The following is a 56,804-nucleotide window of genomic DNA, read 5'->3' on the forward strand; positions in this document are numbered from 1 at the left end:
CGCACCCTTCGCATTCCGGTTGTGCGTCCGCCAGCTGCCGACCTCGACAACGCGGACACCCTCGGCACGCAGCGCAGATATGACCTGTGCGGCACCCAGAGGCTTGGCCACGGAATCTCCTTTCACCCTGCGGTCATGGGTGTGGACATCAGATCACCTCGGACCGGTGCCGGGAACCACCCATCCGTGCCCCGACTCCGGTGCACGGAGCCCCCGAACGCGGCGATCCCTGCCGGGACGCCGACCACGAACAGGGCATCGCGGCGCAGCAACCCGACCGAGCCGCGGGCCGCCAGATGCTGAATCAGGCGCCGAACCGGATCGGGTGCAAGGTCCTCCTGCACAGCCGGCGCGGCCGGCTCGGTGTCCGGATTCATGGGTGGCAGGCCAACAACCCGGGGGGCGATTGAGGTCGGGACATGCCCGCCTGGCGGTCGGCTGGTGGTGATCGGCAGGCGGCCTGCCGGGCGAGTGTGCACGGGAGACCCCGGACGGAGCAGGACGGGAACAGGCTGCACGGGCCCGGGCAAGCGTCGCAACACGCCCGACCCGTGCGGCCGTTCTCATGTCACGGGCAGACCACGACCCCAAGTCCTACGACCGTGCCGGCCATACCACCGCTTGGGCGACAATGACCCTCTCACCGTTGAAAGTGACCGCAGGGCCTTCGTGCAGTGCGTAGCCAAGAGCCAACGCTTCGCTCACACGATGGCAGAACGCGGAGTCGTCCGGGCCGGTCAGGACTCGGTAGATGGGCAATCCGTCTGGTGGTGTACTCATGAAGAGGAAGATCTCATGCGCACCCGTCCGCCGAGCCCGGCGACCAGCATTCCCGAGGCCGATCGCCCCCACGGCAGTTGGTGATTGGGGATGTTCTTGTGCCTGCCGGTGATGGTGGGTCGTTGCGCAGTGGGTGAGTACGCGTCGTCCGCATCGCGGTGATGTGTCTGATGCCCGGCGGGCTTTGACCGAGCCGGTATCCGCGGCGTGGCGCGCCCGGCGGACCGGGCCCGGTGTGACGGCGCGGGTGCACGACCTGCGGGAGATCGTGAACGCGATCCTCCATGTCAACCGCACCGGCATCCCGTGGGAGTACCTTCCGCACGACTTTCCACCGCACAAAACCGTCTACGACTACGACGCGAAGTGGGAAGCGGACGCCACAACCGGCTACCGGTCCAGTTCCTTCCGGCACCGTGCCGACTTGGGCATCGACATCGGCAGGGAAGTGGCTTGTGCGAGGTCCACGGCGGCTTCCTGGCCCTGCCCTGGCTCTACCGGTCAACCGCCGGGCAGCCGGGCCGTGAACGGCCTCCTTGACCGGTCTCCACACAGCGGTGGGCGGATACGGAAGACGGCCGGAGCCCCCGCACAGCGGGCTCCGGCCGTCTCGTCGCCACCTGTTGTGTGCTGTCCAGGCGGATCACAGGCGACGTCTGTCGGATCGGTCCGTCCGATCCTGTTCGCGGTCCTACAGGGCGAGGCCGGTGAGGACCAGCACGCGCTCGTAGGTGTAGTCGTCCATGGCGTAGCGGACGCCCTCACGGCCGATGCCGGACTGCTTGGCACCGCCGTACGGCATCTGGTCGGCACGGTAGGACGGGACGTCACCGATGATCACGCCGCCGACCTCAAGGGCGCGGTGGGCGCGGAAGGCGGTCTGCAGGTCGTGCGTGAACACACCTGCCTGCAGGCCGTACTTGGAGGAGTTGACGGCGGCGAACGCCTCGGCCTCGCCGTCCACCTTCTGCACGGACAGGACCGGTCCGAAGACCTCCTCGGTGGCGAGGGTGACGCTGTCCGGGAGCTGGGCGAGCACGGTCGGCGCGTAGCCGGCGCCGTCCCGCTTGCCGCCGGTGAGCAGTTGGGCGCCGGCCTGCACGGCCTCGTCGACCCAGGACTCGACGCGCTGGGCGGCGGCCTCGCTGACCAGCGGGCCGACATCGGTGGCGTCGTCGGACGGGTCGCCGGTGACCTGGGCCTCGACGGCCGCGACGATCTTCGGGACGAGCCGGTCGTAGACCGAGGCGTCCGCGATGACGCGCTGCACCGAGATGCAGGACTGGCCGCCCTGGTAGTTGGAGAACGTCGCGATGCGGGTCGCGGCCCAGTCCAGGTCCTCGTCGGAGGCGTAGTCGCCGAGGACCACCGCGGCACCGTTGCCGCCGAGCTCCAGGGTGCAGTGCTTGCGCGGCACCGACTCCAGGATCGAGTAGCCGACCGGACCGGAGCCGGTGAAGGAGATCACGGGCAGGCGCTCGTCCTGCACGAGGGCGGGCATCCGGTCGTTGGGGACCGTGAGCACGGACCACGAACCGGCCGGCAGGTCGGTCTCGGCCAGCAGCTCGCCCAGGATCAGCGAGGAGATCGGCGTGGCCGGGGCGGGCTTCAGGATGATCGGCGCGCCGACGGCGATGGCCGGGGCCACCTTGTGGGCGCTCAGGTTCAGCGGGAAGTTGAACGGAGCGATGCCGAGGACCGTGCCGCGCGGGAAGCGTCGGGTCAGGCCGAGGCGTCCGGTGCCGCCGGCGTCGGTGTCCAGGCGCTGGGCGTCACCGCCGTTGAAGCGGCGGGCCTCCTCGGAGGCGAACCGGAAGACGGACACGGCACGGCCGACCTCGCCGCGCGCCCACTTGATGGGCTTGCCGTTCTCGGCGGAGATCAGCTGGGCGATCTCCTCGGTGCGCTCCACCAGGCGCCGTACGACGTGATCGAGTGCGGCGGCCCGGACATGGGCGGGGGTCGCGGCGAACTCCTCGCGCACGGCGTGCGCGGCCGCGACGGCCTCCTCGATCTGCGCGTCGGTCGGCACGCTGACGGTGCCGACGAGACGGCCGTCCCAGGGGTTGGTGACGTCGAAGCTGTCCTCGCCGGTGGCCTGGCGGCCGGCGAGCCAGAAGGCGTGGGTGGAAGTCATGGAGGTTCCGGCCCTTCGGAGTCGTGGGGTGTGCTGCCCCCCACCGTAGGGCCGCGCGACCCGCCTGGCGTTTGTCCGGCGTGGAGCAGAGTGCCGCGGGTACACGCCGGTTTGTCGGATGCGTGGGCGTGCGCAGGCGTACGGCGCGTGCCGCACCGCCCCCGGCCCTCGCCCCTCGGGCCCGCGCGCTGCCGGTCGCGGTCCCCCGGCAGCCTGCTACGACTCCGGCGACGGCGCGGAGCTCGTGGCTTTCAGGGCCAGCCACAACTCCATCCGGACGTCCGGATCGTCCAGTGAGCGGCCCAGGATCTCCTCCACGCGGCGCATCCGGTAGCGCAGGGTGTGGCGGTGCACGCCCAGGTCCGCCGCTGCCGCGTCCCACTGGCCGTGGTGGGAGAGCCAGGCCCGCAGCGAGGCCACCAGGTCACCGCGGCCCTTGGCGTCGTGTTCGTGCAGGGCACGGAGCATGCCGTCGGCGAAGGCCCGTACGGCGTCGTCCGCGAGCAGCGGCAGCACCGAACCCGCGGCCAGCTCGTCGTGCTCGACCAGCGCCCTGCCTCTGCGGCGGGCCACCGACAGGGCCTGTTCGGCCTGCTTGTACGCGGCGGACACGGCGATCGGGCCCGCGGGCGCCGACAGGCCCACGACCACCTCGCCCTCCTCCGTCGCCCCTTCGCGCGGGGGCCTCGCCTCACGCCCCTCCTGGGCCTGTGCGTATGCCACGCAGGCCGCGACCGCCGCCCCGCCGTCGGCGGCGAGGACGACGAGCCGTTCGCCCTCGGGCACGGCCAGCAGGGTCTCGCCGGTCCGGAAGGCCGCCGCCTCCATCGCCTCGCCCAGCGCCGCCGGTGTCGAGGGGGCGGACGCCTCGGCGATGACCAGGCGGAACGGGGCGTCGAGCAGCCCCCCGTACAGATCCCCGGCGACGGCCCGTGCGTGGTCCGGCCGGCCGGCGAGCAGCATGCGCAGCACCGCCGCGCCCAGCCGCTGCTCCGCCCCCTGGAGGGACCGGGAGCGGGCGGTGGTCAGGGTGAGCAGGGCGACCGCCGAGTGCACGGCGTACCGCTCGGCGGTGCCGAGTGCCGCTCCGGTGCCCACGGCCAGCGCTCCGCGGACCCGGCGGCCGGTGCCCAGGGACTGGAGTTCGACCCGGTCGTCGGTGTCGCCGACGACCATGCTGGCCGGGGCGGGGCGTTCCCGCAGGCGTGCCGCGTCGGGGGCGAGCCTGGCGGCCCGGCGCGCGGCCCAGTCGGGGGCGACGGCGACGACCGCGCCGTAGGCGTCGTACAGCGCCGCCCAGCCGTCGACGTGCGCGGCGAGCCGGGTGAGGAGTTCACCGGGGCCGTCGCCCGAGAGCGCGGCCTTCGTCAGCTCCCGCTGGGCCTCGAACCCCGCCGTCACCGCCCGGTACTGATCGGCGGCGATCTCCGACGACACGGCTTTGGCGATGGCGATGAACGGGGTGCGGCGCGGCACTTCGAGCAGCGGCAGCCCCGTTTCCTCGGCGGCGTCGACCAGGGCCTGCGGTACGTCGTCGTAGTGGACACCGACAGCGAATCCCAGTCCGACGACTCCGGCCCCGGCCAGCCGCCGCACGTACCGCCGCATCGCCTCGGGATTCCCGGCGTCGAGGTTGGTGGCGGTGACGAGCAGCAGCTCACCGCCCTCCATGTACGGGACGGGGTCGGTCAGCTCGCTGGCGTGCGCCCAGCGGACGGGTGCGTCGAGCCGGTCCGCCCCCGCACGCACCGTGAGTTTGAGCGCCGAGTGCTGGACGAGCGAGGCGAGAGTGGGGGCCATGGGGAACGCGGGACCTCGGGGAGTCGATTTTCGCCGTCCCGTATGAACGGCTCCTCTCGATTCTGCCAGGGCGGCAGGGTTCGCCGTAACCGCTGCCCCGGGCGGGGCCGCCCCGCACGGCTCAGCCGTTCAGATCCACCAGCAGCGGCGGCGCGTGTTCCCCGCGTACGGTCGTCAGGGACAGCACCGCGTGTCCGGCCGGCACCCGGTGGGCCAGCTCGGAGGCCGACCAGCGTTCCCGCTCAACCTGGCGCACGGTCACCGCGTCCGTGGTGACCGCCTTGCCGGTGACCAGCTTGCGGAAGGCGTGGATGGCCCGGGTCATCGGCTGGTCGGCGAAGACGGTGCGCTGGGTGACGTCGCGGGTCTCGACCCACTCCGTTCCCCATGCCTCGGCGAACTTCTTCCCGTCCCACGTGGTGACCCCGGAGAACGCCATCCGGCAGCCGACCGCGCCGAGCAGTGCCGTGTGCAGGTGCTCCGGGACGTCGTCGAGGGTGCGCAGGGTGAGTACGGCCCCGGCGTGCGCGGAACGCAGCCGCTGGATCCCGCGGACGGTGTCGGGGGTCAGGGTGTGGGTCGCGTCGTCGAGGACCAGACAGGCGAAGAGGGAACGGTCGGTACGGGCCGCGGCGCTCGCGGTGAACTGGGCGAGCACCAGGCGTGCCAGGACCCGGGACGCCTCGGCGTGGCCGCGTTCGGGCAGATCGACGCGGACCCGGAGCGGGTGTTCGAGGGCGCGCAGCGAGAAGGGGCGGGCCTTGCCCGTGGTGTCGAAGAACTCGGCGAAAGCGGGCCGGTCGAGCAGCGCCACCCGGTCGGCGAGGGCCGGGCCCGGGTCGCCGGGTGCGCCGGCCTGGCGGGCCCGGCCGTCGAGTTCGCGCTGCATGCCGGGGTGTCCTGTCGCGTCGAGCGCCGCCCGCAGAGCGGTGAGGGCGCCGGGTACGCCGTCCAGGAGTTCCCGCAGTTCCGGTACGGAGGGGAAGCGGCCGTGCGCGGCGCGGAACGGGCCGAGGAACTGGGCGAGGGCCGTCACGGCGCGTCTGCTGTCGACCTCGGGGAGGTCACCGACCAGGCCGTCGGCGAGGACGGTCGCGGCCTCGTCGGGGTCGGTGGTGCCGCCGTACAGGTCGAGATCGTGCACGGAGGACGGGTCGCCGACCTTGATGACGACGTCGAAGCCCTCGTCGCCGCCGAGCTGGGTACCGGCGGCGCACACGGCGACGACGGCGGCCTGTCCGGCGAGCGCCTGGAGCGCGAGGGATTCGACGACGGGCCGGATCAGCGCCCGGCTCTTGCCGGCGCCGGGCGGGCCGACGGCGAGCAGGGACGTGCCCAGCAGCCCGGGGTCGAGGGCGATGCCGCTGCCGCGGCGGGCGTACGGGTTGCGTTCGCCGTCCTCGACGGTGCCGAGCCTGACCTGCCGGACCAGCAGATCGTGCCGGGCGGCGCGGACCGGGAGGTCACGCGCGCCGGAGGGGTGCGTGCAGGCCGCGGCGCCCTCGCGCAGCACGGCGTCGGTGAAGGCGGAGAGCCGGGAGTGGTCGGCGCGCACGGAGGTCCAGGCACGGCGGATCCGGGCGTGGTCGACGTCGTTCATCCGCCCGGACCGGGTTTCCCTGGCGAGCGCGGCGGCGGCCTGGTGCTGTCCGGCGGCGCGCAGATCGGGCCACTCGGCCGGGTCCTCCTCGCTGCCTTCGACGATGGCGTCCGCGGTGCCGGGCGCGTGCGACCCGGCCGGATCGCGGCCGTCCCCACTGTGTGCGGGCTGCGCGGACCGGCCGGGTGCGGGCTGCGCGGACCGGATGCCGCGCCACGCCTCGGCCCAGTGCCCCAGCCGGGCGAACGGCCAGACGATCACCAGGGTGAGCACGGCGTACAGCCCGTAGCTGACCACCGGGGACATCGGCTGGTCGGGGCCCAGCCAGGAGTCGGGTACCAGGCCGAAGGCCAGTCCCATGCCCGGCACGGTCCCGTTCCAGACGAGGGTCCAGACCAGCAGGGCGCCGATCGCCGCACCGCCCGCCCGTGCGGCGGCTCCCCTGGCGGCGACGAACCGTTCGAAGGCGGCCGGCCAGTTGCCCAGCCGGCCGAATCCGTGGACGAGGCCCCCGATGATCAGCAGGCGGTAGAGGTCGAGTGCCCGGACCGCGCCCCGGGTCTGCGGTGCGTCGCCGAACGGTCCCCACCAGTCGCCGGGAGTGAAGAGCTTCAGCGGAACCCGCCAGTACGGGATGTAGTTGTTGCGCCAGAGCGACCAGACGAGGACGCAGGCCAGCAGCGAGATCACCGCGCCGCTGATCAGCGTGCGGTCCGGGGTGCGCTCCTTCTCCTCGGCGGGACGCGGGGCGTGGCCGAGCCGCCAGACGCCGGGTTCCGCGGTGGGCCTGGGGATGCGGAGCCAGTCGCCGAGGGAGGGGCCCGAGGCGGGGGCGTAGCCCGGCCGGGGCGGCAGTCCGGGCGGTGGCGGACCGGCCGGACGCGGCACCGGTGGACCGGAGCGGGTGCCGCGCGAGTCGTACGTGCCCTCGGTGTCCATGTGCTGTCCCTCGTCCCCTGACCAGCGCCGACCGGTAACTCCCGGGCGCGGACGCCCGAAGCCATCAATCTAGTGCCCCGTACCACCCCGTCAGACGCGGTCCGGCGGGAAGTCTTCGCCCGGGCGACGGGGCCCGCCCTCATGCCCCGCACCCGTGCGGCCCCGCCCGTGGGCCCTGTCGCTATGTCCGTCGCGGACAACCGTGCGCGGTCACCACTCCCGAACGGAACATGCCGGACCCCGCCTTCCGCCCCTAGCCTGCAGAAGGAGAAGCGTCCGAAACACCCCACAGGAGCCCCGCATGACCACAATTCCGCAGGAGCGCCGCGTCGTCACTGCCATTCCCGGCCCGAAGTCGGTGGAGCTGCAGGCCCGCCGCCTCGCGACGGTGGCCGCAGGTGTGGGCTCCACCCTGCCGGTGTTCACCGCCCGCGCCGGTGGCGGGATCATCGAGGACGTGGACGGCAACCGTCTGATCGACCTCGGTTCCGGTATCGCCGTGACGTCGGTCGGCGCCTCCGCCGAGGCCGTCGTACGCCGTGCGTCCGCGCAGCTCGCCGACTTCACCCACACCTGTTTCATGGTCACGCCGTACGAGGGGTACGTCGAGGTCTGTGAGCAGCTCGCCGAGCTGACGCCGGGCGACCACGCCAAGAAGTCCGCGCTGTTCAACTCGGGCGCCGAGGCCGTCGAGAACGCCGTCAAGATCGCGCGTGTGTACACCAAGCGCCAGGCGGTCGTCGTGTTCGACCACGGCTACCACGGCCGCACCAACCTGACGATGGCGCTGACCGCCAAGAACATGCCGTACAAGCAGGGCTTCGGCCCCTTCGCACCCGAGGTCTACCGGGTGCCGGTGGCGTACGGCTACCGCTGGCCGACCGGTGCGGAGAACGCCGGTGCCGAGGCGTCCGCCCAGGCCATCGACCAGATCACCAAGCAGATCGGCGCGGACAACGTCGCCGCGATCGTCATCGAGCCGGTGCTCGGCGAGGGCGGCTTCATCGAGCCGGCCAAGGGCTTCCTCCCGGCGATCGCCCGGTTCGCCAAGGACAACGGCATCGTCTTCGTCGCCGACGAGATCCAGTCCGGCTTCTGCCGCACCGGCCAGTGGTTCGCCTGCGAGGACGAGGGCATCGTCCCCGACCTGATCACCACCGCCAAGGGCATCGCGGGCGGTCTGCCGCTCTCCGCCGTGACCGGCCGCGCCGAGATCATGGACGCCGCCCACGCCGGCGGCCTCGGTGGCACCTACGGCGGAAACCCGGTGGCCTGCGCGGGCGCGCTCGGCGCCATCGAGACGATGCGCGAGCTGGACCTGAACGGCAAGGCGAAGCGCATCGAGGAGATCATGAAGGGCCGCCTCGCCGAGATGCAGGCGAAGCTGCCGAACGGCGACATCATCGGTGACATCCGCGGCCGCGGCGCGATGATCGCGATCGAGCTGGTGAAGTCCGGCACGAAGGACCCGAACCCGGAGGCCACCGCGAAGCTCGCCAAGGCCTGCCACGCGGAGGGTGTGCTGGTCCTCACCTGCGGCACGTACGGCAACGTCCTGCGCTTCCTCCCGCCGCTGGTGATCGGCGAGGACCTGCTGAACGAGGCTCTCGACGTCATCGAGCAGGCTTTCGGCCAGATCTGACCTGTGCGATCCCCGGCGGGGCCGGACAGCGATTTCGTCGGGGATGCGCGGTGTCCGCGTGAGGGCCTGTGAAGAAGGTGTGGGGGGGCGATGGCGGGATCTGATTCCGTCTGTCGGTCCCCCATCGGCTGACGTACGGTTTCTGCAGATGAGAGAAACACCCCGCCCGCAGGGGACTGCCGGCGACGCCGGGTCGGAGCTCCCCCAGCACCGTCCTGGCCGTGCCTTCGCGCACGCCACTGGAGCCTCTGGCTCCGGAACTCCTCACTGATCGGATGGCCGCTCGCCCCAAACCCCCCGGGGCGTGCGGCAAACCGGTCTCACCGGCCGCCCCGGAACCACCCCCCCCTGTTCCCGGGCGGCCGGCCTCCTCTCCCCCTCTTCCTCTTCCCGGGCAGTCGGCCTCCCGCGCATCGGCGCCTCGACGCCCCCGGTTCGCCGGTCCGCCCCGTTCCCTCCGGCGGCTCTCGCTTTCGTAGGGATGGCGATCAAGGGATGGCAATCAACCGTTCACAGAGCCAAGGCAGTTGGAAACTTGGCACAAGCCGTGAATGACGGGTAAATATGTGACGATAATCGTCATGAACGGTTCCCGGGGGGGAATGAGTGTCAGACCCAACAGTCACAGTCATCATCGGCGCCTACAACGCCATGCCTTATCTGACGCGCTGTCTTGAGTCGGTGGTCGAACAGTCGCTGGGCACGTACGAACTGGAATGCCTGGCCGTCGACGACGGATCGACCGACGGCAGCGGTCAGGAGCTGGACCGGTTCGCCGCCGAGTATCCCGGCACGGTGCGCGTCATCCACCAACAGAACTCCGGGGGGCCGAGCGGCCCGCGCAACGTCGCCCTCGGGCTGGCCCGGGGCCGCTACGTCTTCTTCCTGGACGCCGACGACTACCTCGGCCCCCATGCGCTGCGCCGGATGATCGACATGGCCGAACGGAACAACTCCGACGTGACGCTCGGCAAGTACGTGGGGGTCAACTGCTCGGTTCCGCGCTCCATGTTCGAGGCCGACCAGGAGGTCATCGATCTGGCCACCTCCCGCGTCTGGTACGTCCTGATGCCGCACAAGCTCATGCGGCGATCGTTCGTGGAGGAGCGCCGACTGCGCTTCGACGAGGACATCCACATGGGCGAGGACCGCCTCTTCGTGACCAAGGCCTATCTGCAGGCTTCCGTGATCTCGGTGGTCGCCGACGAGGACTGCTACTTCAAGGTGCAGCGCGACGACGAGGGCAACCTCACCAGCAACTTCGGTGACGTGATGAAACGCCTTGAGGTCGCCCGCCGCCTGATGACCGCGATCACCACGTACAGCGAACCCGGACCGGTTCGTGACGCCGCGCTGCTGCGGTACTTCAGGGGCGGCCTGCTGGACTCCTTCTCCTGGCGCTTCCCGCGGCTGGAGGAGAGCGACCGGCTGAAGGCCATGGAGATCGCCAAGGAGCAACTGGACGCGTTCTACACCCCGGAACTCGACGTCCAGATGACCGCACCGCTCCGGCTGACCGCCCACTGCGCTCAGCACGGGCTGCAACGGGAACTGATCGACATCATCGATTTCCTGACTGCGGAGAGGGACAAGCAGCGTCCTCCCCACGAGGTCGTCGTCAAGGACGGGCGCGCCTACGCCGCCTACCCGCATCTCGGCGACGAGAAGGCCGGCATACCCGACGCCTGCTACGACGTCACCGCCGGGCTGCGGCAGGACGACCGGCTGGACGCGGTCGAATGGCACCGGACCCGGAGGCGCAGCGTCCTGCGGCTGCGCGGCCATGGCTACATCGAGAACGTGGACACGCGGACGCCCGCCACCGAGCTGGTCCTGCGGCTGCGGAACGACGGGCGCGAGGTGCGTGTCCCCACGCGCAGCACACCGCTGCCCGCCCACATCCCTGTCCAGGGGCACGCCTGCGACCACAGTGCCGCGGGCTTCACCGCCGACATCGATATCACCCGCGCCCTGGACGGCACCCCCCTGCCGACGGGGGTGTGGGACGTGTACCTCAATGTCCGCGCCCAGGGCCTGAGCACCCAGCGCAGGTTCGGCGCCCGCAAGGCGGACGACCTGGCTCCGGCCCGCGGCGGCCGGAGCGGGCTCCTGGAGGTCAAGCCGTACTACACCCGGGGCTTCGCCAACCTCAGCCTGCACGTCACCGCCGCCCAGCAGCCGAAGAAGGTCCCGAAAGGATTCAAGCGGCGTGTACGCAGAAAGCTGACCGGTCTCAGCAAGCAGATCGGCAGCAGACGACTGGGAAGAATCGCGAGGCTCGGGCGCGTGTCCGGCCTCGGCCGGCCCAACAGGTCCGGTGGGTCACAGCGCCAGGCCCCCTGAGCCGCCCGTACCGGCCGGATCTGAGACGCTGGATCCCATGTCGCCGACCTGCCCCGACCCGCAGAGCGGGACCACGCCTGCCCCGCAGACCGGGACCGCGCCGGCTCTGCGGGCCGGGACCGCGCCGACTCCGCAGACCGGGACCGCGCCGGCTCTGCGGACCGAAAGCACACCCGTCCCTCGGACCGGAAGCACGGCGGCGCCGCAGACCGGAAGCACACCCGTCCCGCGGGGTGCCGGGCGACCGGAATCCCTCCGTCGTGTCTCCCTACGTGTGTTCCTTCGTGTGTTCCTTCCGGGGTGCGGCCTGTCGGTGCTCCTCTTCACGCTGATCACCTGGCAGGTGGTCACCGACGGCCCGCTCCTGGGCGTGGACGAGCGGGCCAGCCGTGCGCTGGTCCATCCGGACCGGGTGTCCGAGTTGCTCTCCGATCTCGGTAATGCGCAGGTCGCGGTGCCGGTGCTGGCGCTGGTCGCGCTGTACGTCGCCCGGTGGGGCCGGGCCGCCGGGACGGGGCGCTGGTGGCTGCCACCGCTCACCGCGGCCGTGCTCATGGCCCTGGTGCCGGTGATCATCGTGCCCCTGAAGGAGTGGACCGCCCGCCACGGCACCCCGGTCATGCCGCCGGGGGGCGACTACTACCCCTCCGGACACACCGCCACCGCCGCCGTCGCGTACGGCTCCGCGGCCCTGCTCCTCCTGCCCCGGCTCCACTCGGCCCGTACCCGCCTCGCCCTCCTCACCGTCTGTTCCGCGCTCGTCCTCGGCGTCTCCTTCGGCCTGGTCCGACGGGGCTACCACTGGCCGTTGGACGTGGTGGCCAGCTGGTCGCTGTGCGGGCCACTACTGCTGACGCTGCTTCTGACGCGGGGCCTCAGCCACCGAAGTACGCGTCGAAGTTCTTCGCGAACTCCCCGTTGTTGAAGCGGTCCCAGTTGATCGACCAGGTCATCAGCCCGCGCAGCCCCGGCCATGTCCCGTGGGTGGCGTACGCGCCGCAGTCGGTCTTCTTCGTCAGGCAGTTCAGCGCCTTGGTGACCTCGGCGGGCGTGGTGTAGCCGTTGCCCGCCTGGGTGGAGGCCGGCAGGCCGATGGAGACCTGGTCGGGACGGAGCCCCGGGAAGACCTTGGTCTGGTCACCGGCCACCGGGAATCCGGCGAGCAGCATGTCGGTCATGGCGATGTGGAAGTCCGCGCCGCCCATGGAGTGGTACTGGTTGTCCAGACCCATGATGGAGCCGGAGTTGTAGTCCTGGACGTGCAGCAGTGTCAGGTCGTCGCGCAGCGCGTGGATGACCGGCAGGTAGGCCCCGGCACGGGGATCCTGGCCACCCCAGGGGCCCGACCCGTAGTACTGGTAACCGAGCTGCACGAAGAAGGTCTCGGGGGCCATGGTGAGGACGAAGCCGTCGCCGTACTTGGCCTTGAGGGTCTTCACCGCGGAGATCAGGTTGACGATGACCGGGGTGGTGGGGTTGCGGAAGTCGGTGTCCCCGGTGTTCAGCGAGAGCGAGTGGCCCTCGAAGTCGATGTCCAGGCCGTCCAGACCGTACTCGTCGATGATCTTGCTGACGGAGGAGACGAAGGTGTCCCGGGCGGCGGTGGTGGAGAGCTGCACCTGGCCGTTCTGGCCGCCGATGGAGATCAGCACCTTCTTGCCCGCGGCCTGCTTGGCCTTGATGGCCGCCTTGAACTCGGCCACGGACTCGACGTTCGGGCACTCGGTGACCGGGCAGAGCGAGAAGCGGATGTCGCCCGAGGTGACGGAGGTCGGCTCGCCGAACGCCAGGTCGATGACGTCCCAGGAGTCGGGCACGTCCGCCATCCGCGTGTAGCCGGAGCCGTTGGCGAAGCTGGAGTGCAGGTAGCCGACGAGGGCGTGGGCGGGCAGGTCGCCGCCCGCTCCGCCGTCCCCGCCGCCCGCCGTGGTGGTGGCCGGGACCGCTGCGGACCTGGCGGACTCGCCCGCGGAGTTGGTCGCGGCGACCTGGAAGCTGTAGGCGGTCGACGCGGCCAGGCCGGTCACGGTGGCGGAGGTTCCGGTGGCCGAGAGGACCTTCGTGCCGCCCTGGTAGACGTTGTAGCCGGTCGCACCCGAGGAAGCCGTCCAGGAGAGGCCGACCGAGGAGGCGGTCACCGTGCCGCTCTTCAGTCCGGTGGGGGTGGCCGGGAGTGCGACCGGATCGCCGCCGGGCCCGATCAGGGTGAGATCGTCGGCGTAGTAGGCAGGGGTTCCGTACCAGCCGTGCGTGTAGACGGTCACCGAGGTGGTGGACGGTCCGGTTCTGAACGTGGTCGTGAGCTGCTGCCAGCCGGGCGCCGACTGGGTCCAGGTGGAGACGTCGGTCGTGCCCGTGCCGTCGGCTCCGAGATAGACGTAGCTGCCCTGCACCCAGGCGCTCAGCGTGTACGTGGAGTCCGGCTTGACCGTCACGGACTGGGAGCACTTGGCGTTGTCGGCGCCGGCCGGCGTCGCCTTCAGCGCGGAAGTGCCGCCGTGGGCCGGGGTGCTGACGACGGCTCCGCTGCCGCCGGTACAGCTCCAGCCGTCGAGGCCGGCCTCGAAGCCGCCGTTGCGTGCCAGGTCGGAGTCCGCGGCGGCGGCGGTCGGTGCGATGGCGGTAAGGCCGCCGGCGGCGAGCAGGGCCGCCGAGAGGGCGGCCAGAAGTACGGTCGGTCGGGCAGGGGATCCCGTGCGTTCCACAACAGCCTCCGTGCATGGGGGAATTGAGTACGGCGGCCACAACATGGTCCAGACCAATCAGGTTGTCAAGACCTCTGGCGGTTCCCGGGCCGGGCCGCGCGGGCCGTCGCCCCCGCCGCCCGGCGCCCGCGCGGGCCTCGCCGTCCCCCGTCAGCCCCCCGCGCTCTCGGCCCTTCCCGCCGCCGCCTCGTGCATCGCGAGCTCCAGAACCGTCGTGTCGGTGAGCGTTCCCGAGCCGTCCGGCGGGATCAGCCAGCGCATCCCACCCACGGCCTCCCGCCCCGGATACGGAACGACGATCCAGGTCCCCGGCCCCGCGCCCCGTACACCCGTACCGATCCAGCGCGCGGCGGTGCCCGGCGGCACGAAGAAGCCCAGACGGGATTCCCGGGAATCGCAGAGGACCGGGCCGGGCCGGCCGAGGAGACGGGTGAGGACGTCGAGCGTGGGACGGCCCAGCTCCCCCGGCAGGATCAGTACGTCCCAACGCCGACCGGCGGGGAGGAGCACGACCCCTTGAGGATCACGCTCCCACACCCATCGACAGGCGTCCGGATCCGGTGCCACCGATGCCAACCACTCGACTGCTGATGTGACCCCCGCGCCGGCCATGACCGGTCTCCCTTCCGTATGCACCGGCCAGACGCGACCGGTGGCGTGTTCACACGGGAGAGAGGGATGACGTCGCTCCATTACGCGGGTTCGACCCACCGGCGCAGTGAACTGCGTCACATGCCTGCCGGTCGGGCGGCTCGCCGGGCCCGGCCGACGACCCCGAGTCCTGCACTTCCCGCTGCGCACCGCGGCCGGTCGCCGCACAGGCACGAGGCGTCGTCACGGCAGGGGAGGCCGGGCGACGGCCCGCAGGAAGGCCTGTGCGAAGACCTCGACGACCTCCTCGGTGGTGGGCAGATTCGCCCCGGGCAGCTGTTCGGTGACGGGGCGCAGCAGGAAATGGAGGAGGACGGGGCCCGTCATCTGGTGCATCAACGGGAGCAGAGGCAGGTCACGGATGCGTCCGGCGGCCACCTCTCCGGTGAGCCACTGACCGATGCCACCGAGCAGGCGGGGAAAGAAGCGCTGGTAGACGGCCTGGACCGCCGAGTCCTCGGGACGGGAGAGAGCGTCGGCGAGCATGGCCGGCAGGACCCGCGGTTCTCGGTTGAGGGCGTCGATCAGGAGGCGGTAGATCGTGCGCACCGTGTCGGGCAGGTCCTGCCGCGGCCCCGCGAGGAGGGCTTCGACGTCGAGCATCGGACTGTGGCGTTCGTAGACGGCGAAGAGCAGTTCGTCCCGGCCGCCGAAAGCCGCGTAGAGACTGTGCACGGAGCACTCGGCGGAGACCGCCACCTTCTCCAAGGTGGCGGAAGCCAGCCCGTGTTCGCTGATCAGTGCGGCCGCGGCCGCCACCGCGCGTTCACGAACCGGCTTCTGGCCGCCGGGGTCGACGCCGGCCGCACGCACCGCCGCGTCGAGAGCCCTGCGTGTGCCGCCCAGGCGCCGCATCAGGGTGCTGCGGGAGATGCCCGCCTCCTCGGCCACGACGATCAGCGGGACATCGGCCACGGGCACGCCTCGCTTGAGCGATGCGCGCAGCGCGGCCTCCACCACCTCTGCCGGCACATCCCCCGCGAAGAGCTCATCAGTGTTTGACACATGGATAAGCATACCCTGTAATCAAGTTTCACATCCCTGACACTGCTCCGGCGACCGCACCTGAGCACCCCCGTCACCGATTCCCCGCTACCACCCCGTACCTGTCTCCTGAACGACGGGTGAGCGGGCCGAAGGAGAGCGTGAACGCCATGTCCGAACATCCCGCACCCACGACAGGGGCCGAGGCCGAGCGCCCCGGCGTCGCGCGGAAGCTGGTCGCCGTCCTGCTGGGGCTGACCGGCGTGGTCACCCTGATGCTCTGCGCCTTCGCCCTGCCGAGCATCCACAGCGGCCCCCGCGACATCCCGATCGGCGTCACCGGAGCCGGGACCACCGCCCAGGCGCTCCAGCAGAAGCTCGACGGCCCCGAGTGGGACGTCACCGTCTACGACGACGCGGACGCCCTGACCTCCGCGATCAAGGACCGGGAGATCACCGGTGGCCTCGCCCTCGCCCCGGGAGCGGTCGACGTCTACACGGCCACCGCGGGCTCCCCGATGGGCACGAGCGCGCTGACCACGCTGGGCAACGCCCTCGCTGCCCAGCAGCAGGCCGAGGCCACCGTCCACGACCTGGTGCCCTACCCGCAGGACGACCCCCGAGGAGCCGGATTCGCCGCGGCCGGACTGCCGTTGATCTTCGGAGGGATGTTCCCCGCCGTCATCCTCACCCGCCTCTTCCCCGGCCACAGGGGCCTGCGCACCCGCCTCACGGGCGTCGCGCTGTTCTCCCTGCTCGCCGGGGCCGCGGTCACCGCGCTCCTCCAGTACGGAACCGGATCCCTGACCGGCAACTACTGGCTCACCTCACTCGGGCTGTCCCTGGGCATGGCCGCACTGTCCATGACGTTCATAGGTCTCGAAGCCCTCATCGGCTTCGCCGGCCTCGGCCTCGGAGCCGCCGTGATGATGTTCCTGGGCAACCCCCTGTCCGGTCTGGGCACCGGCCCGAACTGGCTGCCCTCCGGCTGGTCCGTCGTCGGTCAGATCCTGCCGCCCGGTGCCTCCGGCAGCCTCCTGCGCGCCAACGCGTACTTCGAAGGAACCGGAGCCATGGTGCCGGCGCTGACGCTCGCCGCCTGGGTCGCCTGCGGACTGGTGCTGATATTCGTCGCCGACCGCCGGGGCGCCAAGGCCGCACGCAGGGACGCGACCGCCGTACAGGCAGAACCTTCACCTGCCTGACCGGGCACCCGCCCTCTGACCGGCCCGGCCGAGCGCCCCGGCCCGCACGCCGGTCAGCTGTCGAAGCCGAGCCCGAGCCGGTCCATCGTCCGCAGCCACAGATTCCGGTGCCCGCCCCTGCTGTCCGCCCGGGCCAGGGACCATTTGGTGAGTTCGATACCGGCCCAGGCGAAGGGCTCCGGCGGGAACGGCATCGGCTTGCTGCGGACCATGTCCAGGGCGGTCCGCTCGTTCTGTTCGCCCGCCAGCAGGTCGAGCATCACATCGGCGCCGAACCGGGTGGCTCCGACCCCGAGTCCGGTGTATCCGGCCGCGTAGGCGACCCGGCCCTGATGGGCCGTCCCGAAGAACGCCGAGAAACGGGAACAGGTGTCGATCGCCCCGCCCCAGGCATGACTGAATCGGACCCCGGCCAACTGCGGGAAGCAGTCGAAGAACTGGCCGGCGAGCTTGAGGAAGGTCTCCGGACGCTGATCGAGACCGGCGCTCAGCCGGCCCCCGTACGGATAGACCGCGTCGTAGCCGCCCCACAGGATCCGGTTGTCGGCCGACAGCCTGAAGTAGTGGAACTGGTTGGCGCTGTCGCCCAGTCCCTGCCGGTTCTTCCAGCCGATCGACGCGAGCCGGTCCTCGGTGAGGGGTTCGGTCATCAGCGCGTAGTCGTACACCGGCACGGTGTACGGGCGCACCCGCTTGACCAGGGAGGGGAAGATGTTCGTACCGAGGGCGACGCGGCGCGCGAAGACTCTTCCGTACGGCGTGCGGACCGCCATTCCGGTGGTGGACCTGGCCAGTTCGAGGCCCCGGGTGTGCTCGTACATCCGCACTCCGAGGTTGAGGCAGGCCCGCTTCAGGCCCCAGGCCAGCTTGGCGGGATGCAGCATGGCGACCCCGTGCCGGTCCCAGAGACCGCCCAGGAAGGTGGGCGAGTCGATCTCGGCGCGCAGCGCGTCCCGGTCCAGGAGCTCCATCCCCGTGAAGCCGTGCCGTTCGGCCTCCTGGTGCCATTCCTGGAGCTCTTCGAGCTGGTGAGGTTCGGTGGCGACGTCGATCTCGCCGGTGCGCTCGAACTCGCAGTCGATGGAGTAGCGGGCGACGGCCTCCTCGATGGCGTCGAGGTTCCGCCTGCCCAGCTCCTCCAGCTTCTCGATCTCGTCCGGCCAGCGCTCCAGGCCGTTGGGCAGGCCGTGCGTGAGGGAGGCGGCGCAGAATCCGCCGTTGCGGCCCGAGGCGGCCCAGCCCACCTCGTGCCCCTCGATGAGGACGACGTCCCGCTCGGGGTCGCGTTCCTTGGCGATCAGCGCGGTCCACAGTCCGCTGTAGCCGCCGCCGATGACGAGGAGATCGCAGTGCTCGTCGCCGGTGAGGGCGGGCAGCGCTTCGGGCTTGCCGGGGTCGTCGAGCCAGAACGAGACCGGCTTCGCTTCGGAGAGTGATCGTGCAGCAGTACGCATGGCGGCTGGGGCCATGGTTTCCAACTCCTTCAGAACGTACGACCTTCCCACGGCAGGGAAGGGGCTCCTGACCCCCTGCGACTCCGCTCGCTGATCCACTCCCTGCCGTGGGGAGGTCGTTACTGACGTGCGCTGTTCTTCCGCCGGTTCGCGATCAGCTGGCCGGCGACGACCACCAGTACGGCAATGATGAACATCGCCGTGCCGATGACGTTGATCTGCACGGGCGTGCCGCGCTGTGCCGATCCCCAGACGAACATGGGGAAGGTCACGGTGGAGCCCGCGTTGAAATTGGTGATGATGAAGTCGTCGAAGGAGAGCGCGAACGCGAGCAGCGCGCCCGCCGCGATCCCGGGGGCGGCGATCGGCAGCGTCACCCGCAGGAACGTCTGGACGGGCCCCGCGTACAGATCGCGGGCCGCCTCCTCCAGCCGCGGGTCCATCGACATCACACGCGCCTTCACGGCCGTCACCACGAAGCTCAGGCAGAACATGATGTGCGCGATGAGAATCGTCCAGAAGCCCAGCTGCGCGCCCATGTTCAGGAAGAGCGTGAGCAGCGAGGCGGCCATGACGACCTCGGGCATCGCCATCGGCAGGAAGATCAGCGAGTTGATCGCGCCGCGTGCCCGGAAGCGGTAGCGGACCAGCGCGAAGGCGATCATCGTGCCGAGGACGGTCGCGCCGACGGTGGCCCAGGCTGCGATCTGCAGGGACAGCGAGAGCGATCCGCACATGTCGGCGACGCCGCAGGGGTCCTTCCAGGCGTCCAGGGAGAAGTGCTGCCAGGCGTAGTTGAAGCGCCCGTTCGGCTTGTTGAACGAGAACACCATCACGACGACGTTCGGAAGGATCAGGTAGGCGAGGGTCAGCAGACCCGCGATGACGATCAGGTTCCGGCGAATCCAGCGCAGTACGGGCATCAGACCAGGTCCTCCGTCCCGGAGCGGCGGATGTAGACGGTGACCGTGATCAGGACGACCGCCATGAGGATGAAGGAGAGCGCGGCCGCCGTCGGATAGTCGAGGACGCGCAGGAACTGGGTCTGGATGACGCTGCCGACCATCTTGGTGTCGGTGGAGCCGAGCAGTTCCGCGTTGACGTAGTCGCCGCTGGCGGGGATGAAGGTCAGCAGCGTCCCGGAGACGACACCCGGCATGGAGAGCGGGAAGGTCACCTTGCGGAAGGTGGTGGCGGGGGTGGCGTACAGATCGCCGGCCGCCTCGTGCAGCCTGCCGTCGATCCGCTCCAGCGAGGTGTAGAGCGGCAGGATCATGAACGGCAGGAAGTTGTACGTGAGGCCGCAGACCACCGCCATCGGGGTGGCCAGCACCCGGTTGGACTCGGTCCAGCCGAGCCAGCCGGTGACGTCCAGGACGTGCAGGGTGTTCAGTACGTCGACGACCGCGCCGCCGTCCGCGAGGATCGTCTTCCAGGCGAGCGTACGGATCAGGAAGCTGGTGAAGAACGGCGCGATGACCAGCACCAGGACGACGTTGCGCCAGCGTCCGGCCTTGAACGCGATGAGGTAGGCGAGCGGGTAGCCGAGCAGCAGGCACAGGATCGTGGCGGTGCCCGCGTAGAGCAGGGACCGGATGAACTGCGGGTAGTACTCGGTCAGCGCGTCCCAGTACGTCCGGAAGTGCCAGGTGACCTCGAACCCCTTCTCCAGGGATCCCGTCTGTACGGAGGTCGACGCCTGGTAGACCAGTGGCAGCGCGAAGAAGACGAGCAGCCACAGGATGCCGGGCAGCAGGAGCCAGTAGGGGACGAGGCGCTTGCGGGTGGACGCCTTGCGCGCCTTCGGCTCCGTGATCGGCGCGGGTGGCGCCTGGGTGGCGGTCACGCCGCGTCCTCCACGCCGGCGTCGGCCGTCGTCCCCGCGAGCATGGACTGAGCGGCGTCCAGGCCGAAGGTGTGCGCCGGATTCCAGTGCAGGACGACCTCGGTGCCGGGCGTGAGTCCCGCGCGCCTCTCGACGTTCTGCTCGTACACCTGGAGCGCCTTGCCTGCCGGGCTCTCCACCACGTACTGCGTGGACACGCCGATGAAGCTGGAGTCGACGATCCGGCCGGTGACCCGGTTGCGGCCGTCGGCTATCGCGTCCGCGTCGTCGGCGTGCGCGAGCGAGATCTTCTCCGGGCGTACGCCGAGCAGCAGCCTGCCGCCGTGGGTGGTCGGGGCCGTACATCGGTCGGTGGGCAGCAGCAGCTTCGCGCCGCCGGCCGCGACGACGATGTCGGTGCCCGTGGAGACGATCTCGCCCTCGATGAGGTTGGACGTGCCCAGGAAGTTGGCGACGAAGGTCGTCTTCGGGTTCTCGTACAGGTCGGCGGGGGCACCGAGTTGTTCGACCTGGCCCGCGTTCATCACCGCGACGGTGTCGGCCATGGTCATGGCCTCCTCCTGGTCGTGGGTGACATGGATGAAGGTGATGCCGACCTCGGTCTGGATGCGCTTGAGCTCCAGCTGCATCTGGCGGCGCAGCTTGAGGTCGAGGGCGCCGAGCGGTTCGTCGAGGAGGAGCACCTGCGGGTGGTTGATCAGGGCGCGGGCGACGGCGACGCGCTGCTGCTGGCCGCCGGAGAGCTGGTGCGGTTTGCGCCAGGCGAAATCGCCGAGCTGGACGAGGTCCAGCATCTCGTCGACCTGCTTCTTCACCGACTTGATGCCGCGGCGGCGCAGGCCGAAGGCGACGTTCTCGGTGACGTCGAGGTGCGGGAAGAGCGCGTAGCTCTGGAAGACGGTGTTGACGGGTCGCTTGTACGGGGGCAGGTCGGTGATGTCCCGGTCGCCGAGCAGGACGGTGCCGGTGGTCGCCTCCTCCAGGCCCGCGATCATCCGCAGGGTGGTGGTCTTGCCGCAGCCGGACGCGCCGAGCAGCGCGAAGAAGGAGCCCTGCGGGACGGTCAGGTCGAGCGGCTTGACGGCGGTGAAGGAGCCGTACGTCTTGCTGATCCCGGTGAGGCGGACGTCGCCGCCTGTCTGCTGCTGTGTCATGGGTCGCGGTCCCAGTGGTGTCAGGGGGAGATCGGGGAGGAAGGGCGAGGCGGTCAGGCGCCGATGAGTTTGGCGAACTTCTCCTCGTACGCCGTCTCCTCCTCGGCCGTCAGGGAGCGGAACGAATGCGATCGGGCCGCCATCTCCTTGTCGGGGAGGATCAGGGTGTTGGAGGCCATCTCCTGGTCGATCTTGGCCAGTTCCTCGCGGACGCCGTCGACCGGGCAGACATAGTTGATGTACGCGGCGAGTTCGGCGGCGACCGGGGGCTCGTAGTAGTAGTCGATGAGCTTCTCGGCGTTGGTCTTGTGCCGCGCCTTGGCCGGGACCAGCATGTTGTCGCTCGACGTGATGTATCCGGCGGCGGGGATGGCGTACTTGATGTCCGGGTTCCCGGCCTGGAGCTGGATGATGTCGCCGGCCCAGGCGACGCAGGCGGCGATGTCGCCCTTGTCGAGGTCCGCGGTGTAGTCGTTGCCGGTGAAGCGGCGGATCTGCTTCTTGTCCACGCCCTTCTGGATCCGGCCGATCGCGGCGTCGAAGTCGGCGTCCGTGAACGAGCCGGGGTCCTTGCCCAGGTCGAGGAGGGTCATGCCGACGGAGTCGCGCATTTCGGAGAGGAAGCCGACTCTTCCCTTGAGGGTGGGGTCGTCGAGCAGTTGCGTGATGGAGTCGACCTTGCGTCCGCCGGTCGCCTTGGAGTTGTAGGCGATCACGGTGGGGATGCCGGTCCAGGGGTAGGAGTAGGAACGGCCCGGATCCCAGTCGGGAGTGCGGAACTGGGACGAGAGGTTGGCGAAGGCGTGCGGCAGGTTCGCCGGGTCGAGCTTCTGGGCCCAGCCGAGCCGGATGATGCGGGCGGCCAGCCAGTCGGTGACGATGATGATGTCGCGGCCGGTGTCCTGGCCCGCGGCCAGCTGCGGCTTGATCTTCCCGAAGAACTCGACGTTGTCGTTGATGTCCTCGGTGTACTTGACCTTGATCCCGGTGCGTTTCGTGAACGCCTCCAGGGTGGGGCGGTGCTTCTCGTCCTCGCTGACGTCCATGTACTCGGTCCAGTTGGAGAAGTTGATCTGCTTCTCCGTGGCCGAGTGGTCGTCCGAGGCCGCCGCGGCGTCCCCTTCCCGTTTGGCGGGCGGGATGCCGCAGGCGCTCAGCGTGCCGAGACCGCCGACCGCGAGCGCCCCCATGCCGGAGGCGCGCAGCAGTGATCGGCGGGTCAGGGCGCCCCGGCCATCGGTCAGACTGCGTCGCATCGCGGCCAGTTGGGCCGCGGAGAGACGCTCGGGCTCGTACTGCTCCATGCGCGTTGCCCTTTCGGGTGTGTGTGGCCGGGGCGGCCTGCTTATCGGTCCCCGAAGATCGTGCGGTGCCAGTCCTTCTCGGCTACCGCGGTGTTGTCGTACATGACGTGCTTGACCTGCGTGTACTCCTCGAAGGAGTACGACGACATGTCCTTGCCGAAGCCGCTGGCCTTGTATCCGCCGTGCGGCATCTCGCTGATGATCGGGATGTGGTCGTTGACCCAGACGCAGCCCGCCTTGATCTCGCGGGTGGCGCGGCCCGCCCGGTACACGTCGCGGCTCCAGGCGGAGGCGGCGAGTCCGTAGGGGGTGTCGTTGGCGAGGCGGATGCCCTCGTCGTCGGTGTCGAAGGGCAGCACGACCAGGACCGGGCCGAAGATCTCCGACTGGACGATCTCGCTGTCCTGGGCGGCATCGGTGATCAGGGTCGGCCGGTAGTAGGCGCCGGCCGCCAGTGCGCCACCGGGGGCCTCGCCGCCGGTCACGACGGTGGCGTACGCGCGGGCGCGCTCGACGAATCCGGCGACCCGGTCCCGCTGGGCGTGGCTGATCAGCGGGCCGAGATCGGTCGTCGGGGCGAAGGGGTCGCCGAGCCGGACGGTCTCCATCAGCTCGGCGACGCCCCGCACGAAGGCGTCGTGGAGCGGGCGCTGGACGTAGGCGCGGGTGGCGGCGGTGCAGTCCTGGCCGGTGTTGATGAGCGCTCCGGCGACCGCGCCGTGGACCGCGGCTTCGAGGTCGGCGTCGTCGAAGACCACGAAGGGGGCCTTGCCGCCGAGTTCGAGGTGCAGGCGTTTGACGGTGGAGGTGGCGATCTCCGCGACCCGCTTGCCGACGGCGGTGGAGCCGGTGAAGGAGGTCATGACGACGTCCGGGTGGCCGACGAGGTGCTCGCCCGCGTCCGCGCCCGCACCGGAGACGATGTTGATCACACCGTCCGGGATGCCCGCCCGGGTGGCTGCCTGGGCGAACATCAGCGAGGTCAGGGGGGTGATCTCGGCGGGTTTCAGCACGATCGTGTTGCCCGCAGCGACGGCCGGGAGGATCTTCCAGGCCGCCATCTGGAGCGGATAGTTCCAGGGCGCGATGGAGCCGACGACACCGATCGCCTCACGGCGTACGTACGACGTGTGGTCGCCGTCGTACTCGGCGGCGGACTTGCCTTCCAGGTGGCGGGCGGCGCCCGCGAAGAAGGAGGCGTTGTCGACGGTGCCGGGCACGTCGAACTCGGTGGAGAGCTTGATCGGCTTGCCGCACTGGAGGGACTCGACGTACGCGAAGTCGTCCGCCTCTTCGGCGAGCACGGCGGCGAACCGGTGCATCGCCTCGGCCCGCTCGGCGGGAGTCAGGCCCGACCAGCCGGGGAACGCCGCGCGAGCGGCGGCGACGGCCGCGTCGACGTCGGTGGTGCCCGCCAACTCGTAGGTGTGGACGGTCTCGCCCGTCGCCGGGTTCACGACCTCGTGGTGACGTCCCGAGCTGCCGGACCGCAGCCTTCCGCCGATGAATTGTGCTCCGTCCGCGAAGCGGTCCCGCACCTGGATGCCGTTGCCCATGACGTTCTCCTCCGCCGCAGATCCCGGAATGCGGGGCGGCGTAGCTTCCGCTCGATTTGACTGCCGATCCTGACAGAGGGGATCGACCCCAACAAGTGATTCCGTTGTTGCCTTTTGGTTACGCGACGGAATCCTTCGACCATGTGTCGTGTCAGTGCGGAAATCCCCGTACGGAGTGTCCGTGGTGGATGCCAGACTCGCGTGTCATGGAACACATGGACGATCTCCTTGCGCGGACGGAGCGCGGCAAGAAGGTGAAGTACCTGTACTTCTGGGGACACCGGCCCCGGCCCGACGGCGGCATCGGTGCGAGCTGCCTCAGTCAGTGGTGGCCGGCCCCGTTCACGGTCGACGGCGTGGCGTACGCGTCGGCCGAGCACTGGATGATGGCGCGCAAGGCTCGGCTCTTCGGCGACGCGGAGGCGGAGGCCGGCGCGGTGTCGGCGAAGAGCCCGGCCCAGGCGAAGAAGGTGGGCCGACTGGTCCGCGGTTTCGACGAGGCGGTGTGGGAGCGCGAGCGCTACGCCCTGGTGGTGGCCGGCAGCATCCACAAGTTCGACCACCACCCGCGACTGCGGGAGTTCCTGCTGAACACCGGGGACCGGGTACTGGTCGAGGCGAGCCCCATGGACCGGATCTGGGGCATCGGGCTGGCGGCGGACGACCCGCGCGCGAAGGACCCCGCGAGCTGGCGGGGGCTCAATCTGCTGGGGTTCGCGCTGATGGACGCGCGGGCGGAGCTGCGCGCTCGATGAGACGGCCCCGAAGGGCCCGACGGCCGGAGGACCGGGATCCGGCCCGCCCGGCCATCGGGAGGGGCGTGCGGCGCGAGCCGGCGCGTGTCCGGCGCCGCGCGCGGCGCCGGTGCTGTGGCCGCGAGCCGGTGAACCTCTGCGGCCGCAGCACTAGCGCGTGACGTCGACGACCAGTGACGTGGCGTACGGGTCGTCGTTGTACTCGTAGGGGTCGTCGTTGAACTCGTCGGCGTGGGCGACGAACAGCCAGACCACGAAGCTGATGATCGCCACGCCGAAGAAGATGCCGACGGATCCCATGATGATTCCGGCGAGCGCCTGACCGCTGTTGGTCGCCTCACCGCGCTGCACCCGCTTGCGGCCCAGGATGCCGAAGATCAGGGCGAGCACGCCCAGGATCAGGCTGGGTATCCCGTAGACGCAGAACAGGCAGACGGCCAGGATGCCCAGCACCATGGCCGCCGTACCCATGCCGTTCGACGGCGCGGGCCCGCCCCAGGGGCCCTGGTTGTAGCCCCCGTATCCCGGATAGCCGCCGTACTGCGGAACCGGTGCGGCCGGGTAGCCGTACGTTCCCGCGGCCGGCGGGACCGGTTGACCGGGTCCGTTCGGCGCGATCGGCGGCGGCGGTATCTCCCCCGGGCCGGACCCGGCTGCGAACCCGGCTCCGGAACCGCTCACCGGCCCGGTCTGCGCCCCCGCGTCGAACATCGGCCCCGTGGCCGGCGCGGCATCCGCTCCCGTTTCCGGCATCGCGGCGACCGTCGGCTGATCGTGCACAGCGGGCGGCCGGGGATCACCGGCCGGCTTGTCCAGCGGTACCCGGCTGTCCGGCGGAGCCCACGGATCGCGCGGCGCGGCCCCGCCCGCGGGCTGCTCTGTGTTGTCTGACATGGGCCTCCCCCATCGTGGTCCCGTCATGCTACGGCCCGGCACAGCCCCGCAGGACCCGGCCTACGATGATCCCCGTCCCCTGCCCGGCCGACGTGTGCCCGGCACCCGAACCGTCCCATGTACCGGGAGTACCCGATGACCGATCTGCACCCTTTCATCGCTGGGCTGCCCAAGGCGGAACTGCATGTTCACCATGTCGGGTCCGCCTCGCCCCGTATCGTCGCCGAGCTGGCCGCGCACCACCCCGACTCCAAGGTCCCCACCGACCCCGAAGCCCTGGCCGACTACTTCACCTTCACGGACTTCGGTCACTTCATCGACGTGTACCTCTCCGTCGTGGACCTGATCCGCACGCCGGAGGACGTCCGGCTGCTGACCTACGAGGTCGCCCGTGACATGGCCCGGCAGAACATCCGTTACGCCGAGCTGACCGTCACCCCGTTCAGCTCGACCCGGCGCGGCATCCCGGAGCAGGGGTTCATGGAGGCGATAGAGGACGCCCGCAAGGCGGCGGAGGCCGAACTCGGAGTGGTCCTGCGCTGGTGCTTCGACATCCCCGGCGAGGCCGGACTCGAAGCGGCCGAGGAGACCACCCGGCTCGCCGTGGACCTGCGGCCCGAGGGGCTCGTCTCGTTCGGGCTCGGCGGCCCGGAGATCGGCGTGGAGCGCCCGCAGTTCAAGCCGTACTTCGACCGGGCGATCGCCGAGGGCCTGCACTCCGTGCCGCACGCCGGGGAGACCACCGGGCCGCAGACCGTCTGGGACGCGCTGACCCACCTGCGCGCGGAACGCATCGGCCACGGCACCCACTCCGTCCAGGACCCGAAGCTGCTGGCCCACCTCGCCGAGCACCGCATCCCGCTGGAGGTCTGCCCGACCTCGAACATCGCCACCCGCGCGGTGGCCGACATCGAGCGGCACCCGGTCAGGGAAATGGTGCAGGCGGGCGTCCTGGTCACCATCAACAGCGACGACCCGCCGATGTTCGGCACGGACCTCAACAACGAGTACGGGGTGGCCGCCCGTCTCCTCGGTCTGGACGAGCGCGGTCTCGCCGCGCTCGCGAAGAACGCGGTGGAGGCGTCGTTCCTCGACGCGGCCGGCAAGCGCACGCTCGCCGCCGAGATCGACACGTACACGGCGAACTGGCTGGAGCGCACGGGCCGCTGACCCCTGCCGTCACAATGGGCGCATGGTCACCACCGTCACCGCCGTGGCCCACCGCGGCGATCCCTACCGTGTCCGCGAGAACACGCTGCCCTCGATCCGCTCCGCCCTCGAACGGGGAGCGGACGCGGTCGAGATCGATGTGCGCGTCACGCGCGACGGCGTACCGGTCCTGCTGCACGACGCCACGCTGGAGCGGCTGTGGGGCCACGACCTGCGTCTCGACGGGCTGACCCACAAGGAACTCACCGAACTGACCGGGGGCGGTGTGCCCACGCTGCGCGACGCGCTGCTCACCGCGGGAGCGCACCGCGTCCTGATCGATCTGCCGGGCTCCACCGATGATTCCGTCCCCGGGATCGTCGGTGCGGTGCGCGCGTGCGGGGCCGGTGAGCGGGTGTACTACTGCGCGGGCGCCGATGCCATGCTGCGGGTGCGCGCCGCCGATCCGAACGCCGAGATCGCCCTGACCTGGACGACCCTCGCGCCACCGCGCGCCGTGCTGCTCGACGCGGTGCGGCCACGGTGGCTGAACTACCGGTTCGGCCTGGTGGACCGGGACCTGACGGACCGTCTCCACCGGGACGGTCTGCTGGTCTCCGCCTGGACGGCCGACACCACGCGCACCATGCGCCGTCTCGTCCGTCACGGCGTCGACTCCATCACGACCAACCGGGTGGATGCCCTCCGCGGCGTCCTCGGCAACTCCCCGTCCGCCGGAGCTCGTTGACCGACCGGACATCGCGCCCTGCACCCGGTGCGCGCACCATGCCGCGTCCGCTTTCCGACCGATGGCCACGGCCACGGCCACGGCCACCCGGCGGCCTCTCAGGCGGACTGCGCCGCGGGCTCCGGTAGCCGCTGTTCCGTCGGCAGCGCCTCCAGCCGCTTGATCATGCGGCGCACGACGAGCAACGGGATCACCCCGAAGACGCCGAACGACATGTCGATGACGGACCACCAGAAGGGAATGCCCCGGACCGGTCCGCAGATCAGGGCGAGCGGGATGATCCCGGCACAGGCGATCATGCCGAACTCGATGACCCAGATGTTGCGGACGGGGTCGCGGTAGGGACCGTAGAAGGCGACCGCGATGACGAGGTGCGCGAAGGCCAGCCAGTCGGTGCCGTACAGCACGAAGGGGTACTTCGCGTCGGTCTCGTCGAGACCGGTGCGGACCCGGGTGATCCACTCCATCAGAGCCGGGAAGTGCTCGGGCACGGGCGAGGCCGAGGACCTCAACAGGTCCTCGGTCCAGTGGAGTTCATGGACGAGCGGGAAGGCGGTCACCCCGCTCAGCACCAGGCACACGACAAAGGCGGCCAACCACACGCGTACGCGTCTCAGCAGGGCTGTTCGCTCGCTCATGTCCGCAGCGTACGCCCGCGTCCGACGGCCCCCCGCGCCACCCCGGCGGGGCTCACAGGCCGACGACGGAGTTCCACTTCTTGGCGAACTCGGTGCGCTCCTCGGACGTGATGTCGCGGGCGATCGCCAGCCGTCGGCGCATCGCGTCGTCCGGGAAGATCAGCGGGTCCTCGGCGAGCGCGGCGGTCTCCGCGTCCTTGGAGGAGGCCAGCACCTCGCGGGCGGCGGGGACGGGGCAGACGTAGTTGACCCAGGCCGCCAGCTCCGCGGCGACCTCCGGGTCGTAGTAGTGGTCGATGAGCCTTTCGGCGTTGCGCTTGTGGCGCGCGAGGTCGGGGATCATCAGGGATTCCGCCCAGAGTTCGGCGCCCTCCTCGGGGACCACGAACTCGATCTCCGGGTTGTCCGCCTGGAGCTGGATGACATCGCCGGAGTAGGCCTGGCAGGCGAGCACGTCGCCGGTCGACAGGTCCTTGATGTAGTCGTTGCCGGTGAAGCGGCGGATGTGCCTCTTCCTCACCAGCTTCTCCACCTGGTCGCACACCTCGTAGAAGTCGTCCCGCTCCCAGCGGGTGATGTCGACGCCGTTGCCCTGCATCAGGAGGGCGAAGGACTCGTCGAGCCCCGACAGCAGCGTCACCTTGCCGCTCAGGTCGTCCGCCCACAGGTCGCTCAGGTGCTTGATCTCCCGGCCGAGCTTCTTCCGGTTGTACGCGATGCCGGTGATGCCGGACTGCCAGGGGACGCTGTGCGTCCGCCCCTTGTCGAAGGCGGGCGAACGCAACTGCGGATCGAGGTGGGCGGCGACGTTGGGCTGCTCGGCGCGGTCCATCTCCTGCACCCAGCCCAGCCGTACGAAGCGGGCGGCCATCCAGTCGCTGATGACGATCAGGTCCCGGCCGGTCTTCTGGTGATTCATGAGAGCCGGGCTGATCTTCCCGAAGAACTCGTCGTTGTCGTTGATCTCCTCGGTGTACGTGACCGAGATCCCGGTGCGTTCGGTGAACGCGTCGAGGGTGGGTCGCTTCGACGCGTCCTCGTCGTCGGTGTCGATGTACAGCGGCCAGTTGGCGAAGTGCAGCACGTGGTCGGTGGCGGAGTAGTCGCGTCCGGCGCGGTCACCGGGCCGCACGTACGCGGCGGGCACGCCGCAGCCGGTCAGCGCGGCACCGGCCGCTCCCGCCCCGAAGGCGCGCAGCAGGGACCGACGGGACATGGGGTGGTTCGGGATCGCTCGCACCTGCGCAGGATGCCGGTCGGCGAAGGTACGGACAATGGACCAACCGTCCAGCGGCGCACGCTCCGTCCGCACACCCTGTCGATGGCGTGGCCGGTGCGGCGGCCGGTGCCGGGAACGCGTACGGCCCCGGGCGCGCCCGGGGCCGTACGCGTGGCGGCTGACGAGAGGTCAGTCGTCGAGCGAGGTCATGACGTGCTTGATGCGGGTGTAGTCCTCGAAGCCGTACGCGGAGAGGTCCTTGCCGTAGCCGGACTTCTTGAATCCGCCGTGCGGCATCTCGGCGACGAGCGGAATGTGGGTGTTGATCCACACGCAGCCGAAGTCGAGGTTCTTGGACATCCGCATGGCGCGGGAGTGGTCCTTGGTCCACACCGAGGAGGCGAGCGCGTAGTCGACGCCGTTGGCGTAGGCGACGGCCTGGGCCTCGTCCGTGAACTTCTGGACGGTGATGACCGGGCCGAAGACCTCGTTCTGGACGATCTCGTCGTCCTGCTTCAGGCCGGAGACGACGGTCGGGGCGTAGAAGTAGCCCTTCTCGCCGACCCGGTGGCCGCCCGCCTCGACCTTGGCGTGTGCGGGCAGCCGGTCGATGAAGCCGCTGACCTGCTTGAGCTGGTTGGCGTTGTTGAGCGGGCCGTACAGCACGTCCTCGTCGTCCGGCAGGCCCGTCTTCGTGTCGGCGGCGGCCTTGGCGAGGGCGGCGACGAACTCGTCGTGGATGGACTCGTGGACCAGGACCCGGGTCGCGGCCGTACAGTCCTGTCCGGCGTTGAAGTAACCCGCGACGGAGATGCCCTCGACGGCCTTGGCGATGTCGGTGTCCTCGAACACGACGACCGGGGCCTTGCCGCCGAGCTCCAGGTGGACCCGCTTGACGTCCTTGGACGCGGATTCGGCGACCTGCATGCCGGCCCGTACCGAGCCGGTAATGGAGGCCATCGCCGGAACCGGGTGCTCGACCATCGCACGGCCGGTGTCGCGGTCGCCGCAGATGACGTTGAAGACGCCCTTGGGAAGGATCTGGCCGATGATCTCGGCGATCAGCACGGTCGACGCCGGCGTGGTGTCGGACGGCTTGATGACGACGGCGTTGCCCGCGGCGAGCGCCGGGGCGAACTTCCACACGGCCATCATCATCGGGTAGTTCCACGGCGCGACCTGCGCGCAGACGCCCACCGGCTCGCGCCGGATGATCGAGGTCAGGCCCTCCATGTACTCGCCGGCCGAGCGGCCTTCGAGCATCCGCGCCGCACCGGCGAAGAAGCGGATCTGGTCCACCATCGGCGGGATCTCTTCGGTGCGGGTGAGCTCGATCGGCTTGCCCGTGTTCTCCGACTCGGCGGCGATGAGATCCTCGGCGCGCTCCTCGAAGGCGTCGGCGATCTTCAGCAGGGCCTTCTGGCGCTCCGCGGGCGTGGTGTCACGCCAGGCGGGAAACGCGGCCGCGGCGGCTTCCATCGCGGCGTCGACATCGGCCTGGCCGGACAGGGGCGAGGTCGCGTAGACCTCTTCCGTCGCCGGATTGACCACGTCGATGGTCCGCCCGTCAGCGGCGTCCCGGAATTCTCCGTTGATGTAGTTGCGCAGACGGCGCACCTCGGTGGTCACAACCACCCCTCCTGTCAACACGTCCATGGGTGAGATGTCCAGCCTAATCGGTCAGGTGTCGCTTTCGACATGCCTACCCGCCGTGAACTTCGGATTCAGTGAGATCTAGACCTTCAGACAACGGATATCATCGATTCAGGGTTGCCAGACCGACGAGTCCCGGTGCACAGTGGGTCCGTGGCCAGCCGCAGCACAGACTCCAGGACCGGGAACGGATCATCGCCGACGGTCGATGCCGTATCCCTCGCGATCATCGAGCAGCTCCAGGAGGACGGGCGTCGTCCGTACGCCGCGATCGGCAAGGCCGTCGGCCTCTCCGAGGCGGCCGTGCGGCAGCGCGTCCAGAAGCTGCTCGACCAGGGCGTGATGCAGATCGTCGCCGTCACGGACCCGCTCACCGTGGGATTCCGGCGGCAGGCGATGGTCGGCATCAACGTCGACGGCGACCTCGAACCCGTCGCCGAGGCGCTGTCGTCCATGGGCGAGTGCGAGTACGTGGTGATGACCGCGGGCTCCTTCGACCTGATGGTGGAGATCGTCTGCGAGGACGACGACCACCTGCTGGAAACGATCAACAAACGCATCCGGGCCATCCCCGGCGTGCGCTCCACCGAGAGCTTTGTGTATCTGAAGCTCAAGAAGCAGACCTACATGTGGGGAACCCGATAGCCGTGAGCAAGGACCTCAGCCGAACCGCGTACGACCACCTGTGGATGCATTTCACCCGCATGTCGGACTACGAGAACGCGCCCGTTCCCACCATCGTGCGTGGCGAGGGAACCTACATCTACGACGACCGGGGCAAGCGCTATCTCGACGGCCTGTCCGGGCTGTTCGTGGTCAACGCCGGTCACGGCCGTCACGAGCTCGCCGAAGCGGCGTACAAGCAGGGCCAGGACCTGGGCTTCTTCCCGGTCTGGTCCTACGCCCACCCGAAGGCCGTCGAACTGGCCGAGCGCCTCGCCGGCTACGCGCCGGGCGACCTCAACAAGGTCTTCTTCACCACCGGTGGCGGCGAGGCCGTCGAGACCGCCTGGAAGCTGGCCAAGCAGTACTTCAAGCTCCAGGGGAAGCCGACCAAGTACAAGGTCATCTCCCGTGCGGTCGCCTACCACGGCACCCCGCAGGGCGCCCTGTCGATCACCGGCCTGCCGGCCCTGAAGGCCCCCTTCGAGCCGCTGGTCCCCGGCGCGCACAAGGTGCCGAACACCAACATCTACCGCGCCCCGATCCACGGCGACAACCCGGAGGCCTTCGGCCGCTGGGCCGCCGACCAGATCGAGCAGGAGATCCTCTTCGAGGGCCCGGAGACCGTCGCCGCGGTCTTCCTGGAGCCGGTGCAGAACGCCGGTGGCTGCTTCCCGCCGCCGCCCGGATACTTCCAGCGCGTGCGCGAGATCTGCGACAAGTACGACGTGCTGCTCGTCTCCGACGAGGTCATCTGCGCGTTCGGCCGTCTCGGCACGATGTTCGCCTGCGACAAGTTCGGCTACGTGCCGGACATGATCACCTGTGCCAAGGGCATGACCTCGGGCTACTCCCCGATCGGCGCCTGCATCGTCTCGGACCGCGTCGCCGCCCCGTTCTACGAGGGCGACAACACCTTCCTGCACGGCTACACCTTCGGTGGCCACCCGGTCTCCGCCGCGGTCGGCCTCGCCAACCTCGACATCTTCGAGCGCGAGGGCCTCAACCAGCACGTCCTGGACCACGAGAACGCGTTCTTCACGACGCTGCAGAAGCTGCTCGACCTGCCGATCGTCGGCGACGTCCGCGGCAACGGCTTCTTCTACGGCATCGAACTGGTGAAGGACAAGGCCACCAAGGAGACCTTCAACGACGAGGAGACCGAGCGCGTCCTGTACGGCTTCCTCTCCAAGGCGCTGTACGACAACGGCCTGTACTGCCGGGCCGACGACCGCGGCGACCCGGTCGTCCAGCTCGCGCCGCCGCTGATCTCCGACCAGTCGACGTTCGACGAGATCGAGGGCATCCTGCGCTCCGTCCTCACCGAGGCGTGGACCAAGCTCTGACCGGAGGCCCGACCGGCTGACCGGCCACGGTCCCGGCGCCGTTCCCCCGGCCCCAGCGGCCCCTCGGACGGGCTCCCGGCCCCTCCGAGGGCCCGGGAGCCCGTCCGGCCGCTATGGGCCGGACGGCGCTGCGGCGGGACGACCGCCCGACCGCCGATCAGCCGGCTTCCGGCTGTCATCCTCTGCGGCCCCCACGGCCCGGATGCGCCCATTCGAGTGGGATGGAGCGCACCCGGGCCGTGTGCTGTGCCCACTGCACGGTTCGAATCCCTACGGTGCCGAGTGACCGATCGGCCCCCGCTTCGTTCCCCCGTAAGGGGGACGGGACATGCGATCTGAACCGAGGTGTACGCCATGGTGGCCCCGCCGGACAACGACGTGATCTGGGCGCGTTCCCTGCACCACTCCCACGACGGCTCCCCCGCGCTCGACGCTGTCTCCGTGGATGTCCGCGACGGCGAGATCCTTGCCGTGACCGGCCCCAGAGGAAGCGGCAAGACGACCCTGCTGCGCTGCCTCTCCGGTCAACTGGTGCCCCAGCAGGGCGAGGTGTGGTTCAACAGCGTGCCCGTCCACACCATGGGCCCCCGGCTGCGCGAACGACTGCGCCGCGACAAGTTCGGCTGGATCGCCCCCGAGCCGCACCTCGTACCGGAGCTGAACACCTGGGAAAACGTGGCCCTTCCCCTGCTGCTGCGCGGCGCCTCGCACCGGGAGGCGAAGAAGACCGGCCTGGAATGGCTGGAGCGGCTCGACATCGGTGTGTGCGCCAAGAAACGACCGCACACGCTGCCCCGGGGGCAGCGTCAACGGATCGCCGTGGCCCGCGCGCTGGCTGTCTCCCCCGCGGTGATCTTCGCCGACGATCCGACCGCGCCCCTGCACCGCGCCGACCGGACGCACCTCCTGCGCACCCTCACCAGCGCGGCTCGCTCGCACGGCATCACGATCGTCCTCGCCACTCATGACCCGGAGGTCGCGGCCCTCGCCGACCGCACGGTCCCGTTGCTGGACGGCCGCCGTGTCGCCACCGCCGCCCTGCCCGCCGTTTCCGATACGGAGGGCCGCGCGGCGTGCTCGCTCTCCGTCTAGCCCGGGGCTCCCATCCGCTCGTTCTGATGCGGCGGCTGCTCGTCGCGGCCGCCTCCGCCGGCGTCGGCTTCCTGATGCTGTGTGCCCTGGGCTACGCATCGGGACACCCGGCCCACTCCACCGCGGCCGTCCTGCGGTTGCTGTGGTGCTTCGTGCCGTTCGCCGCCACCGTGCAGCTCGCGGTCGCGGTGGCCCGTACGGATCCGAGCACCCGGCCCCGCTCCGGGCTGTCCGCCGTGGGTCTCGGACCGGTCAGGCTCGCCGTACTCGCCGGGGTCTCCACAGCCGTCTCCTGCACCCTCGGGTCCATGGTGGCCCTGCTGTTCTTCCTGCATCTGCGCGGCGACCTGTCCGGGCTGCCGTTCGACGGTGCGGCGGCCGGGCTGCTCGACGCGGACGCCTCGCTGCCGCTCGCGGCCGTACTCGTGCTGCTGTCCCTGGTCCCGGTGTCCGCGGCGACGGCGAGCGCGCTGGCGCTGCGCGCCCGGACCGTCCCGGAAACGGTCCCGGACGACGAGACCGAGCCGGGCGCCGTGCCGGGCGGCCGGCCCCCCGCCGCGGCGCCCCCGACCGGGCTGCCGTGGGGCGTGGCGCTGACCGCGGCCGGCCTCGCCGTGGAGGCGTACATGAGCCGGGGCGACGGGCACAGCCTGCTCCCGCTCCCCGGCAGGCTCGACGCCACCCCGGCCGGAGTGCTGGCGGGGTGGACGCTGACGGCGATCGGCCTGGCCATGGCCGGGCCCGGCCTGGCGTACCACTGCGGGCGACTGCTCCAGGCGATGCGCCCCGGTGCCGTGCGCCTGCTGGCCGGACGCGTGCTGATGGACGAGGCCCGACGGATCGGCGGGCCGCTCGGTGTGGTCTGCGCGGTCCTCTCCGCACTGGTCGCCGCCTACGCGCTGTACGGCACGGGGGCGCGCCCCCTCGGCCCGCTCACCGCACTGGGGGCCGTACTCGTCCTCGGTTGTACGTCGGCGACGCTGCTGACCTCCGCGTTGGAGGCGAAGCAGGACCGCACACCCACCACGCAGGCACTGCTGCGGCTGGGTGCCCCGGCCTCGGCCCTGTGGGCCGCGACAGCCCTGCGCGGGGCCGCGCTGCTGGTCGTCTTCGCCCCGCTGACCTGGCTGATCGCCGAGCTGGCCGCGCTGCCGCTGACGGCCTGAGGACCTGAGGACACCGTTCACCGGTCGCGCCCGCGCGCCTCGGGGGCTGCGTAGCACGACGCGACGCCGACCTGCTGCGGCTCCCGCGGCGGGCCGGCGAACGCGGCCGGTTCAGAGGGACACGAGCCCGTCCACGAGCGCGTGGAAGAAGGACACGGGCCGGTTCACCGGGACGCGAGCCGGGCCACGAGCGCGTCGAAGAAGGCTTCCCAGCCGTCCTCGGCCGCCGCGTACTGCTCGGCCGTGAGATTGCCGCCGCGCTGTGTGAAGGCCATTTCGGTGGTGTGGTGGCCGCGGTCGGTGAAGGTGACGGCGACGGTCTCGCCCTCGATGCCGTCGGGCGCCGTGGCGTCCTTCAGCGTGAACACCAGCCGCTCGGGGGCGACGACCTCGCGGTAGACCCCGTGGAAGGGCATGTCGACGCCCGGCACCACGATGACCAGGCTCCAGGCACCGCCCGGCCTGACGTCCATCGACACCTGGTCGAGCGGAACGTCGGCGTCCCCGCCGTACCAGGCGGCGAAGTGCTCGGGGGTCGTCCACGCCTCGAAGACCCGTTCCCTCGGGGCATCGAGGACGCGGGTGATGTCGATGCCCTCGCGTGCTGACTCGGTCATGGTTCCCGTCCCTCTCGGAGTCGTTCCGGATCGTCCGTCGCGCGGCCGTGCCGGATCGACCGCCTGTCCGCCTCCAGCTTGCACGGACACCGCCGCACCGCCCCGGCGCGCGTGGCCGGCCCGGCAGCCCGTGCGGTCGCGGACGCCGGGAAACGGCGGGCGGGACCGTCGGACGCGGTTCGTCCGGTCCAGTGAATGCAGCCTCGTGCCTCTCCGCACCCGCGGGACGGGTCAGAGGACGGCGGGCAGGACGACGGTCTCCGCCGCGTCGAAGGCGGCCCCGACCGTCGCCCCCTCCTGCGGGGCCTCCCGCAGCGCGCACTCCGCCTCCAGGACCGGTCCGCTCACCGGGGTCAGCCGTACGGCGACGCGGTCGCCCCGGAAGGTACGCGTCCCGACCGTGCAGCGCAGCCCCTCGTCCGGGGCGACGATCCGCACTCCGGCCGGGCGCACCAGCAGATCGCACGCTCCCTGCGGCGAGCCGTCCGGCACCGGCACCCTGCCCCACACCGTGTCGGCGGCCGCGCCGGACACCGTCGCCTCCACCACGTTGTCGAAGCCGAGGAACCGGGCGACGAACGCGGAGGCGGGCCGCTGCCAGACCTCCAGCGGGGTGCCCACCTGGGCGATCCGGCCTTCGCGCATCACCACGACCCGGTCGGCGAGGGCGAAGGCCTCGCCCTGGTCATGGGTGACGGCGAGCACCGTCGTACCCAGCCGGCCGAAGAGCGTGCGCAGTTCGACGACGAGCCGTTCGCGCAGGCTGCGGTCGAGCTGTCCGAGCGGTTCGTCCAGCATCAGCAGCTTCGGGCTCGGCGCGAGGGCCCGCGCGAGAGCGACACGCTGCTGCTCACCGCCGGAGAGCGCGGCGACGGCCCGCCGCTCGGCTCCGGGCAGCCCCACCAGGTCGAGGAGTTCGCCGACCCTGCGCTTTTGATCATGGCGCGGCACCCCGCGCATCCGCAGTCCGAAGGCGACGTTGGCGCCGACGTCCCGGTGCGGGAAGAGCTGGTGGTCCTGGAACATCAGGCCGAGACCGCGCCGGTGCACCGGTACCCCGGCCTGGTCCGCGCCGTCCAGCAGCACCCGTCCGCCGTCCGGTGGGCGCAGGCCGGCGACCACCCGCAGCAGGGTCGACTTGCCGCTGCCGCTCGGCCCGAGCACGCACACGATCTCGTGCTCGGCGACCTCCAGATCCACCCCGTCCAGCGCCGCCCGCGCACCGAAGCGGACCGTGGCCGATTCCAGTGTCAGCATCTCTAGAACTCCCCGGATCGGTCCGTGCGGATACGTTCGAGCAGGAGCAGCGACACCGCGCAGACCACCATCAGAATGGTGCTGAGGGCCATCGCCTGGCCGTAGTTGAGCTCCCCGGCCCGCCCCAGCAGCCGGGCCACCGCGACCGGCAGCGTCGGCCGGTCGGGGCGCGCGATGAACACCGTCGCGCCGAACTCACCGAGCGACACGGCGAACGCGAAACCGGCCGCCACCAGCAAGGCCCGCCGCACCAACGGCAGATCGACCTCCCGCCAGGCACGCAGAGGTGACGCCCCGAGCACCGCGGCCGCCTCCCTCAGCCGGCCGTCCACGGCCCGCAGGACCGGCAGCATGGTCCGTACGACGAAGGGCACCCCGACCAGCGCCTGGGCGAGCGGCACCAGAATCCAGGAAGTCCGCAGATCCAGCGGTGGCTTGTCCAGGGTGATCAGAAAGCCGAAGCCGACGGTGACCGCGGACACCCCGAGCGGAAGCATCAGCAAGGCGTCGAATCCTCGCACGAGCCGTCCCGCGCGACGGGTCAGCGCCGTGGCGGCGAGCCCGCCGACGATCAGCGCGATGACGGTCGCGACCAGCGCGTACTGCAACGAGTTCCCGATCGCTTCGAGCGGTGCGACCAGGAACGTGCCGCCGCCCGCGTCGGCGGATCCCAGGGCGCGGTAGAAGTCGAGGCCGTGGCCGCCGGGCGTGTCCAACGAGCGCTCGACCAGCACCCCGAGCGGCAGCAGGATCAGCACGAGCACGGTCAGGAGCACCGCGCAGAGCAGGGCCCACTGCCCGGCACCGCGCGGCCTGCGCGCGGTCTGTGCCGGGTCGACCAGCTTCAGCGCGGTCTCTCTGCGCCGGACGGTCCACGCGTGCACGGCGAGGACCGCACCCACCGCGGCGAACTGCACCAGCGTCAGCACGGCGGCCGTCGGCAGGGCGAGCAACTGGGCGGTCTGCCGGTAGATCTCCACCTCCAGCGTGGAGAATCCCGGGCCGCCGAGGATCTGTACGACGCCGAAGGAGGTGAAGGTGAAGAGGAAGACCATCAGCGCGGCGGCGGCCACGGCGGGCGCGAGTGCCGGCAGGGTGACGCGCCGCCAGGCGGCGAACCGTCCGGCGCCCAGCACGCGGGCCGCCTCCTCCTGGCGTGGGTCGAGCTGGGACCACAGCCCGCCCACGGTGCGCACGACCACGGCGTAGTTGAAGAAGACATGGGCGAGGAGAATCGCCCACACGGTGGTGTCGAGGCGTACGCCCCAGAGTTGGTCGAGGAACCCGCCGCGTCCCAGCAACGCGAGGAAGGCGGTGCCGACGACGACGGTCGGCAGGACGAAGGGCACGGTGACGACAGCGCGCAGCAGTTGCTTGCCGGGGAAGTCGAGGCGGGCGAAGACATAGGCACCGGGCAGTGCGATCACCAGCGTCAGCGCGGTCGAGGCGAGCGCCTGCCAGGTGGTGAACCAGAGGACGTCACGGATGTCCGGCCGGGTCAGCACCTCGCCGATCCGGCCGAACTGCCAGACGCCGTCCGTCTTCAGGCCGCGGCCGACGATCGCGGCGACGGGGTAGGCGAAGAACAGCGCGAAGAACGCGCCGGGCACGGCCATCAGCCCGAGCCGGACCGCACTCCCGCGCCATGCGTTCGCGCGGTTCGCGTGCCCGGAGCGGCCGAGCGGCATCCGCCCGCGCGCCCCCCCACCGGGCGCGCTCGTCCCCTGCTCGCGCGTCCCGTTCTCGTCCGTCCCGTTCTTGTCCGTCCCGTTCTCGTCCGTCCCGTTCTCGTCCGTCCCCTTCTCGTCCGTCCCGTTCTCGTCCGTCCCGCCCGCGTCCGTTCCGCGTTCGGGAGACGTCCCTACTTCACGACCAGCGAGGACCACGACTGGACCCACTGCTCACGGTTCTTGGCGATCCTGTCGGGGGCGACGGTCGTCGGCCTGTCCACCGTCGCGCCGAACTTCGTGAAGAGTTCCGGCAGCTTCGCGCTCTCGACGACCGGGTTCACGAACATGTTGAGCGGCATGTCCTCCTGGAACTTCTTGCTGATCAGGAAGTCCAGCAGGGCCTTGCCGCCCGCCTCGTTCTTCGCACCGTCCAGCAGGCCCGCGAACTCGATCTGCCGGAAGCAGGTCCCGGTGGCGACCCCGGTCGGGGCCTCGGTCGGCTGCGGCTTCGCGTAGAGCACCTCGACGGGCGGGCTGGAGGCGTACGAGACGACGAGCGGCCGGTCTGCCTTGGCCTTCCTGCCGCCGGCGGAACCGGAGAACTCCTCGTTGTACGCCTGCTCCCAGCCGTCGACGACCTTGACGCCGTTGCTCTTCAGCTTCTTCCAGTAGTCCTGGTAACCCTTCTCGCCATAGGTGGCGACGGTTCCGAGGAGGAAGCCGAGGCCGGGCGAGGAGGTCGCGGCGTTCTCGGTGACGAGGAGGTTCTTGTACGCGGGCTTCGCCAGGTCGTCGAAGGACTGCGGCGGCGCGAGCTTCTTGTCGGCGAAGTACTTCTTGTCGTAGTTGACACAGATGTCGCCGGTGTCGATCGGGGTGACCCGGTGCTCCGCGGCGTCCAGTTGGGTGTCGGCCGCCACCTGGTCGATGCCCTTCGCCTCGTACGGAGTGAAGAGACCGCTGTCGAGGGCGCGGGAGAGCAGGGTGTTGTCGACGCCGAAGAACACGTCGCCGCGCGGGGAGCCCTTGGTCAGGATCTCCTGGTTGAGCGCGACACCGGCGTCGCCGCTCTTCAGCACCTTGACGGTGTAGCCGGTCTCGCGCGTGAACTCCTTGAGCACGTCCTCGGAGGCGTTGAAGGAGTCATGGCTGACGAGCGTCACCGTCTTGGAGCCGGAGCTCTGCGTGCCGGAGCCCTTGGTGCCGCCGGAAGCGGAGTCCGACGAGTCGGAACTTCCGCATCCGGCCAGTGCCGTGACACCGAGCGCCGCGGCGACGGCCGACGCCGCGAGCTGCATGGTTCTGCGTGTGGTGCTCATTGTGGATTCCTCCTGGGTTTTGGCCAGGAAGAGACGCGGCCCTGCCCGCGCGAAAAGCGGGCAGGGCGCAACAGCATGAGTTGATGACCGAACTTCCTACCCGGAATGACCCGGGCGAGGTTCAGAGGGTCTGCGGCCTACCTGTTCACGGTGCCGCACTCTCAGCGCTGTGGCGCTCCCCTGTCGGAATATGAAGTTGATTGCAGGATATGAAGTTGATTGCAGGCCCAGGCTACACGGGCCTCCTCGGCCTCAGCGCTCGGCTGCCGCCAACTGCCCGCAGGCTCCGTCGATCTCCTGGCCCCGCGTGTCCCGCACGGTCACCGGCACCCCGTGTGCCGCGATCGCCTCGACGAACGCCTTCTCGTCCTCGGGCCGCGACGCGGTCCACTTGGAGCCGGGCGTCGGGTTCAGCGGGATCAGGTTGACGTGCACCCGCTTGCCCTTGAGGAGTCGGCCGAGCCGGTCACCACGCCATGCCTGGTCGTTGATGTCCCGGATCAACGCGTACTCGATGGAGATGCGGCGGCCGGACTTCTCCGCGTACTCCCACGCGGCGTCCAGCACCTCACGCACCTTCCAGCGCGTGTTCACGGGGACGAGGGTGTCGCGCAGCTCGTCGTCCGGGGCGTGCAGGGAAACGGCGAGGCGGCACTTGAAGCCCTCGTCGGCGAAGCGGAGCATCGCGGGCACCAGGCCCACGGTGGAGACGGTGATACCGCGCTGCGAGAGCCCCAGTCCGTCCGGCTCCGGGTCCGTCAGCCGACGGATCGCGCCGACCACACGGTTGTAGTTGGCGAGCGGCTCGCCCATGCCCATGAAGACGATGTTGGAAAGCCGTGCGGGGCCTCCGGGAACCTCTCCGTCACGCAGCGCGCGCATGCCGTCCACGATCTGGTGAACGATCTCCGCGGTCGACAGATTGCGGTCGAGACCGGCCTGTCCCGTGGCACAGAACGGGCAGTTCATCCCGCATCCCGCCTGTGACGAGATACACATCGTCACCCGCTCCGGGTAGCGCATCAGGACGGACTCGACGAGCGTCCCGTCATGCAGTTTCCACAGCGTCTTGCGGGTGGTGTCGTCGTCGCAGCTGATGTGGCGGACCACCGACATCAGGTCGGGGAACAGCGCCTCGGCGAGATTGTCCCGCGAGCCGGCCGGGATGTTCGTCCACTCGGCCGGGTCGTGTGCGTAGCGCGAGAAGTAGTGCTGCGAGAGCTGCTGCGCGCGGAACGGCTTCTCGCCGATCGCGGCGACGGCCTCCTTGCGCTCGGCGGGCGTGAGGTCGGCGAGGTGCCGCGGGGGCTTCTTGGCTCCGCGGGGCGCGACGAAAGTGAGTTCTCCGGGCTTAGGCATGGTTCATCCAGTGTCGCAGACCCGCCGAGGTCCGCCGGGCGTCGCCCGGCTCAGCGACCGCCAGGGCCGGGCCGTCGCGGTCGTTGTCGGTCGTCCTGGGTTGTCGTCGGCGGCCCCGACGGCCCACAGACGGCCCGGCGCACGAGCACGGCTGGCACGGTCGGCCCGGACTGCGCGACCACCCACCTACTGCCGCGTCAGGCAAATTCACCTTGTTCGGAGGGGCCGACATACGAGCGCATCTGCGCGACGCGGCCGTCGGCCGTGGTCCAGTCGGCCGCGAAACTGCCGGCATGACGCCAGCGGGCACGCTCGTAGAGCTTGATGGCCGCGGTCGCACCGGCCTCGACTTCCAGAACGGGCCTCAGTCCGTGGACCACCGCTTCTTCGACCGCCTTGTCCAGCAGCTTGGCCGCTACCCCTCGTCGGCGAGCACGGGCGCTGACGAAGAGCCGCGCGACAGATATCAGACGCTGGGCGGGCAGCCCGACAGCGGTCGCAAGCGCCGCCCCCGGACGGGCCAGGACCATATGGCCCAGGACCTCCGAACCGTCTACAGCCACCCAAGCGGCGAGCATGCTTCGGGGAGTCAGCCATCCTTCGGGATCGGCAGGCCAATCCACCGGGTAGCGATCTGCCGCGTGAACGGTGGCGAGAGCCTCGGTGCAGCCCGGCATGTGATCATCGGCGCGAGGATGAATCTTCAGTTCATTCATTCCGAGATCCTGGCACGGAGCCGGCCGCGCCGAACTCCCGCTTCCTGATGGTTCATCCAGTGTCACAGACAGACAGTGTCGCAGACAGAACGATGAGGGCCCGTCGTCCTGTGGACAACGGACCCTCATTCGCAAAAGCCCAGGTCAGGACGGTATGCCGTCCCAGGGGTCAGCCGGCGCCCACGAACAGCTCCAGCAGCAGCCAGACCACCGGGGCGGTCGGCAGCAGCGAGTCCAGCCGGTCCATGATGCCGCCGTGCCCCGGCAGCAGCGTGCCCATGTCCTTGATCCCGAGGTCTCGTTTGATCATCGACTCGCCCAGATCACCGAGCGTGGCACTGGCCGCGACCGCGAGCCCCAGCAGCAGGCCCTGCCACCAGGAACCGCCGTCGATCAGGAACTGCATGCACAGCGCACCGGCGACCATCGCGAAGGCGACGGCACCGAACAGGCCCTCGCGGGTCTTTCCAGGACTGATGCGCGGTGCCAGCTTGTGCTTGCCGAAGCGCCAGCCGACGGCGTACGCGCCCGTGTCACTGACCACGGTCAGCAGCAGGAAGGTGAGCACTCGCTGCGGCCCGTCGTCCGCTGTCAGGAGCATCGCGACGAACGTAGCCAGGAAGGGCACGTAGAACGCGGCGAACACGCCCGCCGTGACGTCCTTGAGGTAGCCCTCCGGAGGCTCGGTCATGCGCCAGACGAGCACCGCGAGGGCGGTCAGCGCCATCGCCACCCAGGCACCCTCGGCGCCTCGGGCGTAGCCCGCCACCACCATCGCCGCGCCGCCGACCGCCAGCGGGATGAGCGGCGCCTTGATGCCCTTGCGCTCCTCCAGCCGGGAGGTGAGCTCCCACAGCCCCACGACAACGGCGACGGCGATCACGCCGACGAAGACGGCCTTCACGATGAAGAGCGAGGCGACGATGACGGCGCCGAGCCCCACACCGACCCCTATTGCGGATCGCAGGTCACGGCCCGCACGTTTCTTCTGCGGGGGCGGCGGCGCGGTGGACATGGGCTCCTGCGGCATCTCGTCACGGAACAGGGGGCCGCCGCTCAGGCGTGCGGCCCCCCGGCCCCGGTCATCACGGTCGTCAGCGTCTCTACCTGCGTCGGGAACGTCCGGCACGATGGGCATGGGCCGAGTCTGCTGGGCGTCATGCACATCGTATGCAGGACCCGCCGGAGCCGCCTGTATCTCGGGCGCACCCCAGCGGCCGGCTCCCTGCGGGGCGCCCCAGGAAGAGTCGTTCATCAGACTTCGAGCAGCTCGGCTTCCTTGTGCTTGAGCAGCTCGTCGACCTGTGCGACGTACTTCGCGGTGGTGTCGTCGAGCTCCTTCTCGGCGCGACGCACCTCGTCCTCGCCGGACTCCTTGTCCTTGACGAGCTTGTCCAGCGTCTCCTTGGCCTTGCGGCGCACGGCCCGGATGGAGATCTTGGAGTCCTCGGCCTTCGCCTTCGCGACCTTGATGTAGTCGCGGCGACGCTCCTCGGTCAGCTCCGGGAAGGTCACCCGGATGATATTGCCGTCGTTGCTCGGGTTGACGCCGAGGTCCGAGTCACGGATGGCCTGCTCGATGTTGCGCAGCGCGGTCTTGTCGAACGGCGTCACGACGGCCATGCGCGGCTCGGGCACCGAGAACGAGGCGAGCTGGTTGATCGGGGTCAACGCACCGTAGTAGTCGGCGACGATCTTGTTGAACATCGCCGGGTGCGCACGGCCGGTACGGATCGCGGCGAAGTCCTCTTTCGCGACGACGACGGCCTTCTCCATCTTCTCCTCGGCCTCGAGGAGGGTTTCTTCGATCACCACGTGCTCCTGCGTGTCTTGAGCGGGCCCGGCGTGCTCGGGCCCGGCGGGTCCTGCGTCGCGTCCTCACCTGCACGGTGTCCGACCGGCAGGCCGTTGTCCATCCGTTCGGGACCTGTCAGGGGTGTTCCCCGCAGGCCCAGAACCCTCCCGTGACGTCCTGGGAGGATCCCCCGGTTTTTCTCAGACCCGGGTGCCCTGGTCACTCACGAGCGTGCCGATCTTCTCACCCTTGACCGCGCGGGCGATATTGCCCGTGGCCGTCAGTTCGAAGACGAGGATCGGCAACTGGTTGTCACGGCAGAGTGTGATGGCGGTGGCGTCGGCGACCTTGAGATCGCGGGCGAGCACCTCGCTGTACTCAAGGGCGTCGAACTTCACCGCGTCGGGGTTGGTCTTCGGGTCGGAGTCGTAGACCCCGTCCACCCCGTTCTTGCCCATCAGCAGACCCTGGGCGTCGATCTCCAGGGCGCGCTGGGCAGCGGTGGTGTCGGTGGAGAAGTACGGCATTCCCATACCGGCGCCGAAGATGACGACGCGGCCCTTCTCCAGGTGACGTACGGCACGCAGCGGAATGTACGGTTCCGCAACCTGCCCCATGGTGATGGCGGTCTGGACGCGGGAGTCGATGCCCTCCTTCTCCAGGAAGTCCTGGAGTGCCAGGCAGTTCATGACCGTGCCGAGCATGCCCATGTAGTCGGAGCGCGCCCGGTCCATGCCGCGCTGCTGGAGCTCGGCACCGCGGAAGAAGTTGCCGCCGCCGATGACGATCGCGATTTCCGCACCGCCGCGGACGACTGCCGCGATTTCCCGGGCGATGGCGTGTACGACGTCGGGGTCGACGCCGAGGCCCCCGCCGCCGGCGAACGCCTCTCCGGACAGCTTCAGCATGAAGCGTCCGGGTACCTTGCCGTCGTCGCGCTTGTGGTCACCTTTTGCGGCGTCCGCGCCCTTGTTCATGGAGATTCTCCTCGTGCACATACGAAGAAGGCCACTGCCGGTGGGTCTGGTGTCCCTCAGCGGCAATGGCCTCCTCGTCAGTTCTGCGGTCGTACGGCATGTGTGCGGCCGACGACTGCACCAGACCCTATCCGGGTCCACCGTTTTTCGCGGACGGACTCAGATGCCGACCTTGATGCGCGAGAAGCGCTTCAGGGTGACACCGGCCTCGTCCAGGATCTTCTGGACGGACTTCTTGTTGTCCTTGGCGAAGGCCTGCTCCAGGACGACGATGTCCTTGAAGAAGCCGTTGACGCGACCCTCGACGATCTTCGGAAGGGCGGCCTCGGGCTTGCCCTCCTCGCGAGAGGTGGCCTCGGCGACACGACGCTCGTTCTCGACCGTCTCGGCCGGGACCTCGTCACGGTTGAGGTACTTCGGGGCGAAGGCGGCGATGTGCTGCGCGACGTCCTTGGCGACCTCTGCGGCTGCCTCGTCCGAGGCGGTCCCCTTGTCGAGCTCGACCAGGACGCCGACCTGCGGCGGGAGGTCGGGCATCGTGCGGTGCATGTACGCAGCCACGTAACCGCCGGTGAACTGCGCGAAGCGGTCCAGAACGATCTTCTCGCCGAGGTTGGCGTTGGCCTCGTCGACGTACGCCTGGACGGTCTTGCCGGCCTCGATCTCGGAGGCGAGCAGCGCGGCCAGGTCGGCCGGGGAGGTCGCGGCGACGTGTGCGGCGAGCGTGTTGGCCACGGTCTGGAACTTCTCGCCCTTGGCGACGAAGTCCGTCTCGCACTTCAGCTCGACCAGAACGCCGGAGGTCTTGTCCTCGGAGATGAGGGAGACGACGGCACCGTTCTCGGCAGAACGGCCCTCGCGCTTGGCGACGCCCTTCTGACCCTTGATACGGAGCTCCTCGACGGCCTTGTCGACGTTGCCGTCGGCCTCGTCGAGCGCCTTCTTGCAGTCCATCATGCCGGCGCCGGTCAGCTCGCGGAGCTTCTTGACGTCAGCGGCGGTGTAGTTCGCCATGAGTCTGTGTTTCTCTCTCGAAGTCTGAAAGATCTACGGGTGAACGGCGGGGGCGATGCTCGTGGCACCCGCCCCCGCCGTCATCAGCCGTGACGGGTGTCAGGCCTGCTCGGCGTCCGCAGCCGGAGCCTCGGCGGGCTTCTCGGCGTCCGCAGCCGGAGCCTCGTCGGCCTTCTCGGCGTCGGCGGCCGGAGCCTCGGCGGCCGGGGCCTCGTCGGCCTTCTCGGCGTCGGCGACCTTCTCGGTCTCGGCGGAGGACTGGACCTCGGCGTCGGCCTTCTTGTCGCCTTCGAGCAGGTCGCGCTCCCACTCGGCGAGCGGCTCGCCGGCGGCCTTCTCGCCCGGCTTCGAGTCACCGGTGGCGGCACCGGAACGGGCGATGAGGCCCTCGGCGACGGCGTCGGCGATCACGCGGGTGAGCAGGGTGACGGAGCGGATCGCGTCGTCGTTGCCCGGAATCTTGTAGTCGACCTCGTCGGGGTCGCAGTTGGTGTCGAGGATCGCGACGACCGGGATGTGGAGCTTGCGCGCCTCACCGACGGCGATGTGCTCCTTCTTGGTGTCGACGATCCAGACGGCGCTCGGCACCTTCTGCATCTCGCGGATACCACCGAGGGTCTTCTCCAGCTTGGCCTTCTCGCGGGAGAGAACCAGGAGCTCCTTCTTGGTGAGACCGGAGGCGGCCACATCCTCGAAGTCGATGAGCTCAAGCTCCTTCAGACGCTGAAGGCGCTTGTAGACGGTGGAGAAGTTGGTGAGCATGCCACCGAGCCAACGCTGGTTGACGTACGGCATGCCGACGCGCGTCGCCTGCTCGGCGATGGCCTCCTGGGCCTGCTTCTTCGTACCGACGAACATGATGGAGCCGCCGTGGGCGACGGTCTCCTTGACGAACTCGTAGGCGCGGTCGATGTACGACAGCGACTGGAGCAGGTCGATGATGTAGATGCCGTTGCGCTCGGTGAAGATGAAGCGCTTCATCTTCGGGTTCCAGCGACGGGTCTGGTGACCGAAGTGGACGCCGCTTTCCAGCAGCTCCCGCATCGTGACGACGGCCATGGCCGTACTCCTTGAGGTACTCGGTTGTCGCGACCGCAGGATTGCGCTCGCGCCTGACGCCCCGACGCGCCGTGCCACAAGGGACCGAGGAGCGCGGCCACCGTCCGCAGAGAGGGGGTGGCGGGGCGTGCGAAGTCGACCCGGTGACCCGGATCGCCATAGGAAGTGTACGGGACAGGCCGGGTGCCGGGTGACGGCCCTGTCCACAACCGGTTGGTTGTCCACAGATCCGGTCCATGATCCCCGCGATTGCGAGCGGTGCGGGACGGTTCTGCCATGCGATCCACTCCAGATCCGACCGCTGCCGCCTGCAACCTCAGCCTGCGTCTGCGTCTGCGTCTGCGTCTGCACCTGCGCCTCCGTCCGCGCCCGCGCCTCCGTCCGTGCCGCGGTGAAGCCGTCGCCGGGCGCACGATCCGCCCGAACGGAGCCGGGCTCGCGACGGTGGCGGTCCTTCCCATGGCGGTGGCGGTCCTCCTCGCGGCGCTGTGCGGTGCGCCGGGAGCGGCAGCCGAGGGGCCATCGCCCCAGCCCGCGCCCACACTCCCGCCGACACCCGCCCCTGCACGCTCTCCTGCTCCTGCTCCTGCTCCTGCGCCCTCGCCTCCACCCGCTCCTCCACCGACGCCCCGTCCGGACGGGGTGCGGCTGTGGCCGCTCGCGGGGCGGCCTGCGGTCGTACGGGGATGGGAGCCGCCGGCTGGGCCGTACGGGCGGGGCCACCGCGGGGTGGATCTCGACGCACAGCCGGGCACGGTGGTGCTGGCCGCAGCCTCGGGCCGGGTCTCGTTCGCGGGGCGTGTGGCGGGACGCGGGGTGCTGGCGATCGAAGTGGCCGGGACCGGCGATCCGCCGCTGCGGACCACGTACGAGCCGGTGCGCGTGCTGGTCGCGAAGGACGAGCAGGTGACCGCTGGACAGACCGTGGCGGTCCTGGAGGCGGGGCCCTTCCACTGCGCTTCGGGCTGTCTGCACTGGGGGCTGCGGCGCGCGGACGCCTACCTGGATCCGCTGTCGCTGCTGCCTCCGGAGCTCCTGCGACGGGGGCCGTCGCGGCTGCTGCCGGTGTTCGGTGTGCCGGAGCCCCGGCCCTCGGCCGGGGAAGCCGGGGAAGCCGGGGAAGCCGGGGAAGCCGGGGAAGCCGGGGAAGCCGGGGAAGCCGGGGAAGCCGGGGAAGCCGGGGAAGCCGGGGGTGGAGCCTCAGCCCCTGCCGTTCTGCTCGCCGTTGCCGCGGTGCGGCTGCGACGTCAGTCCCGGGCGCCCTGCACGCCCCGCAGGACCATGGCGACGGCGATGTCCGCGATCACGCCCGGCTCTTCCGCCACACCGAGTTCGATACGCCGCACCGCGGCATCCACCGAGCCCTGCAGCAGCATCGCCGCCAGTCTCGGCTGCTCATGGCCGAGGTCGCCGAGCGCTTCGACGATCATGGCGATCAGGCCGCCGTGCGCGGCCCGGATCTTCTCGCGTGCGCCCGCGTCCAACTCGCTCGCCGAGATCGCCACGACCGCCCGGTGGCGGCGGTCCCCGACGAGATCGAGCTGCCGGCGCACATAGGCCTCGATCTTTCCCTCGGGTGTGGTGGCCCGCTCCATCGCGTACTCGACCTCGGACGCCCAGACCGGGAAGTCGACGGCACAGAGCTCTTCGACGACAGCGGCACGGGAGCGGAAGTACTCATAGACCGAGGAACGGGCGAGGCCCGTGCGTTCGGCGAGCGCGGGGAAGGTCAACGCCTCCGTACCGCCCTCGGACAGCAGGGAACGGGCGGCGTCCAGGAGGGCGCCGCGCTGCATGGTCCGGTGCTCGGCCACCGAGGCCGCTCGAATCCTGGGCACACATCCACTTTACGGCGACCGGTCCCGGAGAGAGAGCGTGCGGCCCCCATCGGTGGCAGAAGCAGCCACGGCCGACGCGTGCCGACGGTGGTGTCAGCGTCCGGCGTCGGCCAGTTTCGCACGGAGTTGGAGCACCGACTTGGTGTGGATCTGGCTCACCCGGCTCTCGGTCACCCCGAGCACATTGCCGATCTCGGCGAGGGTGAGGCCCTCGTAGTAGTAGAGGGTGACGACCGTCTTCTCCCGCTCCGGAAGTGTGTTGATCGCCCGGGCGAGCAACCGTCTGAGCTCACGGTCCTCGGCGACCTCCACCGGATCGTCGGCTGCGGTGTCCTCCAGCGTGTCCATCAGGCTCAGACGGTCACCACCCTCGCCGCCGACGTGCAGCAGTTCCTCCAGCGCGACCACGTTCGCCAACGACAACTGGCTGAAAACCGCGTGCAGTTCCTCCAGCGCGATACCCATCTCCGCAGCGACCTCCGGCTCGGAAGGGGTGCGTCGCAGCTGCGCTTCCAACGTGGCGTAGGCGCGTTCCACGGCCCGTGCCTTCTGCCGGACCGAGCGCGGGATCCAGTCCAGTGCCCGGAGTTCGTCGATCATCGCGCCACGGATGCGGGTGATCGCGTACGTCTCGAACTTGATGGCGCGCTCGATGTCGAACTTCTCGATCGCGTCGATCAGTCCGAACACCCCCGAGGAGACGAAGTCCGCCTGCTCGACGTTGGAGGGCAGCCCCACGCTCACCCGGCCCGCGACGTACTTCACCAACGGCGAGTAGTGCAGGATCAACTGCTCCCGCAACCGCTCGTCGCCCGTGGACTTGTACGAACGCCACAACTCGTCGAGCGAGGAAGGGGCAGGGGGGCGCACAGTGCCACGCGCAGCCGGTGGTACTGCCGCGCGGTCAGACCCGGAGGTGTGCTGGGGCATGTGGTGCCTTGAGCCGTTCTGCTGTGAAGTGCTGGGGGACTTGTGCCTGAGCCGGATTCCTTGTGAGCGTAGCGTGACCGCGGTGTCGCGGTCCGCGCGGAACAGCGGATCGGCGCTGAGCGGTTCCGGCCGATCGCACATGACTCGGGCCCGGGGCCGACGCCGCGTGCGTCGGCCCCGGAGGCGTCACTGAAGGTTCCGCCGAAGTCATCTGCATCACCTTTTCACCCGAATGCTCCAGGTCAAGTACCGCCTCGCCGCGCGTCGTCATTGCATGGAGGTCTTGGCATCAATCGCCATTCATCGCCATCGCGTTCGACGAACCCCAGTGAGTGCAGTTCGTACAGCCTGCCGAGCGCTTCGTCGATGCCGGTTCCCGCAGCACGGGCCACGTCGCGTCCGCTGACGCCGCCGCGGTACGGCAGCGCGTCGAGGACTTGGGCGGAGACCGTGTCGAGCTGGTCCCGGGGGTGCACGGGCCCGTGCCTGGCCGGCGCGAGCTCACCGATCTCCCCCACCAGTTCGGCGACTTCCGAGGCGTCCGTCACCAGGATGCCCTCCCCGCGCAGGAGTTCATGGACTCCTGCCGACAACCCGCTGGTGGCGGGGCCCGGCACCCCCATGGTGAAGCGGCCGAGCCGCTGCGCGTGGCGTGCGGTGACCAGCGAACCGCTGCGGTATGCGGCCTCGACCACGACCGTCCCTCGCGTCAAAGCGGCGATGACCCGGTTCCGGAGAACGAATCTGCTGCGGGTCGGATGCTCGGACGGCGGGAGTTCACCGACGACCAGTCCCTGCTCCGTCATGCGTCCGATCAGCTCGGCATGCCCGCGGGGATAGGCGACGTCCACCCCGCAGGCCAGGACCGCCATGGTGGCGCCGTCGACGGCGAGCGCGCCGCGATGCGCCGCGCCGTCCACCCCGAACGCCGCTCCCGACACGACCACCCACCCCAGCTCGGCAAGGCCGGCGCCGAGGCTCGCCGCCATGTGGGATCCGTACGGCGTGCAGGCGCGGGCGCCGACCACGGCGACCGAGCGCAGCGCCCAGAGGCGGAGATCACTCGGCCCCCGCACCCAGAGACCGGTCGGCCGGGCATCCGCCAGGTCGTCGAGCTGGCTCGGCCATTCCCGGTCGCCGGGGCAGACGAACCGCCCACCGATCGCGGCGGCCTTCGCGAGATCACGCTCGGGCTCCACGCTCTCGGCCCGCAACCGGTACCCGTCAAGACGTTTCGACGTCATTCCGCTCAAGCGCTCCGCGGCCCCGTCCCGGGTGGTGATCCGGCGTATCAGTTCGACGGCACCGCACTCCCGCAGCCACCGGCCGCCGCGCTCGTCCCCCGGTTCCAGGATGCGGGTCAGCGCGGCCCGCGCCAGCCGTTCCCGATCGCTCGCCGCCACGCCTGGCCCCGCGCCCGGCCCCGCGCCTGGCCCCGCGGCTGACTCCGGCTCCCGTCCGGGGTCCGCCCACAGCATCATGACGCTCCGGCCTTCGCCAGGCCGCCCCGTGGAATCCCGGTGCGCAGTTCCAGCGCCACCGCGACGTCGGAGGCGTCGGGACGATCCGCACCGCGCAGATCGGCCACCGTCCACGCCACCCTGAGCACTCGGTCCAGGCCCCGTGCGGTGAGCAGGCCCCGCTCCATGTCCCGCTCGGCCTGCATGAGCGCACCCGGTGCCGCGGCCAGGCGGGTCCGCAACACATGGCCGGGCACCTCGCTGTTGGTGCTCCACGCGGTGCCTGCCAACCGGTCCGCCGCCCGTGCCCTGGCCTCCCGGACCCGGGCCGCGACCACGGCCGTCGGCTCTCCCTCGCCTCCCTGCCTCATCAGGTCCGCACGTCCGACCGGGTCGACGAAGACCCGCAGATCCACCCGGTCGAGCAGTGGCCCGGAGAGTCTCGCCTGATAGCGCCGGACCGTCGACGGCGGGCAATCGCAACCGGCGCCGCTGAGGGAATGGCGGCCGCACGGGCAGGGATTGGCGGCCAGCACCATCAGGAATCTCGCGGGCAGCCGCACCACCCCGGCGCTGCGCGCCACCACGACATGGCCCGACTCCAGCGGCTGGCGCAGCGCGTCCAGCGTCCGCATGGAGAACTCCGGCGCCTCGTCCAGAAAGAGAATCCCGCGGTGGGCCAGGGAGACGGCACCGGGCCGTGGCACCCCGTTGCCCCCGCCGACCAGCGACTGCATCGTCGCCGAGTGGTGCGGTGCGCAGTACGGCGCGCGGGTGACCAGGGGTTCTCCCGGCGGCAGGATGCCCGCCACCGAATGCACCGCGGTGACTTCCAGGGACTCCTTCCTGGTCAGCGCCGGGAGGATCGCCGGAAGGCGCTCGGCCAGCATGGTCTTGCCGGCCCCCGGCGGTCCGGACAGCAGCAGATGGTGGCGGCCCGCCGCGGCGACCTCCAGCGCCTTGCGGGGCGTCTTCTGCCCCGCCACGTCCATCAGGTCCGGCAGGTTGCCCTCGTCCTGCCCAGGCACTCGGGCGAGTCCGGTGCCGATACCCGCGCCGGGCATCATCAACCCGGCCAGCATGGCGTCGGGACGCCCCTGGTCAACATTCTCCCGCTCGTCCGGCACCGGCTCGTCGCAGAGCACCGCGATCAGCTGCCGCAGGCTCCGCACCCCGAGGACGGAGACTCCTGGAACGAGCGCCGCCTCCCCCGCGGTCTGTTCGGGCACGACGACCTGGCGGTACCCGGCCTCCGCTGCGGCGAGCACGGCCGGCAGCACCCCGCGCACCGGCCGCACCCGGCCGTCCAGGCCGAGCTCACCGATCATCACCACATCGGCGATCGAGGCCGGGTCGATGCGCTCGGCCGCGCCGAGCACCGCGCAGGCAACCGCAATATCGAATCCCGAGCCGCCCTTCGGCACGGAGGCCGGCAACAGACCCACCGTGAGTTTCTTCTGCGGCCACTCGGCCCCCGAGTTCACGACCGCGGCCCTGACCCGGTCCCGGCTCTCCACCAGGCTCTTGTCCGGCAGCCCCACCAGGGTGAACGCGGCCACCCCCGCCTCCAGGTCCGCCTGGACCTCCACCACCACGCCCTCGACGCCGACGAGCGCCACCGAACACGCCCGTGCGAACCCCATCAGGCCACCCCCCGCGCATGCTGGGCGACGGGCGCTCCGCGCCTGGGCAGCACCACACCGACCAGGTCGATGCGGACCCCGCCCGGCGGCGGGCCGCCGTGCCGGTGGACCCAGATCCCGGCCAGCTTCCGCAGCCGCTCCGCCTTGAGGGGTGTGACAGCTGCCATCGGATGCTCGAAGGCACCCGTCCTGCGGGTCTTCACCTCGCAGATCACGAGTGCGTCGCCGTCCATCGCGACGATGTCGATCTCACCGGCGCGACAGCGCCAGTTCCGTTCCAGCAGGGACATGCCGGCGCCGGTCAGCAGCCGTGCCGCCAGATCCTCGCCGTACCGCCCGAGTGCCCCCCGTGCGTTCATATCGGCACCACCTCCGGGACCGACTCTGACGCGTCCGGTCCCAGCGGGTGGATCTTGGTGGACAACTCCGGGATTGTGGACAACTCCACCACCCGGAAGTGGGAATCAACTTCCCGGAAGAGCGGGCTCAGCCACCCGGAAGTTCGAGGTCGCTCTTGTTGAGCTCCTCGATGTTGACGTCCTTGAACGTCAGCACCCGTACCTGCTTGACGAAGCGTGCGGGCCGGTACATGTCCCAGACCCAGGCGTCCGCCATCGACACTTCGAAGAACACCTCACCCTGAACCGAGTGCACCTGCATGTCGTAGTCGTTGGTGAGGTAGAAGCGCCGTTCGGTCTCGATCACGTATTTGAACAGACCGACGACATCTCGGTACTCCCGGTAGAGCTTCAGCTCCATCTCGGTCTCGTACTTTTCGAGGTCCTCGGCGCTCATTGGCATGTTCCCCTTCAGCCGTGCGTGCCCCCATTGTGCGCCAGGCTCCGGCACCCCTGGGCACTTAAGCGATTTCGGGGTCCAGAACCATTGGCGTACGCGGAGGACCCTCGTCGAGCAGCGTGTGCAGCAGTTCGGCGAGCCTGGTCGGATACACCGTCTCACGCGCCACCGACAGTTCGGCGGAGGTCCACCACCTCAGACCCGCGACACTTCGCTGCTCAAGACCGGTCAGCCCGCTGGTGTCGGTCGCGGTCTGCGTCGTACGCGCCAGAAAGTACCATTCGTCCTGGTTCCAGCGGCGTCCGTCGAACGGGAACGAGCACATCCGCTGCCAGAGCAGCGGGCCCAGCTCGACGTCGGTGATCCCGGTCTCCTCGGCCAGCTCGCGCAGCGCCGCCTGTTCCCGGGTCTCGTCGCCCTCCAGCCCGCCACCGGGGGTGAACCACCAGGTGCTCCCGGGATCCTCCGGCTCGTACCCATGCATCAGAAGGATGCGGTCGTCGGGGTCCAGAAGCACCACCCGGGCGACCTTCCGCTGCTCAGTGCGCACCGGCGGAAACCTTTCCGCTCCTGCTCCGTGCCGACCGCCTGGACCATGCCGCGATCGGGCCGTAGGCGGCACCCCCGAGGATGAGGACCACACCCACCGCCACGGCCCCGAGCTGGAGGCGCAGCGGCCCGGGCGCCGACACCCCGCCGGGGAAGGAGGCGAAGGCCCGCGGCCGCTCGACCATGCCGCCGAGCGGCCAGGCGATGGCGTCCACCCGGGCCTGCACCGCGCTGCGCGGCACGGAGCCCTGCCCCGGGTCGCCCAGATGGACCCGCGAGTCCAGGGAGGCACTGCGGTCGTCCCCGAGCAGGAAGAGCTGCCCCTTGGGCACCTCGGCGGTGAAGTCGTTCCCCGCGGCGACGCCCTTGCTCTGCAGATACGGTTCCTCAATGGCTTTGCCATTGACGGTGAGCCGGCCCTTGTCGCAGCAGGCGATCGTGTCGCCCCCGATCCCGACGACCCGCTTCACCATCGGTGTGTCACCCCACACCGAGTCCGTGAAGACCACGACATCGCCCCGGCGCACCTCGCTGCCGTCGATCCGCTGTGCGAGCACCCGGTCTCCGGCCTGCACCGTCGGCGTCATCGACTCGGTCGGCACGGTGTAGGGCTTGTACACCACGGCCGCCCAGCCGAAACCGCCGAGGAAGAGCACACAGCCGACGGCCACGGCCAGCCCCGACAGCATGCTGCCGAGCCGACCGTGGCCGTCGCCCGTACGTCCTGTTCCGCTCATCCCAGCGTCCCCCACCTCGGAGATCGACAATCGCTGATCCGAGTCGGCACCCTACCCGGCGGTACGCCCCCTGGTCAGCCTCCTGCGGCGCCACAACACGAGCGGCAGCGCACCGGCTACGCCGAGTGCTCCCGGGGCCAGGCCCATCGCCGTGTTCATCGCCGACTGGTCGTTGATCCCCGCCTGGTCGAAGGTCTTCGGGACCGGCAGCGTCGCCCAGCGGTTGATCGGCCACGCCACGACGATGGCCCGGCCGACGACCTCGTCGTTGGAGACCGTGCCGTTGCCCGGAAGCTCCTGGTGGTAGCGGGAGTCGAGGGAGTTCTGACGGTGGTCGCCCATCACCCAGATCCGGCCCTCGGGCACCTTGATCGGCCCGAACGGCTCGTCGTTGCAGGGAGTGTTCCCCGGGAAGATGAACGACTGGTCGTCCAGCGCCTTGCCGTTGACCACGACCGGGCCGTTCTTCTTGCACTCGACCGTGTCGCCACCGATCGCGATGACCCGCTTGATCAGGTCCTTCTCCTCGACGGACGGCATCAGCCCGATGAAGCTGAGGAACTTCTGCGCCACGTTCGGATTCGGTGTCTGGGTGTTCTCCAGCCAGCCGCCCGGGTCGTGGAAGACCACGACCTCGCCGCGCTTGGGCTCGGAGCCGAACCAAGGAGTCAGCTTGTCCACCAGCACCCGGTCGCCCCGCTGGAGGGTGTCCTGCATCGAGTCCGAGGGGATCGAGAACGCCTGCACCAGGAACGTCTTGATCAGCAGCGCGAGAACCAGCGCGATGCCGATGAGCAGGGGCAGCTCCTTCCAGAAGGAGCGCGGCTTCTTCTGGGACGTGTTGCCGCCGTTCGAGGAGTCGCCGTCACCCTCCGCGCCGTCCGCCGCCCCGGCCGACCCGGCCGACCCGGCCGACTCCACGTTCTCCGGATCGTCCGGCCGGTCCTCGGGTTCCTCGTGTCCGGATCGTGCGCCGACCGCCAAATCCCCCACATCCACTCCTTACTCCGTGCGACCGCCTGCGCCCGAGCCGGTGCAGGCCCACCACTCCCATAACGAGCGGGAGTTCCGCAGGGGTCGGGAGAGGGATCATTCCGTTGGGATCCTGGTACGACACACTATTCGACAGGCCCGACGCAGCAGGCGACCCGGCGCGCGCGTCCGGAATCGAGTCGAATGTCGCCCGTTCCTCCAGCTTCCGCCAGTGGGAGAAGGGCCAGGCGATCACCACAGCCCGTCCCACGACCTCGTCCTCGGAGACCGTGCCGTGTTCCGGCTCGTCCAGGTGATAGCGCGAATCGGCCGAATTGGACCGGTGGTCGCCCATCACGAAGATCCGTCCCGCCGGAACCTTTACCTCGAATTTGATGAGGGAGGGCGGATTGCCCGGGTGCAGATAGGGCTCGTCGAGCGGTACACCGTTGACGGTGATCCGGCCGTCCTTGTCGCAGCACTTCACCGTGTCGCCACCGATCGCGATGACCCGTTTGATCAGATCCTGTTCGTCGTCGGACGGCAGCAGTCCGACGAAGGTCAGCGCCTCCTTCACCTGCTTGACGACGACAGGTGATTCCTTCGTGCCGGTGTTCTCCCGCTGCAGCCAGCCACCCGGGTCCTTGAAGACGACGACATCGCCGCGCCGG

At 70.1% G+C, this 56,804-nt stretch carries 49 protein-coding genes, 3 pseudogenes and 1 riboswitch (1 of these 53 running past the window's edge); of the genes and pseudogenes, 14 read left to right on the forward strand and 38 right to left on the reverse strand.

Annotated elements, in window-relative coordinates:
* Positions 1-594 precede the first annotated feature (594 nt).
* Positions 595-780 (reverse strand): DUF1737 domain-containing protein, encoded by a 186-nt coding sequence (locus ACFVUT_RS32275; RefSeq protein ID WP_389657696.1) that lies wholly within the window; start codon positions 778-780, stop codon positions 595-597.
* Between the two features lie 133 nt (positions 781-913).
* On the opposite strand from ACFVUT_RS32275, the pseudogene ACFVUT_RS32280 reads away from it, so the two are divergent.
* A pseudogene (locus ACFVUT_RS32280) lies at positions 914-1,153 on the forward strand (transposase); the annotation flags it as partial.
* 318 nt (positions 1,154-1,471) lie between these two features.
* Here the strand turns inward: ACFVUT_RS32280 and ACFVUT_RS32285 are convergent.
* The 3 genes from ACFVUT_RS32285 to ACFVUT_RS32295 form a co-directional block, all read right to left on the reverse strand.
* Positions 1,472-2,917 (reverse strand): aldehyde dehydrogenase family protein, encoded by a 1,446-nt coding sequence (locus ACFVUT_RS32285; protein ID WP_389657693.1) that lies wholly within the window; start codon positions 2,915-2,917, stop codon positions 1,472-1,474.
* A 216-nt stretch (positions 2,918-3,133) separates the two neighbouring features.
* Positions 3,134-4,717 carry a PucR family transcriptional regulator gene (locus ACFVUT_RS32290; RefSeq protein WP_389657690.1) on the reverse strand — a complete coding sequence of 528 codons (1,584 nt, stop codon included), beginning with the start codon at positions 4,715-4,717 and terminating at the stop codon, positions 3,134-3,136.
* A 121-nt stretch (positions 4,718-4,838) separates the two neighbouring features.
* Entirely contained in the window at positions 4,839-7,256 is a 2,418-nt protein-coding gene (locus tag ACFVUT_RS32295; RefSeq protein ID WP_389657687.1) for an ATP/GTP-binding protein, read from the reverse strand.
* A 301-nt stretch (positions 7,257-7,557) separates the two neighbouring features.
* Here ACFVUT_RS32295 and gabT point away from each other — a divergent pair, with 301 nt between their 5' ends.
* From gabT to ACFVUT_RS32315, 4 genes and pseudogenes are all read left to right on the forward strand, one after another.
* Positions 7,558-8,898, forward strand: coding sequence for a 4-aminobutyrate--2-oxoglutarate transaminase (gabT, locus tag ACFVUT_RS32300; protein ID WP_389657684.1), 1,341 nt, complete (start codon positions 7,558-7,560; stop codon positions 8,896-8,898).
* Between the two features lie 148 nt (positions 8,899-9,046).
* Positions 9,047-9,266, forward strand: a pseudogene (locus tag ACFVUT_RS32305) (phosphoesterase); the annotation flags it as partial.
* Positions 9,267-9,504: 238 nt separating this feature from the next.
* A complete protein-coding gene (locus ACFVUT_RS32310) occupies positions 9,505-11,241 on the forward strand; it encodes a glycosyltransferase (RefSeq protein WP_389657681.1) in 1,737 nt (578 codons plus the stop codon).
* A gap of 286 nt (positions 11,242-11,527) precedes the next feature.
* Positions 11,528-12,166, forward strand: a complete 639-nt coding sequence (locus tag ACFVUT_RS32315) for a phosphatase PAP2 family protein (RefSeq protein ID WP_389657678.1) — start codon at positions 11,528-11,530, stop codon at positions 12,164-12,166.
* On the opposite strand, the gene ACFVUT_RS32320 is transcribed toward ACFVUT_RS32315, so the two are convergent.
* The 3 genes from ACFVUT_RS32320 to ACFVUT_RS32330 form a co-directional block, all read right to left on the reverse strand.
* Positions 12,117-13,946, reverse strand: coding sequence for a chitinase (locus ACFVUT_RS32320; protein WP_389657675.1), 1,830 nt, complete (start codon positions 13,944-13,946; stop codon positions 12,117-12,119). The genes ACFVUT_RS32315 and ACFVUT_RS32320 overlap by 50 nt on opposite strands.
* Before the next feature lie 150 nt (positions 13,947-14,096).
* Complete coding sequence (locus ACFVUT_RS32325) at positions 14,097-14,558, reverse strand: hypothetical protein (RefSeq protein ID WP_389657672.1); 462 nt, start codon at positions 14,556-14,558, stop codon at positions 14,097-14,099.
* A 222-nt stretch (positions 14,559-14,780) separates the two neighbouring features.
* Positions 14,781-15,602, reverse strand: a complete 822-nt coding sequence (locus tag ACFVUT_RS32330; protein ID WP_389657669.1) for a TetR/AcrR family transcriptional regulator — start codon at positions 15,600-15,602, stop codon at positions 14,781-14,783.
* 149 nt (positions 15,603-15,751) lie between these two features.
* On the opposite strand from ACFVUT_RS32330, the gene ACFVUT_RS32335 reads away from it, so the two are divergent.
* A complete protein-coding gene (locus ACFVUT_RS32335; protein ID WP_389657666.1) occupies positions 15,752-16,786 on the forward strand; it encodes a hypothetical protein in 1,035 nt (344 codons plus the stop codon).
* Positions 16,787-16,839: 53 nt separating this feature from the next.
* Here ACFVUT_RS32335 and ACFVUT_RS32340 read toward each other — a convergent pair whose 3' ends face one another.
* The 6 genes from ACFVUT_RS32340 to ACFVUT_RS32365 form a co-directional block, all read right to left on the reverse strand.
* On the reverse strand, positions 16,840-18,255 hold the full coding sequence (locus ACFVUT_RS32340) for an NAD(P)/FAD-dependent oxidoreductase (RefSeq protein ID WP_389657663.1): 1,416 nt from the start codon (positions 18,253-18,255) through the stop codon (positions 16,840-16,842).
* Between the two features lie 104 nt (positions 18,256-18,359).
* The gene (locus ACFVUT_RS32345; protein WP_389657660.1) at positions 18,360-19,163 is read right to left on the reverse strand and encodes an ABC transporter permease; all 804 of its coding nucleotides are present in this window, start codon (positions 19,161-19,163) and stop codon (positions 18,360-18,362) included.
* Positions 19,163-20,086, reverse strand: coding sequence for an ABC transporter permease (locus tag ACFVUT_RS32350; RefSeq protein ID WP_389657657.1), 924 nt, complete (start codon positions 20,084-20,086; stop codon positions 19,163-19,165). The genes ACFVUT_RS32345 and ACFVUT_RS32350 overlap by 1 nt, the downstream gene beginning before the upstream one ends.
* On the reverse strand, positions 20,083-21,240 hold the full coding sequence (locus ACFVUT_RS32355) for an ABC transporter ATP-binding protein (protein ID WP_389657654.1): 1,158 nt from the start codon (positions 21,238-21,240) through the stop codon (positions 20,083-20,085). Before ACFVUT_RS32355 ends, ACFVUT_RS32350 begins: the two co-directional genes overlap by 4 nt.
* A gap of 53 nt (positions 21,241-21,293) precedes the next feature.
* Positions 21,294-22,544, reverse strand: a complete 1,251-nt coding sequence (locus ACFVUT_RS32360) for a spermidine/putrescine ABC transporter substrate-binding protein (RefSeq protein ID WP_389657651.1) — start codon at positions 22,542-22,544, stop codon at positions 21,294-21,296.
* A gap of 41 nt (positions 22,545-22,585) precedes the next feature.
* Positions 22,586-24,100, reverse strand: a complete 1,515-nt coding sequence (locus ACFVUT_RS32365) for a gamma-aminobutyraldehyde dehydrogenase (RefSeq protein WP_389657648.1) — start codon at positions 24,098-24,100, stop codon at positions 22,586-22,588.
* A 215-nt stretch (positions 24,101-24,315) separates the two neighbouring features.
* Between ACFVUT_RS32365 and ACFVUT_RS32370 the strand changes: the two genes are divergently transcribed.
* Positions 24,316-24,855 carry an NADAR family protein gene (locus ACFVUT_RS32370; RefSeq protein ID WP_389657645.1) on the forward strand — a complete coding sequence of 180 codons (540 nt, stop codon included), beginning with the start codon at positions 24,316-24,318 and terminating at the stop codon, positions 24,853-24,855.
* A gap of 150 nt (positions 24,856-25,005) precedes the next feature.
* Here ACFVUT_RS32370 and ACFVUT_RS32375 read toward each other — a convergent pair whose 3' ends face one another.
* Positions 25,006-25,749, reverse strand: a complete 744-nt coding sequence (locus tag ACFVUT_RS32375; RefSeq protein ID WP_389657642.1) for a DUF4190 domain-containing protein — start codon at positions 25,747-25,749, stop codon at positions 25,006-25,008.
* Positions 25,750-25,884: 135 nt separating this feature from the next.
* Between ACFVUT_RS32375 and ACFVUT_RS32380 the strand changes: the two genes are divergently transcribed.
* Together ACFVUT_RS32380 and ACFVUT_RS32385 are read left to right on the forward strand one after the other, a co-directional pair.
* Entirely contained in the window at positions 25,885-26,919 is a 1,035-nt protein-coding gene (locus ACFVUT_RS32380) for an adenosine deaminase (RefSeq protein WP_389657640.1), read from the forward strand.
* A gap of 22 nt (positions 26,920-26,941) precedes the next feature.
* A complete protein-coding gene (locus ACFVUT_RS32385) occupies positions 26,942-27,646 on the forward strand; it encodes a glycerophosphodiester phosphodiesterase (RefSeq protein ID WP_389657637.1) in 705 nt (234 codons plus the stop codon).
* 98 nt (positions 27,647-27,744) lie between these two features.
* On the opposite strand, the gene ACFVUT_RS32390 is transcribed toward ACFVUT_RS32385, so the two are convergent.
* The 3 genes from ACFVUT_RS32390 to ACFVUT_RS32400 all read right to left on the reverse strand — a co-directional run bounded on the left by ACFVUT_RS32390 (position 27,745) and on the right by ACFVUT_RS32400 (position 31,132).
* On the reverse strand, positions 27,745-28,284 hold the full coding sequence (locus tag ACFVUT_RS32390) for a hypothetical protein (protein WP_389657634.1): 540 nt from the start codon (positions 28,282-28,284) through the stop codon (positions 27,745-27,747).
* A gap of 52 nt (positions 28,285-28,336) precedes the next feature.
* Complete coding sequence (locus tag ACFVUT_RS32395; RefSeq protein WP_389657711.1) at positions 28,337-29,500, reverse strand: spermidine/putrescine ABC transporter substrate-binding protein; 1,164 nt, start codon at positions 29,498-29,500, stop codon at positions 28,337-28,339.
* A gap of 192 nt (positions 29,501-29,692) precedes the next feature.
* The gene (locus ACFVUT_RS32400) at positions 29,693-31,132 is read right to left on the reverse strand and encodes a gamma-aminobutyraldehyde dehydrogenase (protein ID WP_389657631.1); all 1,440 of its coding nucleotides are present in this window, start codon (positions 31,130-31,132) and stop codon (positions 29,693-29,695) included.
* A gap of 162 nt (positions 31,133-31,294) precedes the next feature.
* Between ACFVUT_RS32400 and ACFVUT_RS32405 the strand changes: the two genes are divergently transcribed.
* The 4 genes from ACFVUT_RS32405 to ACFVUT_RS32420 all read left to right on the forward strand — a co-directional run bounded on the left by ACFVUT_RS32405 (position 31,295) and on the right by ACFVUT_RS32420 (position 35,423).
* Complete coding sequence (locus ACFVUT_RS32405) at positions 31,295-31,801, forward strand: Lrp/AsnC family transcriptional regulator (protein ID WP_389657628.1); 507 nt, start codon at positions 31,295-31,297, stop codon at positions 31,799-31,801.
* Positions 31,786-33,165 (forward strand): aspartate aminotransferase family protein, encoded by a 1,380-nt coding sequence (locus ACFVUT_RS32410; protein WP_389657625.1) that lies wholly within the window; start codon positions 31,786-31,788, stop codon positions 33,163-33,165. The genes ACFVUT_RS32405 and ACFVUT_RS32410 overlap by 16 nt, the downstream gene beginning before the upstream one ends.
* A gap of 354 nt (positions 33,166-33,519) precedes the next feature.
* On the forward strand, positions 33,520-34,257 hold the full coding sequence (locus tag ACFVUT_RS32415) for an ABC transporter ATP-binding protein (protein WP_389657622.1): 738 nt from the start codon (positions 33,520-33,522) through the stop codon (positions 34,255-34,257).
* Positions 34,239-35,423 (forward strand): hypothetical protein, encoded by a 1,185-nt coding sequence (locus ACFVUT_RS32420; RefSeq protein ID WP_389657619.1) that lies wholly within the window; start codon positions 34,239-34,241, stop codon positions 35,421-35,423. The genes ACFVUT_RS32415 and ACFVUT_RS32420 overlap by 19 nt, the downstream gene beginning before the upstream one ends.
* A 164-nt stretch (positions 35,424-35,587) precedes the next feature.
* Here ACFVUT_RS32420 and ACFVUT_RS32425 read toward each other — a convergent pair whose 3' ends face one another.
* The 11 genes from ACFVUT_RS32425 to rpsB all read right to left on the reverse strand — a co-directional run bounded on the left by ACFVUT_RS32425 (position 35,588) and on the right by rpsB (position 47,206).
* On the reverse strand, positions 35,588-36,040 hold the full coding sequence (locus ACFVUT_RS32425) for an SRPBCC domain-containing protein (protein WP_389657617.1): 453 nt from the start codon (positions 36,038-36,040) through the stop codon (positions 35,588-35,590).
* A gap of 231 nt (positions 36,041-36,271) precedes the next feature.
* A complete protein-coding gene (locus ACFVUT_RS32430) occupies positions 36,272-37,297 on the reverse strand; it encodes an ABC transporter ATP-binding protein (RefSeq protein WP_389657614.1) in 1,026 nt (341 codons plus the stop codon).
* Between the two features lie 2 nt (positions 37,298-37,299).
* Positions 37,300-38,913, reverse strand: coding sequence for an ABC transporter permease (locus ACFVUT_RS32435; protein WP_389657708.1), 1,614 nt, complete (start codon positions 38,911-38,913; stop codon positions 37,300-37,302).
* 245 nt (positions 38,914-39,158) lie between these two features.
* Complete coding sequence (locus ACFVUT_RS32440; RefSeq protein ID WP_389657611.1) at positions 39,159-40,286, reverse strand: thiamine ABC transporter substrate binding subunit; 1,128 nt, start codon at positions 40,284-40,286, stop codon at positions 39,159-39,161.
* Between the two features lie 75 nt (positions 40,287-40,361).
* A riboswitch (TPP riboswitch) is annotated at positions 40,362-40,478 on the reverse strand.
* Between the two features lie 60 nt (positions 40,479-40,538).
* Positions 40,539-41,645 (reverse strand): 23S rRNA (adenine(2503)-C(2))-methyltransferase RlmN, encoded by a 1,107-nt coding sequence (rlmN, locus tag ACFVUT_RS32445; protein ID WP_389657608.1) that lies wholly within the window; start codon positions 41,643-41,645, stop codon positions 40,539-40,541.
* 197 nt (positions 41,646-41,842) lie between these two features.
* Complete coding sequence (locus ACFVUT_RS32450) at positions 41,843-42,361, reverse strand: GNAT family N-acetyltransferase (RefSeq protein WP_389657605.1); 519 nt, start codon at positions 42,359-42,361, stop codon at positions 41,843-41,845.
* A 169-nt stretch (positions 42,362-42,530) separates the two neighbouring features.
* Positions 42,531-43,616 carry a phosphatidate cytidylyltransferase gene (locus tag ACFVUT_RS32455; protein WP_389657602.1) on the reverse strand — a complete coding sequence of 362 codons (1,086 nt, stop codon included), beginning with the start codon at positions 43,614-43,616 and terminating at the stop codon, positions 42,531-42,533.
* On the reverse strand, positions 43,616-44,173 hold the full coding sequence (gene frr / locus ACFVUT_RS32460) for a ribosome recycling factor (RefSeq protein ID WP_389657599.1): 558 nt from the start codon (positions 44,171-44,173) through the stop codon (positions 43,616-43,618). The genes ACFVUT_RS32455 and frr overlap by 1 nt, the downstream gene beginning before the upstream one ends.
* 183 nt (positions 44,174-44,356) lie before the next feature.
* The gene (gene pyrH / locus ACFVUT_RS32465; RefSeq protein WP_389657596.1) at positions 44,357-45,133 is read right to left on the reverse strand and encodes a UMP kinase; all 777 of its coding nucleotides are present in this window, start codon (positions 45,131-45,133) and stop codon (positions 44,357-44,359) included.
* Between the two features lie 159 nt (positions 45,134-45,292).
* On the reverse strand, positions 45,293-46,147 hold the full coding sequence (gene tsf / locus ACFVUT_RS32470; RefSeq protein ID WP_389657593.1) for a translation elongation factor Ts: 855 nt from the start codon (positions 46,145-46,147) through the stop codon (positions 45,293-45,295).
* Positions 46,148-46,246: 99 nt separating this feature from the next.
* Positions 46,247-47,206, reverse strand: coding sequence for a 30S ribosomal protein S2 (gene rpsB, locus ACFVUT_RS32475; protein ID WP_389657590.1), 960 nt, complete (start codon positions 47,204-47,206; stop codon positions 46,247-46,249).
* Between the two features lie 459 nt (positions 47,207-47,665).
* Here rpsB and ACFVUT_RS32480 point away from each other — a divergent pair.
* Positions 47,666-48,292 (forward strand): annotated as a pseudogene (locus tag ACFVUT_RS32480) (peptidoglycan DD-metalloendopeptidase family protein); the annotation flags it as partial.
* Positions 48,293-48,453: 161 nt separating this feature from the next.
* Here the strand turns inward: ACFVUT_RS32480 and ACFVUT_RS32485 are convergent.
* The 10 genes from ACFVUT_RS32485 to lepB (ACFVUT_RS32530) all read right to left on the reverse strand — a co-directional run.
* Positions 48,454-49,020, reverse strand: coding sequence for a TetR/AcrR family transcriptional regulator (locus tag ACFVUT_RS32485; RefSeq protein WP_389657705.1), 567 nt, complete (start codon positions 49,018-49,020; stop codon positions 48,454-48,456).
* A 117-nt stretch (positions 49,021-49,137) separates the two neighbouring features.
* Positions 49,138-49,974: an RNA polymerase sigma factor WhiG gene (gene whiG, locus ACFVUT_RS32490; RefSeq protein ID WP_266748964.1), complete on the reverse strand. Its 837-nt coding sequence runs from the start codon at positions 49,972-49,974 to the stop codon at positions 49,138-49,140.
* 242 nt (positions 49,975-50,216) lie between these two features.
* The gene (dprA, locus tag ACFVUT_RS32495) at positions 50,217-51,455 is read right to left on the reverse strand and encodes a DNA-processing protein DprA (RefSeq protein WP_389657586.1); all 1,239 of its coding nucleotides are present in this window, start codon (positions 51,453-51,455) and stop codon (positions 50,217-50,219) included.
* Positions 51,452-53,077: a YifB family Mg chelatase-like AAA ATPase gene (locus ACFVUT_RS32500; RefSeq protein ID WP_389657584.1), complete on the reverse strand. Its 1,626-nt coding sequence runs from the start codon at positions 53,075-53,077 to the stop codon at positions 51,452-51,454. Before ACFVUT_RS32500 ends, dprA begins: the two co-directional genes overlap by 4 nt.
* Complete coding sequence (locus tag ACFVUT_RS32505) at positions 53,077-53,436, reverse strand: YraN family protein (RefSeq protein WP_389657581.1); 360 nt, start codon at positions 53,434-53,436, stop codon at positions 53,077-53,079. Before ACFVUT_RS32505 ends, ACFVUT_RS32500 begins: the two co-directional genes overlap by 1 nt.
* A gap of 127 nt (positions 53,437-53,563) precedes the next feature.
* Positions 53,564-53,872: a DUF2469 domain-containing protein gene (locus ACFVUT_RS32510; RefSeq protein ID WP_383180839.1), complete on the reverse strand. Its 309-nt coding sequence runs from the start codon at positions 53,870-53,872 to the stop codon at positions 53,564-53,566.
* A gap of 64 nt (positions 53,873-53,936) precedes the next feature.
* On the reverse strand, positions 53,937-54,425 hold the full coding sequence (locus ACFVUT_RS32515; protein WP_389657578.1) for an NUDIX hydrolase: 489 nt from the start codon (positions 54,423-54,425) through the stop codon (positions 53,937-53,939).
* Positions 54,415-55,161, reverse strand: a complete 747-nt coding sequence (gene lepB / locus ACFVUT_RS32520; RefSeq protein WP_389657575.1) for a signal peptidase I — start codon at positions 55,159-55,161, stop codon at positions 54,415-54,417. The genes ACFVUT_RS32515 and lepB (ACFVUT_RS32520) overlap by 11 nt, the downstream gene beginning before the upstream one ends.
* A 51-nt stretch (positions 55,162-55,212) precedes the next feature.
* Complete coding sequence (gene lepB, locus ACFVUT_RS32525) at positions 55,213-56,145, reverse strand: signal peptidase I (RefSeq protein WP_389657702.1); 933 nt, start codon at positions 56,143-56,145, stop codon at positions 55,213-55,215.
* Positions 56,027-56,804, reverse strand: the 3' portion of a protein-coding gene (lepB, locus tag ACFVUT_RS32530; protein WP_389657572.1) for a signal peptidase I. 317 nt of this gene lie beyond the right edge of the window; 778 of the gene's 1,095 nt are visible here — the last part of the coding sequence; its start codon lies off the right edge, out of view; the stop codon is at positions 56,027-56,029. The genes lepB (ACFVUT_RS32525) and lepB (ACFVUT_RS32530) overlap by 119 nt, the downstream gene beginning before the upstream one ends.

It is taken from the genome of Streptomyces sp. NPDC058051, from assembly GCF_042885475.1.
In the GTDB taxonomy this organism is placed as follows: domain Bacteria; phylum Actinomycetota; class Actinomycetes; order Streptomycetales; family Streptomycetaceae; genus Streptomyces.

Bases quoted from the DNA above. Each gene is read 5' to 3' on its own strand.
- ACFVUT_RS32380 (WP_389657640.1), top strand. From the start codon at position 25,885: ATGACCGATCTGCACCCTTTCATCGCTGGGCTGCCCAAGGCGGAACTG.
- pyrH (WP_389657596.1), bottom strand. From the start codon at position 45,133: ATGAACAAGGGCGCGGACGCCGCAAAAGGTGACCACAAGCGCGACGAC.
- ACFVUT_RS32325 (WP_389657672.1), bottom strand. From the start codon at position 14,558: ATGGCCGGCGCGGGGGTCACATCAGCAGTCGAGTGGTTGGCATCGGTG.
- tsf (WP_389657593.1), bottom strand. From the start codon at position 46,147: ATGGCGAACTACACCGCCGCTGACGTCAAGAAGCTCCGCGAGCTGACC.
- ACFVUT_RS32340 (WP_389657663.1), bottom strand. From the start codon at position 18,255: ATGGCCCCAGCCGCCATGCGTACTGCTGCACGATCACTCTCCGAAGCG.
- ACFVUT_RS32360 (WP_389657651.1), bottom strand. From the start codon at position 22,544: ATGGAGCAGTACGAGCCCGAGCGTCTCTCCGCGGCCCAACTGGCCGCG.
- lepB (WP_389657575.1), bottom strand. From the start codon at position 55,161: ATGAGCGGAACAGGACGTACGGGCGACGGCCACGGTCGGCTCGGCAGC.
- ACFVUT_RS32455 (WP_389657602.1), bottom strand. From the start codon at position 43,616: ATGAACGACTCTTCCTGGGGCGCCCCGCAGGGAGCCGGCCGCTGGGGT.
- ACFVUT_RS32395 (WP_389657711.1), bottom strand. From the start codon at position 29,500: ATGTCCCGTCGGTCCCTGCTGCGCGCCTTCGGGGCGGGAGCGGCCGGT.
- ACFVUT_RS32510 (WP_383180839.1), bottom strand. From the start codon at position 53,872: ATGAGCGCCGAGGACCTCGAAAAGTACGAGACCGAGATGGAGCTGAAG.
- ACFVUT_RS32285 (WP_389657693.1), bottom strand. From the start codon at position 2,917: ATGACTTCCACCCACGCCTTCTGGCTCGCCGGCCGCCAGGCCACCGGC.
- ACFVUT_RS32430 (WP_389657614.1), bottom strand. From the start codon at position 37,297: ATGCTGACACTGGAATCGGCCACGGTCCGCTTCGGTGCGCGGGCGGCG.
- ACFVUT_RS32275 (WP_389657696.1), bottom strand. From the start codon at position 780: ATGAGTACACCACCAGACGGATTGCCCATCTACCGAGTCCTGACCGGC.
- ACFVUT_RS32365 (WP_389657648.1), bottom strand. From the start codon at position 24,100: ATGGGCAACGGCATCCAGGTGCGGGACCGCTTCGCGGACGGAGCACAA.
- dprA (WP_389657586.1), bottom strand. From the start codon at position 51,455: ATGATGCTGTGGGCGGACCCCGGACGGGAGCCGGAGTCAGCCGCGGGG.
- gabT (WP_389657684.1), top strand. From the start codon at position 7,558: ATGACCACAATTCCGCAGGAGCGCCGCGTCGTCACTGCCATTCCCGGC.
- ACFVUT_RS32425 (WP_389657617.1), bottom strand. From the start codon at position 36,040: ATGACCGAGTCAGCACGCGAGGGCATCGACATCACCCGCGTCCTCGAT.
- ACFVUT_RS32335 (WP_389657666.1), top strand. From the start codon at position 15,752: ATGTCCGAACATCCCGCACCCACGACAGGGGCCGAGGCCGAGCGCCCC.
- rlmN (WP_389657608.1), bottom strand. From the start codon at position 41,645: ATGCCTAAGCCCGGAGAACTCACTTTCGTCGCGCCCCGCGGAGCCAAG.
- ACFVUT_RS32375 (WP_389657642.1), bottom strand. From the start codon at position 25,749: ATGTCAGACAACACAGAGCAGCCCGCGGGCGGGGCCGCGCCGCGCGAT.
- ACFVUT_RS32390 (WP_389657634.1), bottom strand. From the start codon at position 28,284: ATGAGCGAGCGAACAGCCCTGCTGAGACGCGTACGCGTGTGGTTGGCC.
- ACFVUT_RS32415 (WP_389657622.1), top strand. From the start codon at position 33,520: ATGGTGGCCCCGCCGGACAACGACGTGATCTGGGCGCGTTCCCTGCAC.
- ACFVUT_RS32440 (WP_389657611.1), bottom strand. From the start codon at position 40,286: ATGAGCACCACACGCAGAACCATGCAGCTCGCGGCGTCGGCCGTCGCC.
- ACFVUT_RS32295 (WP_389657687.1), bottom strand. From the start codon at position 7,256: ATGGACACCGAGGGCACGTACGACTCGCGCGGCACCCGCTCCGGTCCA.
- ACFVUT_RS32500 (WP_389657584.1), bottom strand. From the start codon at position 53,077: ATGGGGTTCGCACGGGCGTGTTCGGTGGCGCTCGTCGGCGTCGAGGGC.
- whiG (WP_266748964.1), bottom strand. From the start codon at position 49,974: ATGCCCCAGCACACCTCCGGGTCTGACCGCGCGGCAGTACCACCGGCT.
- ACFVUT_RS32450 (WP_389657605.1), bottom strand. From the start codon at position 42,361: ATGAATGAACTGAAGATTCATCCTCGCGCCGATGATCACATGCCGGGC.
- ACFVUT_RS32355 (WP_389657654.1), bottom strand. From the start codon at position 21,240: ATGACACAGCAGCAGACAGGCGGCGACGTCCGCCTCACCGGGATCAGC.
- rpsB (WP_389657590.1), bottom strand. From the start codon at position 47,206: ATGGCCGTCGTCACGATGCGGGAGCTGCTGGAAAGCGGCGTCCACTTC.
- ACFVUT_RS32385 (WP_389657637.1), top strand. From the start codon at position 26,942: ATGGTCACCACCGTCACCGCCGTGGCCCACCGCGGCGATCCCTACCGT.
- ACFVUT_RS32290 (WP_389657690.1), bottom strand. From the start codon at position 4,717: ATGGCCCCCACTCTCGCCTCGCTCGTCCAGCACTCGGCGCTCAAACTC.
- ACFVUT_RS32370 (WP_389657645.1), top strand. From the start codon at position 24,316: ATGGACGATCTCCTTGCGCGGACGGAGCGCGGCAAGAAGGTGAAGTAC.
- ACFVUT_RS32435 (WP_389657708.1), bottom strand. From the start codon at position 38,913: ATGGCCGTGCCCGGCGCGTTCTTCGCGCTGTTCTTCGCCTACCCCGTC.
- ACFVUT_RS32505 (WP_389657581.1), bottom strand. From the start codon at position 53,436: ATGAACGCACGGGGGGCACTCGGGCGGTACGGCGAGGATCTGGCGGCA.
- ACFVUT_RS32345 (WP_389657660.1), bottom strand. From the start codon at position 19,163: ATGCCCGTACTGCGCTGGATTCGCCGGAACCTGATCGTCATCGCGGGT.